The following is a 57,671-nucleotide window of genomic DNA, read 5'->3' on the forward strand; positions in this document are numbered from 1 at the left end:
GAGTTGATCTCTTTTCAGAAACAGATAGACTCCCTTAAGAGTATTGCCGAACAACAAAAAAAAGAGTATCGTCTACAACCTTTTAATCCAAATTTTATCTCTGATCATAAAGGGTACAAACTAGGACTTTCTGCCAGAGAGTTAGATAGACTTCATACATATAGAAAAGATAATAAATGGATCAATTCTATTACTGATTTTAAAAAAGTAACTCAAGTTTCAGATTCTCTTCTAGCGGTTATCTCTCCTTTATTTAAATTCCCAGAATGGACAAAAAAGAGTAATGCTGCGGCAAACAGAAAATATCCCAAAAAGAAATACCCTGTTAAAACATTTAGTCAAAAAAAAGATTTAAATACAGTTTCTAGTGAAGAACTTGAGCAAAGTATTGGTTTGCCTGATTTTGTAGCAGACAGAATAATTAGATATAGAAATAGTGTGGGAGGTTTTACTCTTGATATTCAACTTGAGGACGTTCACGGTCTATATGATTATCAGAAAGATAAAATTTTATCCATGTTTACTGTTAAAACTCCTAAAAAGATAAAAAAGGTAAATATAAATACTGCATCGGTTAACGAATTAGTAGAAATACCTTATTTCGATTTTGAAATGGCGTTGGATATTAAAGATTTTATTGAAAGCAATGGAAGTATTTCTAATTTTGATGAATTAGGAAAAATTGAAGGTTTTTCTCTCAAAAAAATAGATAAAATAAAGTTATATTTGACAATAAATTAAGAATCAATAAAAAACGACTGTGAATTTTGATAAATCTATAAAATGATAATTCATCAATAAACCCATCTTATGGGTTTTAGTTTTATTGTAATATGGAAACAATCATTATAGGGGCAGTAATATGTTAACTAAAAAAAAGTCAAAGTTATCAATATGAATAGTATGTATTTTACAGAAGAACACGAATTATTTAGACAAAGCCTCAGAGAGTTCCTGAAAAAAGAAGTAACTCCACATATTGACAAATGGGAAAAAACTGGAGATATTGATCGGTTTATCTGGGAGAAGTTTGGTGAGATGGGGTACTTTGGAATAGCATATCCAGAAGAATACGGTGGGCTAGATCTTGATCTGTTTTATACTATAATACTTTTAGAAGAACTACAAAAGATTAATTCTGGTGGATTTGCTGCCGCTATATGGGCACATGCATATTTGGCAATGACACATATAAACAAAGAAGGCGATCATAGAATTAAAGAAAAGTACTTAAAACCTAGTATATCCGGTGAGAAAATAGGATGTTTAGGGATTACAGAGCCTTTCGGAGGTTCTGATGTTGCCGGAATGAGAACTACAGCAGTAAAAGAAGGTGATCAATACATAATTAATGGATCTAAGACTTTTATTACTAATGGTGTTTATAGTGATTATCTGGTTATTGCTGCAAAAACAAATCCCGAACTAGGAAATAAAGGAATAAGTATCTTTGTTATTGATAGAGATACTCCTGGGGTGTCTGCCACTAAATTAGAAAAATTAGGGTGGAAAGCTTCTGATACAGGAGAAATTGCTTTTGATAATGTGAAAATTCCTGCGCATAACTTGATGGGAGAAGAGAATAAAGGGTTTTCATATATTATGCAACATTTTGCTTTAGAAAGATTGATAATGGGAGTTAATGCACATGCCCGAACAGAATATGCATTAGAATATGTTATACAATATATGTCGGAGCGAGAAGCTTTTGGAAAGACAATTGATAAATTTCAGGCACTAAGACATACTGTTGCAGATATTGCAAGTGAAGTAGAAATGTGTAAAGAATTTAATTACTCTGTAGCTAAGCGACTTAACGATGGGAAATATGTGGTTAAAGAAGCTAGTATGTCAAAGTTGATTTCTACTAAAATTGCTGACGAAGCAATATACAAATGCTTGCAATTATTAGGAGGTTATGGATATATGGAAGAATATCCGATGGCAAGACTGTTTAGAGATAGTCGATTAGGCCCAATAGGAGGAGGGACTTCTGAGATCTTGAGAGAAGTAATCGCTAAGATTATAATTGATAAAAAAGAATATAAAGCAGCAACGTAGATAGTATAGATTCTTTAGACAAAATTTTTATATATCAAAACCTCGGGGAGAAACCTCGAGGTTTTTTTATGGATTCTAATACCATCTTAAGATCTGAAAATATGTTATTCTCCCTTTGTGTTTATTTATTACTAGTAAAAAATAATAAAGTTTAAAGTTTTATCAACACGCAAACGTTTGAGTGAGATTTCAAACGTTTTCAACTTTCATAAAATACCTAATTTGATAAAAATTTAACACAAACATTAGTTAATTATGAAAATCAACACATTTTTTTATGGACTTATTACTATAACGTTTTTGCTTGTAAGTTGTAGTAAAGATGAAGTTTTGGACGAGACAGCACTCGAGTCTATAGATTTGCAGGAAGCGGTTTCTTCAAAAGCACTAAAACAAATAGGGACAGGAGTGATGATGCAAGCTTTTTATTGGGATGTTCCGGCAGGAGGTACCTGGTGGAATGTTGTTAAAGGAAAAGTTAATGGCTGGAGTAATGCAGGAATCGATGCAATATGGCTTCCCCCTGTAAGTAAAGCTCAGAATGGTCCGCTCTCTATGGGATATGATCCTTTTGATTATTATGACTTTGGTGAGTATAACCAAATGGGAAGTACAGAAACCAGATTTGGTTCACGCTCAGAATTAACCAGTTTAATTACTACGGCACATAATAATAGCTTAAGTGTTATTGCAGATATGGTACTTAATCATAATAGTGGTGGAAATCTAGAGTCGAATGAATTTGCAGGAAAAGATACGTATACCAAGTTTACACCATTATCTGGTAAATTTAATAGGACTAAATATGATTTTCATCCAAATGATATGTATAACTCTGACAGTGGTTTTTTTGGAGGTTTCCCTGATTTAAGTCATAAGAAACCTTATGTGCAGGATTGGTTGTGGAAAAAGTCTAATTCTGTAGCAAAATATTATAAAAATACAATGAAGTTTGATGGTTGGAGATTTGATTATGTAAAAGGATTCGAACCTTGGGTCCCAAAAGAATTTAATCAAGCTGTTGGCGGGTTTGCTGTAGGAGAGTATTGGGATGGAAATGTAAATACATTAAAATGGTGGACGGATCAGGCACAAATGTCTGCATTTGATTTTGGATGTTATTATAAAATGAGAGATGCATTTGTGGGTAACGATCTAAACGCACTTAATGGAGATATGCTATGGAAAAGAAATTCTTCTAGAGCAGTTACTTTTGTGGCTAATCATGATACAGATGAGATTATTAATAACAAAATATTGGCCTATGCTTACATTTTGACCCATGAAGGATATCCTGCAATTTTTTATAGAGATTATGAAGACTGGTTAGATAAAAATAAAATGAATAATCTAATTTGGATTCATAATAATCTTGCAGGAGGAAATACAACAAATCTTTGGACAGATACTGACGAATATATCGCTAGGAGAAATGGTGGAAGCGGTAAAAATGGTTTAGTGGTTTATATTAATAATTCAAATTCATGGCAAGAAAGATGGATTCAGACAAATTGGTCGAATAAGAAAATTAAAGATTATACGGGTCACTCAGGGTGGGAGCCGACTACTCAGGGAGGTAAATGGGTTAAGATTCAGGCACCACCAAAAGGCTATTCTGTTTGGTCTTTGAAATAATATTAAATATTATTGAAGAAAACTTTGTGGATAATAGTTTTGTACTATCTTTGCACACTAATTATTTCTAAAGAAAGGAGGTGCCACTATGTTAATTATACCAGTTAAAGACGGAGAAAATATAGATAGAGCGTTAAAACGTTTTAAGCGAAAATTTGATCGAACAGGAACGATGCGTCAGCTTCGTAAACGCCAAGCGTTTTCAAAACCTTCTGTTGAAAGAAGAGCGCAGATTCAAAAAGCGCAATATATTCAACACTTAAGAGATCAAGAAGAAATTTAAAGGTAAATAACGCTGTCTTTATAATGTTTCTTCTAACGAAGAAACTGGATGCCGTTTTTCAGTATAAATTTTAACCGTTAGGATGATAAAAGTTTTATACTTTTGTTTTCTAACGGTTTTTTTATGTTTATTTCTGAATTTATAGAGTACTTACTTCACGAAAAAAATTATTCTAAGCATACAGTAACGGCCTATAAAGCAGATTTGTTATCTTTTTTAGAGTTCTATCAAAACGAATATGGTGCTTCGGAGATAGCTGAAGCAAACTATGCTCAGATTCGTTCCTGGATTGTTAGCCTTGTTAATGATGGTGTTTCTAATCGAACGATTAATAGAAAAGTATCTTCTCTTAAAACATATTATAAGTTTTTGCTTAAGTCAGAACAAATAGATAAAAATCCTCTGGCAAAACATCAAGCCTTAAAAGCATCCAAAAAGCTTCAGATACCATTTTCTACGCAAGAAGTAGAAGATGTTTTAAAAGGTCTAACAGATGATCAGGATTTTGAAAGTGTTAGGGATAGATTGATTGTAGAACTTTTTTATGCCACGGGAATACGAAGAATTGAATTAGTGGATCTTAAGCTGTCGGATATTGATATAAATAGGAAGCAAATAAAAGTTTTAGGGAAACGTAATAAAGAAAGATATTTGCCACTTCTTTCTTCAGTTTGTGATACGCTAAGACTGTATTTGACTGTAAGATCTGATTTGATTACAAGTCAGGAACCTTCCTTTTTGCTTTTGACAAAAAAAGGAGTTAAAATCTACGAAACACTTGTGTATCGCATTATAAATAGTTATTTTAGTAAGGCATCTTCTAAAGTGAAAAAGAGTCCGCATATTTTAAGACATTCTTTTGCGACACATTTGCTAAATGAAGGAGCAAACCTAAATGCTGTAAAAGAATTGCTTGGGCATTCCAGTTTAGCTGCTACTCAGATATATACTCATCATAGTGTAGCTCAATTAACAAAAGTATATAAGCAATCTCATCCAAGAAATAAAAAATAAAAGATGAATTGCTGGCTTTATCAATCTTTTTTGGCTTAAAATTTTGTTCAACCTAATTAAACTAACAACCTATGAAAGTGAACTTGCAGTCCGTAAATTTTAATGCAGATCAAAAGTTGGTGGATTTTACTCAAACTAAATTAGATAAGTTGGAGACTCATTTTAATCGAATAATTCACGCAGATGTATTTTTGAAAGTTATGAATACGAGTGGTAAAGAGAATAAAATCACAGAGATTTTGTTGAGTGTACCGGGAGATGAATTTATAATCAAGAAAGTTAACAAATCTTTTGAAGAAGGTGTAGATGAGTGTGTTAGTTCATTAGAAAGACAACTTAAAAAACGTAAAGAAAAATTAAATGCACATGTTTGACTATTTTTTTTGAAAAATAGTTTTGTGAAAGAAATAAATTCTATACATTTGCAGTCCGTTAGAAATAGCGGACTTTTTTATGTTCTAAAACATAGTGAAAAGCCGATGTAGCTCAGCTGGCTAGAGCAGCTGATTTGTAATCAGCAGGTCGTGGGTTCGAGTCCCTCCATCGGCTCTAAAAAAGCTAATTTTTTTAATAAAAATGAAAGCTTTTTGAATAGAATTTTGAATTGTAAAATAAATGACTATTTTTGCGCACTCAAAATTCAATAAGTTCATTTTAAAATATTGAATTTTTTTAATCGGGGAGATACTCAAGCGGCCAACGAGGGCAGACTGTAAATCTGCTGACTACGTCTTCGCAGGTTCGAATCCTGCTCTCCCCACAAATTTAAAATAAGCACTGATTAATGGTGATTCGCCTAGGTGCTTTTTTTAGAAGTTAAAAATAAAATTCTGTTCTGATATTTTGTGTTCAGAACTAAAAGCGGGAGTAGCTCAGTTGGTAGAGCGTCAGCCTTCCAAGCTGAATGTCGCCAGTTCGAACCTGGTCTCCCGCTCTAAGAATTTTCTCTTTACAATCAAATAATTGTTTGACTAGTAAAAGAAAGCAGGGTGAAAAGCCTGTGTAGAGAGTAGAACCTGTTTTCGTAGGTTTTTAACTCTAAAATAGAGCAAATCTTGATTGTGAAATAATTAAGATTGGGTTTTTAACATAAATGTAATGATTGATCGGATTTCTTTCTTGTAGTATTGAAAGTGCTCTGATTTGTCATTATACTCATTAAAAAGCCGGTGTAGCTCAGGGGTAGAGCGTTTCCTTGGTAAGGAAGAGGTCACGAGTTCAAATCTCGTCATTGGCTCTAGGTTCAGAATTTTTAAAATTGAACACTAATATATAACTAAGATTAAATAAATAATTATGGCAAAGGAAACTTTTGATCGTTCCAAACCGCACTTAAATATTGGTACTATTGGACACGTTGATCACGGTAAAACGACTTTAACTGCTGCGATTACTAAAGTATTAGCAGATGCAGGTCTTTCTGAAGCGAGAGATTTTGATCAAATCGATAATGCTCCGGAAGAAAAAGAAAGAGGTATTACTATTAATACATCTCATGTTGAGTATCAAACGGAGAATCGTCATTATGCACACGTTGACTGTCCAGGTCACGCCGATTATGTAAAGAACATGGTTACTGGTGCTGCTCAAATGGACGGTGCAATCTTAGTAGTTGCTGCTACAGATGGTCCTATGCCACAAACACGTGAACATATACTTTTAGGTCGTCAGGTTGGTATTCCTAGAATCGTTGTATTCCTTAACAAAGTGGATATGGTTGATGATGAGGAATTGTTAGAGCTTGTTGAAATGGAAGTAAGAGATCTTCTTTCTTTTTATGAGTATGACGGTGATAATGGTCCTGTAATATCTGGTTCTGCACTTGGAGCTCTTAATGGAGAGCAAAAATGGGTAGATACTGTGATGGAGCTTATGGCTGCTGTAGATGATTGGATCGAGTTACCAAAGCGTGATGTTGAGAAAGATTTCTTAATGCCGATTGAAGATGTATTTTCTATTACTGGTCGTGGTACTGTTGCTACAGGTCGTATAGAAACAGGAATCGCTAATACTGGAGATCCTGTAGAGATTATTGGTATGGGAGCTGAAAAGCTTACTTCTACTATAACTGGTATCGAAATGTTCCGTCAGATCCTTGATAGAGGTGAGGCTGGAGATAATGCTGGTATCCTATTAAGAGGAATTGAGAAAACTCAAATTTCTCGTGGTATGGTAATCACTAAACCTGGTTCTGTAACTCCACATAAAAAATTCAAAGCTGAGGTGTATATCCTTAAGAAAGAAGAAGGTGGACGTCACACACCATTCCATAATAACTACCGTCCTCAGTTTTACGTACGTACAACTGATGTAACAGGAAATATTGCTCTTCCTGATGGAGTTGAAATGGTAATGCCTGGAGATAACTTAACAATTACTGTTGAGCTAATTCAGACAATTGCAATGAATGTAGGTCTTCGTTTTGCGATCCGTGAAGGTGGTAGAACAGTAGGTGCTGGTCAAGTAACTGAAATTTTAGACTAATACAAGATAGTATATAAAAGTTAAGGTATTCGTTGATACGAATACCTTGACTTATGTTACGGGTTTAGCTCAGTTGGTAGAGCACTGGTCTCCAAAACCAGGTGTCGGGAGTTCGAGCCTCTCAACCCGTGCGAAGTCAATCGATATTGTTTATATATAATATAGATTGTTGTAATAATGAGATTTATAACGAAATTGAAATTTTTTTTTAATTCGTTTAAAAAATTAATAAGATGGCTGGACTAGTAAATTACATTGCAGAATCATATAACGAGCTTAAGAATCATGTGACTTGGACTCCTTGGGCAGAAGCACAAAGACTTACTTTGATTGTAATCGTTTTTTCGGTTATTTTTTCGTTAGTTATTTGGGGTATAGATACTGCATTTAGTAATGTGATAGAGTATTATTTTTCTTTAGTTAAATCTTAAATTATTAAAATGGCTGAAGTAGATAATACGAAGAAATGGTACGTGGTAAGAGCGGTGAGCGGTCAGGAAAATAAAATTAAAGACTATATTGAGCGTGAGATAGCTCATATGGGACTTGAAGATTATGTTTCGCAAATTCTTGTTCCTACTGAAAAAGTAGTGCAAATCCGTAATGGAAAAAAAATAAATAAGGAAAGAGTGTATTTTCCTGGTTATGTTATGATAGAAGCTAACCTTTCTGGAGAAGTACCACATATAATTAAATCTATTAATGGTGTAATAGGTTTTCTTGGTGAAGTAAAAGGAGGAGATCCTGTTCCATTAAGAAAAGCAGAAATTAATAGAATGCTTGGTAAGGTAGATGAGCTTGCGGTTAAAACTGATAATGTTGCCATCCCTTACACAGTAGGAGAAACAGTAAAAGTTATTGATGGACCATTTAATGGATTTAATGGTACTGTAGAAAAAGTAAACGAAGAGAAGCGTAAACTCGAAGTAATGGTTAAGATTTTCGGAAGAAAAACACCATTAGAATTGAGTTATATGCAAGTAGAAAAAATATAATAATTGTTACATTATAGATCCAGAGTTGTTCTTTTGCTTCCACTTATAGAACAATTCTAATTTAAAATTAGAAAAATGGCTAAAGAGATAGGTAAAGTAGTAAAATTACAAGTGCGTGGAGGAGCGGCAAACCCATCCCCACCAGTTGGACCTGCTTTAGGTGCTGCCGGAGTAAATATCATGGAATTCTGTAAGCAATTCAATGGTAGAACACAAGATAAAGCTGGTAAAGTATTACCAGTTGTAATTAATGTGTATACAGACAAGTCTTTTGACTTTGTTATTAAAACTCCACCAGCAGCTGTTCAGATACTGGAAGCAGCAAAACAGAAAAAAGGTTCTGGAGAGCCTAATCGTAAAAAAGTAGCTAGTGTTACTTGGGATCAAGTTCGTACAATCGCAGAAGATAAAATGCAGGATTTAAATGCATTTACTGTAGAATCTGCTATGAAAATGATTGCTGGTACCGCTCGTTCAATGGGTGTAACTGTAAAAGGACAAGCTCCTTTTTAATCCAAAAACGTTTACAAAATGGCAAAAGTAACCAAAAAGCAAAAAGAAGCAAAAGCTAAAGTTGATAGCAACAAAGCATATTCGGTAGAAGAAGCTTCTTCTTTAATAAAAGAAATAACAAACGTGAATTTTGATGCTTCTGTAGATCTAGCTGTTCGTTTGAACGTAGATCCGCGTAAAGCAAATCAAATGGTACGTGGTGTGGTAACATTACCTCACGGAACAGGAAAAGATGTTAAAGTATTAGCATTAGTAACACCAGATAAAGAAGCTGAAGCAAAAGAAGCAGGTGCTGATTTCGTTGGCCTTGACGAATACCTTGATAAAATCAAAGGTGGATGGACAGATGTTGATGTAATCATCACTATGCCTAGTGTTATGGGTAAATTGGGACCATTAGGTAGAGTATTAGGACCTCGTGGATTAATGCCTAACCCTAAAACAGGAACAGTAACTATGGATGTTGCAAAAGCAGTTTCTGATGTAAAGGCAGGTAAAATTGATTTCAAAGTAGATAAAACAGGTATTGTTCATGCAGCAATAGGTAAATCTTCTTTCGATGCCGATAAAATAGCTGGAAATGCTAAAGAATTATTAACAACATTAGTAAAGTTGAAACCACAGACTGCAAAAGGAATATATATTAAGTCAATATATATATCTTCTACAATGAGTCCTGGTGTAGAGATTGATACTAAAAACTATGCTGGGTAATTATGACAAGAGAAGAAAAATCACTAGTAATTGATGACTTAACTGCTCAGTTAGCTGATAACACTAATATCTATTTAGCTGATATTTCAGGTTTAGATGCAGGAACAACTTCAAATTTACGTAGAGCTTGTTTTAAAGCTAATGTATCATTAAAAGTAGTTAAGAACACACTCCTTGCAAAAGCAATGGAGAATTCAGATAAAGATTTTGGAGAATTACCAACTACATTAAAGGGTAATACATCCATTATGTTTGCTGAAACCGGTAATGCACCAGCAAAGGTTATTAAAGAGTTTCGTAAGAAATCTGAAAAGCCTTTATTAAAAGGAGCATTTATAGAAGAAGCAGTATATGTTGGAGATGAAAACTTAGACGCTTTAGTTAATATTAAATCTAAAGAAGAAGTTATCGGAGATATTATTGGTCTATTACAGTCACCTGCTAAGAATGTTATTTCAGCATTAAAGTCAAGTGGTGGTACTATATCCGGTATTCTAAAAACATTATCCGAAAAAGAAGGATAATAAATAGTAGTGTACGCACTTTTTAACAATTATATTTCAATTAAAAAAATTATTTAAAACGATAGAAAATGGCAGATTTAAAAGATTTCGCAGAACAATTAGTTAACTTAACAGTAAAAGAAGTTAATGAATTAGCTGGTATATTAAAAGAAGAATATGGTATCGAACCTGCTGCTGCTGCAGTAGCTGTAGCTGCTGGCGGTGGTGCTGGTGGTGGAGATGCTGCTGAAGAAAAAACTGAATTTGATGTAATCCTTAAGGCTGCAGGTGGTGCTAAACTAGCTGTTGTGAAACTTGTAAAAGAACTTACAGGTCTAGGTCTTAAAGATGCTAAAGGATTAGTTGATGAAGCTCCTAAAGCAATCAAAGAAGGAATATCTAAAGATGAAGCAGAAGCTCTTAAAGCACAATTAGAAGAGGCTGGAGCTGAGGTTGAGCTTAAATAAGCTTACCATATATTGACATATAGGTTTAGACCCATCATGCAATGATGCCTGATGAGGTCTAAACCATTTTGCGTATATAAACATGAAGTTTTAAAAATACGCACCCTTTTTTAAATTTTAATTTAATTCCGTCCATTGATGTTAGCAACGCAAACTGAAAGATTGAATTTCTCTTCTGTAAAGAATAGACCTGATTATCCTGATTTCCTAGATATTCAGATCAAATCCTTCCAGGATTTCTTTCAACTAGAAACAAAATCTGAAGAAAGAGGAAACGAAGGTTTATATAATACCTTCATGGAAAACTTCCCGATTACGGATACCCGTAATCAATTTGTACTAGAATTTATAGATTATTTTGTAGATCCTCCAAGATATGATTTACAAGAGTGTATAGAAAGAGGTCTTACGTATAGTGTACCTTTAAAAGCTCGTCTAAAACTATTCTGTACAGACCCAGAACACGAAGATTTTGAGACTATTGTTCAGGACGTGTATCTTGGTACAATTCCTTATATGACACCCAGCGGTACTTTTTGTATTAATGGGGCAGAACGAGTAGTCGTATCTCAATTACACCGTTCACCAGGGGTATTCTTTGGACAATCATTCCATGCCAATGGAACTAAATTATATTCTGCAAGAGTAATTCCTTTTAAAGGTTCTTGGATAGAATTTGCTACCGATATTAATAGTGTAATGTACGCTTATATCGATAGAAAGAAAAAATTACCGGTAACTACACTTTTCCGTGCAATTGGTTTTGAACGTGATAAAGATATTTTAGAAATATTTGACCTTGCAGAAGAGGTAAAAGTTTCTAAGTCCGGATTGAAAAAAGTTTTAGGTCGTAAGTTAGCAGCTCGTGTGTTAAACACGTGGCATGAAGATTTTGTGGATGAAGATACAGGAGAGGTTGTGTCTATTGAGCGTAACGAGATCGTTTTAGACCGTGACACTATCTTGGATAAAGATCATCTTGAAGAGATTATAGAGTCTGGAGCAAAAACTATTTTGCTTCATAAAGAGGATAATCAAAAAGGAGATTACGCAATTATCCATAATACATTGCAAAAAGATCCTACCAACTCTGAAAAAGAAGCGGTAGAACATATATACCGTCAATTACGTAATGCAGAACCGCCTGATGAAGAAACGGCAAGAGGTATTATTGACAAGTTATTCTTCTCTGATCAACGTTACAACCTTGGTGAAGTAGGTCGTTATAGAATGAACAAGAAATTGGGACTTGATATCGCAATGGATAAGCAAGTGCTTACCAAAGAAGATATCATTACCATCATAAAATATCTAATAGAATTAATTAATTCTAAAGCTGAAATTGATGATATCGATCACCTTTCTAACCGTCGTGTTAGAACTGTAGGAGAGCAGTTATCACAACAGTTTGGAGTTGGTTTGGCACGTATGGCTCGTACCATTCGTGAGCGTATGAATGTTAGAGATAATGAGGTTTTTACACCGATTGATTTGATCAATGCTAAAACCTTGTCATCTGTAATTAATTCGTTCTTTGGTACAAACCAGCTATCTCAGTTCATGGATCAAACCAATCCATTAGCAGAGATCACTCATAAACGTAGACTTTCGGCTCTAGGGCCAGGAGGTTTATCACGTGAGCGTGCAGGTTTCGAGGTACGTGATGTACACTATACACATTATGGTCGTCTATGTCCTATTGAAACTCCTGAAGGACCAAATATTGGTTTAATATCTTCATTAGCCGTTTTTGCTAAGGTAAACTCTATGGGATTCTTAGAAACTCCATATCGTAAGGTTACTGATGGTAAGGTTGATGTAGCAGAATATAGATATTTAAGTGCAGAAGAGGAAGAGGAGAAATTGATAGCGCAAGCTAACATTCCTATGACCGATGAAGGAAATATTACTACTGATAAGGTAATTGCTCGTATGGAAGGTGATTTCCCGGTAATTGATCCAACTAATGTAAATTATGCCGATGTTGCTCCTAATCAAATTGCATCTATTTCTGCATCTTTAATTCCGTTCTTAGAACATGATGATGCAAACCGTGCATTGATGGGATCAAATATGATGCGTCAGGCAGTACCATTATTAAGAGTTGATGCTCCTATTGTAGGTACAGGATTAGAACGTCAGGTAGCTTCAGATTCTAGAGTATTGATTAATGCAGAAGGAGAAGGAGTTGTTGAGTATGTAGATGCACAAAAGATTACCATTAAATACGATAGAACTGAAGAGCAAAGAATGGTAAGCTTTGATAGTGATTCTAAAACATATGAGTTAATAAAATTCCGTAAAACGAATCAAGGTACTAATATAAACCTTAAACCAATCGTTAATGTTGGCGATCGTGTTAAAAAAGGTCAGGTATTATGTCAAGGATATGCTACAGAAAAAGGAGAGCTTGCACTTGGTAGAAATATGAAAGTAGCCTTTATGCCTTGGAAAGGGTATAACTTTGAGGATGCGATTGTGATTTCTGAAAGAGTAGTAAGAGAAGATATCTTTACTTCTATTCATATTGATGAATATTCTCTTGAGGTTAGAGATACTAAATTAGGTAATGAAGAATTAACTAATGATATCCCTAACGTTTCTGAGGAAGCAACCAAAGATCTTGATGAAAACGGAATGATCCGTGTTGGTGCAGAAATTAAACCAGGGGATATTCTTATTGGGAAAATTACTCCAAAAGGAGAAAGTGATCCTACTCCGGAAGAGAAACTGTTAAGAGCAATCTTTGGAGATAAAGCTGGAGATGTTAAAGATGCTTCTTTAAAGGCTTCTCCTTCTTTACATGGTGTAGTAATTGATAAAAAATTATTTGCCCGTGCTATAAAAGATAAGAGAAAACGTTCTCAGGATAAAGAAGATATTGAGATTTTAGAAAGATCATACGATACAAAATTCGAATTACTAAAATCTGAATTGATAGACAAACTATTTACTATTGTTGGAGGTAAAACTTCTCAGGGTGTTATGAATGACCTGGGAGAAGAAGTTCTTCCTAAAGGTAAAAAGTATACTCAAAAAATGCTTAACAGTGTTGATGATTATGCTCACCTTACAAAAGGAACATGGACTACCGATGATGCTTTAAATAGTATGGTTGCAGACCTTATCCATAATTATAAGATTAAAGAAAATGATTTACAAGGTAACCTTCGAAGAGAGAAATTTACGATCTCTGTAGGAGATGAATTACCTTCAGGAATTATAAAACTTGCTAAAGTTTATATCGCTAAGAAACGTAAGCTAAAAGTAGGTGATAAGATGGCAGGTCGTCACGGTAACAAAGGTATTGTTGCTCGTATCGTAAGAGAAGAAGATATGCCATTCTTAGAGGATGGAACACCAGTAGATATTGTATTAAATCCACTTGGGGTACCGTCTCGTATGAACATTGGTCAGATTTATGAAACAGTATTAGGATGGGCCGGACAAAAATTAGGTAGAAAATATGCTACCCCAATTTTTGATGGAGCGTCTTTAGATCAGATTAATGAATTTACAGATGAAGCGGGGATCCCTAGATTTGGGCATACCTACCTTTATGATGGAGGAACGGGAGACCGTTTCCACCAACCAGCTACAGTAGGTGTGATTTACATGCTTAAGCTTGGTCACATGGTAGATGATAAAATGCACGCACGTTCTATTGGTCCTTACTCGTTGATTACTCAACAACCACTTGGTGGTAAGGCTCAATTTGGAGGTCAGCGTTTTGGAGAGATGGAAGTTTGGGCGCTAGAAGCTTATGGTGCTTCTGCAACCTTACGTGAGATATTGACGGTAAAATCTGATGATGTTATAGGAAGAGCTAAAACATACGAAAGTATTGTTAAAGGTGAGCCTATGCCAGAACCAGGATTACCAGAATCTTTTAATGTATTAATGCACGAATTAAAAGGTCTGGGTCTGGATATCAGATTAGAAGAATAGTACATGCTAATTCGTACCCTGAGCAAAGTCGAAGGGTACGAATGAAACATAAAACTATTCAATTTTAAATTACAATAATTCTTTAGCAACCATATATTATGGCAAGAAATAATGATAAGAATACAGTAAAGAGATTTAATAAAATCTCTATAGGTTTAGCATCTCCTGAGTCGATTTTAGCGGCATCTCAGGGAGAAGTGCTAAAACCCGAAACTATCAATTATCGTACTCACAAACCTGAGCGTGATGGTTTGTTCTGTGAGCGTATTTTTGGACCTGTAAAGGACTTTGAATGTGCTTGTGGTAAATATAAAAGAATTCGTTACAAAGGTATTGTTTGTGATCGATGTGGGGTAGAGGTTACCGAAAAGAAAGTACGAAGAGATCGTGTAGGACATATTAATTTAGTAGTTCCTGTAGCGCATATCTGGTATTTCCGTTCTTTACCAAATAAAATAGGATACTTATTAGGACTTCCTTCTAAGAAATTAGATATGATTATTTACTACGAACGTTACGTAGTAATTCAACCTGGTATAGCTAAAAATGAAGAAGGTGAAGCTGTACAGAAAATGGATTTCCTTACAGAAGAAGAGTATTTAAATATTTTAGACAGTCTTCCTCAAGAAAATCTATATCTTGATGATACAGATCCTAACAAGTTCATTGCAAAGATGGGGGCAGAGTGCCTTATCGAGATTTTGAGAAGAATTGATCTTGATGAACTGTCTTACCAACTAAGACATAAAGCAAATAACGAAACATCTAAACAACGTAAAACAGAAGCATTAAAACGTCTTCAGGTTGTTGAGTCTTTTCGTGATGCAAATAAAAATAGAGAAAACAATCCAGAATGGATGGTTCTTAAAGTTGTACCAGTAATTCCGCCAGAATTACGTCCTTTGGTACCACTTGATGGTGGTCGTTTTGCTACTTCAGATTTAAATGACCTGTACCGTCGTGTGATTATACGTAATAATCGTTTGAAGCGTTTAATGGAAATCAAAGCTCCAGAAGTTATTTTGCGTAATGAAAAACGTATGCTTCAGGAATCTGTAGATTCATTATTCGATAATACACGTAAGGCTTCTGCTGTTAAAACAGATTCTAACAGACCATTAAAATCACTATCCGATTCTTTAAAAGGTAAGCAAGGACGTTTCCGTCAGAACTTACTTGGTAAACGTGTGGATTATTCAGCACGTTCTGTGATTGTTGTTGGACCAGAATTGAAATTATTCGAATGTGGTCTTCCAAAAAATATGGCAGCAGAACTTTATAAACCATTTGTGATCAGAAAATTGATCGAACGTGGTATTGTAAAGACAGTAAAATCTGCTAAGAAAATTATAGATAGAAAAGAGCCTGTTGTTTGGGATATCTTAGAGAATGTCTTAAAAGGACATCCGGTATTATTAAACCGTGCTCCTACGCTTCACCGTTTAGGTATTCAGGCATTTCAGCCTAAGCTTATTGAAGGTAAAGCAATACAGTTACATCCATTGGTTTGTACTGCATTTAATGCCGATTTTGATGGAGATCAAATGGCAGTACACTTACCATTAGGGCCAGAAGCAATTTTAGAAGCTCAGTTGTTGATGTTAGCATCACACAACATTCTTAATCCTGCTAATGGATCACCAGTAACGGTTCCTTCTCAGGATATGGTTTTGGGTCTTTATTATATGACCAAGTCTCGTAGATCTACTCCAGAATTAGAAATAAAAGGAGAAGACTTAACGTTCTACTCTCCAGAAGAAGTAGTTATTGCTTATAACGAAAAGAGATTAGATATTAACGCTAATATCAAAGTCCGTACTAAGGATATCGAAGAAGGAGAATTGGTAACTAAAATTATAGAAACTACTACAGGTAGAGTTTTATTTAATGAGAAAGTTCCAGAAAAGGCAGGATATATTAACGAAGTATTGACGAAAAAATCACTTAGAGATATTATCGGAGGTATTTTGAAAGTAACAAGTGTTCCTGAAACAGCAGAATTCTTGGATGAAATCAAAACATTAGGATATAATTTTGCATTCCAGGGAGGATTATCATTCAGTTTAGGGGATATTATTATTCCTAAAGAGAAACATACCATGATTGCTGATGCAAATTCTCAGGTAGACAATATTGTAGCAAACTATAATATGGGTCTTATTACCAACAATGAGCGTTATAATCAGGTAATTGATATCTGGACATCTACAAATGCTGAATTGACAGAATTGTCTATGAAGCGTATACGTGAAGATCAACAAGGATTTAATTCGGTGTATATGATGCTTGATTCTGGTGCAAGGGGATCTAAAGAACAGATTCGTCAGTTAACCGGAATGCGTGGATTGATGGCGAAACCGAAGAAAGCAAGTTCTGCTGGTGGAGAAATTATTGAAAATCCAATTCTTTCTAATTTTAAAGAAGGACTTTCTATTCTTGAGTACTTTATTTCTACTCACGGTGCTCGTAAAGGTCTTGCAGATACCGCTCTTAAAACGGCAGATGCTGGATATCTTACACGTCGTTTGGTTGATGTTGCTCAAGATGTTATTGTTAATATAGAGGATTGTGGTACACTTAGAGGTGTAGAGGTAACTCCATTAAAGAAAAATGAGGAAATTATAGAAGGACTTGCCGCTAGAATAGTCGGTAGAACTTCGTTACAGGATGTTATTAATCCATTAACTCAAGAAGTATTAGCAGAAGCAGGTGTTGAAATTAGCGATGAAATAGCTAAGATTATTGAGGATTCTCCTGTAGAATCTGTAGAAGTTCGTTCTGCACTTACTTGTGAGGCAAAGAAAGGAATTTGTGTAAAATGTTATGGTCGTAACCTTGCCACTGGTAAAACAGTACAGCGTGGTGAAGCTGTAGGTGTTGTAGCTGCTCAATCTATTGGGGAGCCAGGTACACAGCTTACATTACGTACATTCCACGTAGGAGGTATTGCAGGTAACATTTCTGAAGAAAATCAATTAAAATCTAAGTTTGCCGGTAAAGCGGAAATTGAAGAACTTAAAACAGTTAAAGGAGAAGATAGTGATGGTAAAGAGATCGATGTAGTAATTTCTCGTACATCAGAAGTTAAGATTATTGATCCAAAAACTAAGATTGTCTTAAGTACAAACCTAATTCCTTACGGTTCTCAATTATTTATCCAGGATGGAGATAAACTAAGTGAAGATCAAGTGATCTGTCAATGGGATCCATATAATGGAGTTATTATATCTGAGTTTGCTGGTAAAGTTCGATATGAAAATATAGAACAAGGTATTACCTATCAAGTAGAGATTGATGAGCAAACTGGTTTCCAGGAAAAAGTAATTTCTGAATCTCGTGATAAGAAAAAGATACCAACATTACATGTATTAGGAAAAGGAGACGAAGTACTACGTTCTTATAACTTACCTGTTGGAGCCCACCTTATGGTAGATGATAATGATAAGATTAAGGTAGGTAAAATCTTGGTTAAGATTCCTCGTAAGTCTGCCAAAGCCGGTGATATTACAGGAGGTCTTCCAAGAGTAACAGAATTATTCGAAGCACGTAATCCTTCTAACCCAGCCGTGGTTAGTGAAATAGATGGTGTAGTATCATTTGGAAAAATCAAGCGTGGTAATCGTGAGATTATCGTAGAATCCAGAATAGGAGAAATTAAGAAGTATCTTGTAAAACTTTCTAATCAAATTCTTGTTCAGGAAAATGATTATGTTCGTGCAGGAATGCCATTATCAGATGGATCTACTACGCCAGAAGATATACTTAAAATCAAAGGCCCTTCTGCAGTACAGCAGTATTTGGTTAATGAAGTACAAGAAGTATATCGATTACAGGGTGTGAAAATTAATGATAAGCATTTTGAAGTAGTTGTACGCCAAATGATGCGTAAAGTAAGAATTCAGGATCCGGGAGATACTATTTTCCTTGAGAATCAATTGGTACATAAAGCTGATTTTATCGAAGAAAATGATGAGATCTTCGGAATGAAGGTTGTTGAAGATTCGGGAGATAGTGAAAACCTTAAAGAAGGGCAGATAATTTCTCCACGTGATTTAAGAGATGAAAATTCTGCTTTACGTAGAGATGATAAAAACTTAGTTACTGCAAGAGATGTTTCTCCTGCTACAGCGACTCCAATACTGCAAGGTATTACAAGAGCTTCGCTACAAACTAAGTCCTTTATCTCTGCAGCGTCATTCCAGGAAACAACAAAAGTGTTAAATGAAGCTGCTGTAAGCGGTAAAATTGATGATCTTGAAGGTCTTAAAGAAAATGTGATTGTTGGACATAGAATACCAGCAGGAACAGGAATGAGAGATTATGAAAGTATCATTGTTGGATCAAACGAAGAGTTTGAAGAACGAATGGAACAGCGACAAGAAGTTAATTATAACTAATATAAATAGCCTGCCTTCTTAGGCAGGCTTTTTTTTGATCAATCGATTCTAAAATAAAATTAGATATGGCAGATAATAAAAATCAGAAACAAAATCAATTGAATATAGAACTAGATGAAGATGTTGCAGACGGGATCTATAGTAATCTTGCAATTATTAACCATTCAGTTTCAGAATTTGTAGTTGATTTCGTGAACATTATGCCGGGTAGACCAAAAAGTAAGGTGAAAAGCAGAATTATTTTAACTCCACAGCATGCCAAAAGATTATTAAAAGCTCTTAGTGATAATGTAAATAGATTTGAAGCTGCTCACGGAGAAATTAAAGATTATGAACAAGCACCTATTCCTATGAATTTTGGCCCTACAGGAGAAGCTTAGACGGTACTTGAATTCTATTTATTCTTCATTAGAATATACTTCGTTGGTAGTACAGTTTCTTTTTTATTGAAAAATACTTGAAAAATAAATGATTAGATTTATAAAAGTCATTGTATAAAAAACTTCTATGAATATCAAACTATCATCAATTCGATTGACTATAGGATTAATTAGTCTTACATTATTTGTTAACTGTCAAAAAGATGATGATTTACCTGTCAATTCAAATCTAATTTTTGAAGGATTGGATAGCGTTGTAAAAAATCAAATGGTATCATATAATATTCCTGGTGCCAGTATCGCAGTTATTAGAAATGAAAAGCTTGTGTATACCAATTCTTTTGGCTATTCTAATAAAATAATTAATAAAATAGCAACTAACGATGATTTATATAGAATAGCAAGTATATCAAAACCTATTACTGCAATTGCTATTCTAAAATTAGTTGAAGATGGTTTGTTATCTCTTGATCAAAAAGTTTTTGGACCAGATGGGATTTTAGGAGACGAATATGGAACTTTACCTGCTAATTCTAATAAAAAATTAATTACAGTTAGTCAGCTTCTAAATCATGAATCAGGTTGGACGAACTCTCCAAATGACCCTGTTTTTTCAGATTTTAATAAATCTTTGGATGATTTGATAACTGATATGGTATTACATAGAAAACTTGTTAATCCTCCTGGTTCAGTATATTATTATCTTAATTTCGGCTATACCATACTAGGCAGAATCATAGAAAAGATTACAAAAGTTCCTTATGAAGTGTATGTTAAATCAAATATTCTTGAGCCATGTGGGATTTCTAAAATGAAAATTGGGAGAAATACTTTAGCTGATAAATATCCAAATGAAGTAACATACTATCAAGGAAGTAATTCTACTAGTAATTCTAATCCTTATGATTATAATATTGTGCGGATGGATTCTCCCGCTGGATGGATTGCTTCTGCAACTGATCTGGCACGTTTTATTGTCAAAATTGATAGAAACCCTTCTAAACCAGATATTATCTCAAATATATTGCTTAATAATTCATTCTTTGCTTCTTCTAGTTGGTATCACACCGGTTCTATGTCTGGTACATCTGGAATTATAAATAAATTAGATGACACATTAAGTTATGTTGTATTGTTTAATAAAAGGGCTGATCATCATCCAGATATAGTAGAGGATGAATTTAGAAAAGCTTTTGATAAAGAAATTTTAACTATATCAAAATGGCCAAATGATGATTTGTTTTAAAGGTCTGAAAGACCGCTTTTTAAAAATTAATACTAGACATTAACTCTAAAATAGATGCTAAACTAAATGTATAGGTAATAGAATTTTGATAAACCAACCCGTTTCTGGCTACCACCTCATATATACTTTACAATAAAATACACATAAATAATGACCTTAGTATAAAACAAATTTCTTTATTGCTTATCATAGATGTTTTTGAGCATGTTGATGATTATCTGGGGTTCTTAAAGCTATGTAAGCTTAAAGCAAAAAACACAATATTTCACATTCCATTAGATATATCGGTTAACCGACTATTGAAAAATGACCTTATGTCTTTGCGAAAATCTGTGGGACATTTTATATCATTTCACAAAAGACATGGCAATAGCTTAGCTACGCTGAAAGATTGATTGATTTCTTTTATACCACAAGTTTTCTGGATTTTCCGAGAAAAAAGATAAGCTCAAAATCACATATTTACCAAAAAAATAATGTATAAAACCAATAATGATATAACCGTAAAATTATTAGGTGTTCCTTATTGGTCATAACAAAATAACGTTAATACAGTCGTAATGATTTGTATTTGGATACGTTTAATTTTAAATAAAATTTCAGATACAGTCTATAGAGATGATTAAAACTCTGAAGTAAAATGAAACTCGATTGATGGATATTTTTGTTGTGTCATTTGTAAGCTGAAAGAAGAATCAGCCAAAAATACCAGTTGACCCTGTTTATCTTTTGCCAGAAACTTACTTTTTACACGTTTAAATTCTTTAAACTCATCATTATCCTGATCTTTAGCTTCTACCCAACATGCCTTATGAACATTTAGGTTTTCATACGTACACTTTGCGCCATATTCATGCTCTAACCTATATTGAATTACTTCATATTGTAAAGCACCAACCGTACCTATAATTTTTCTTCCATTCAATTCTAAAGTAAAAAGCTGGGCAACTCCTTCATCCATTAATTGATCAATCCCTTTCGCTAGTTGTTTAGACTTCATAGGATCTGCATTGTTGATATACCTAAAATGTTCTGGAGAAAAACTAGGTACTCCTTTATAATGCAAAATTTCTCCTTTTGTAAGAGTATCTCCGATTTTAAAATTTCCGGTATCGTGCAATCCAACAATATCACCAGGATATGATATATCTACAATCTCTTTTTTTTCAGCAAAAAAAGCATTAGGACTAGAAAATTTAAGCTTTTTATTGTGTCTTGTATGCAGATATGGAACGTTTCTTTCGAAGGTTCCTGATACAATTTTTATAAAAGCCAGTCTATCTCTGTGTTTTGGATCCATATTGGCATGGATTTTAAACACAAATCCTGTAAAATCTTTTTCTTCAGGATGCACTAATCGTACATCACTTTCCTTAGGCCTTGGTGGAGGAGCAATGGTAACAAAACAATCTAATAATTCTCTAACTCCAAAATTATTTAATGCCGATCCAAAAAACACAGGTTGTAAATCACCATTTTGATACTGTTCTTTTTCAAATTTCGGATATATACCTTCTACCAATTCTACTTCTTCACGTAATGTGTCTGCAGCAGTATCCCCGATTATATCATTAAGATCCTGAGAAGATAAATCAGATATTTCGATAGTCTCTTCAATATTTTTTCTACTATCACCACTAAAAAGGTTAATATTCTTCTCCCAAATATTATAAATTCCTTTAAAATCATATCCCATTCCAATAGGAAAACTTAATGGAGTAACGGTAAGGCCTAGTTTTTGCTCTATTTCATCCAGAAGCTCAAAAGCATCTTTTCCTTCACGATCCAGTTTGTTAATAAAAACGATCATAGGGATATTTCTCATTCTACAAACAGAAACCAATTTTTCGGTTTGTTCCTCGACACCTTTTGCAACATCAATCACAACAATTACACTATCCACAGCAGTTAATGTTCTAAATGTATCTTCAGCAAAATCTTTATGCCCGGGAGTATCTAGAATATTAATCTTAATGCCTTTGTACTCAAAAGCTAATACAGAGGTAGCAACAGATATACCTCTTTGACGTTCAATTTCCATAAAATCACTGGTAGCTCCTTTTTTAACTTTATTTGATTTTACGGCCCCTGCTTCTTGAATAGCACCTCCAAAAAGTAATAATTTTTCGGTCAACGTGGTCTTACCTGCATCAGGGTGAGAGATGATCCCAAAGGTTCTTCTTCTCCCAATTTCGTCTATAAATTTCATTTGATTTTGTTTATTATTCTAAATATTAGATATATGCTTAATAGTGCCAAATTTCTTATCATAACAGGACTTTGACGATTTATTCATTCTCCTACTCTTATAGTTTTGGCGATATTTATTATCAACTCTTATATCTAAATAAGGATGCAAATATAATATTAATAATGTATAGTTATATGTATGACTACTCTTGCTTATTGTTATTTAGCATAAATGCTTTAATCTAAGTAAATAACAATGTAAACTTCATAATTATGTAGGAAGAGTAATGTCTTTTATCTTCTAAAAGTGTTTGTGGACGAAAAGAATAGTTTTGACCACAAAATTTTATTGTAAAACAAAAAAATATTATAAAATTTGTTTTTGTCAAATCTACGGTTTTAACGTAATTAAATTAAGGTATTTTGCTACAGATCTGTTCGTGAGCTGTAAAAATGTTTTAAAATTAAGAATAGTATGAGGAAAAGTATAATTTCCGAGAAAATGTTAAAATGGAAACAAAATGATTTCATAATAAGAATTCTCTTTATTATTTTATTCATGTTTTCTTTTATATATACTGAAGAATTACGAGGGGCAAATGTTGATAGTAAAACAGTTCATATAGAAAAATGTGATAAAGAAGGATCAAAATTAAACTCTGATACTTTTGATTCAACGTTAGTAATGTGTGCTCCAAAGCAATCGGGCTTTTGGAGTGTTTCTGGTACAGCAGCATTTTATGATCTTGGAGACGGAGTTATAGCTAGAGTAACAACTACGTCTACAAATCCCTTTACAACTAAAAATTTTAATCCTCTGGGAACAGGGTTTTGGTCTAATACTGTAGAAGGAGATACCTCATTGAGTAATGAGTATACTTGGGATTCAATATTGACTATAAGCTTTGAAGATAATTTTGGTAATCCGGTAAGTGTTGATAACCCCATATTACATATTGATCGTTTAGGTGGATTTTATGGAACATTACAGAATTCCGCAGAAATAACATTGCTAGGTGGTTTAACTTGGACTTCTTTAGGAGGAACCAATGATTTTCTGGCAACTACTACAACAGTTAAAGATGATGGATCAGGAACCTCGGTAGGAACTGGATATAGTCCAGAAAGTACATTAAATGATAATGATGGATCGGCAGCAGGTTCTTTAAGAATTAATGCAAATGTAACATCGTTCGCAATACAATTTATTAGATCAGGTGTTGAAGGTTTTGGTGGAGATGAGGTAGAACTTATTCTTTCGGCCTGTATCAATGTGGATACAGATAATGATGGAGTTTCTGATAGTTTAGATGTTTGTCCGGGATATAATGATATGGCAGATAATGATCATGATGGTGTTCCTGACGGTTGTGATTTGGATGATGATAATGATGGTATTTTGGATATAGATGAAAGTATATGTACTCCAAATCAATCGGGAGATTGGACTATTTCTGGAACAACAGCAGAATATGATTTTGGAGATGGTGTAGTTGCTAAAGTGACAACTACAAATACAAACCCTTTTACTTCTGGAAACTTTAATCCTTTAGGAACAGGTTTTTGGTCAGAAAATTTAGAAGGAGATTCATCATTACAGAATTTATATAGTTGGGATACAATATTGACTATAAACTTTGAAGATGGATCAGGTAACCCTATCAAAGTAAATGATCCAATTCTTCATTTTGATCGTTTAGGAGGTTTTTTTGGAGTGAATCAAAATTCTGCAGAAATAATGTTAATAGACGGTATGACCTGGGGTCCATTAGAGGGCACAATGGATTTTAGAACAAGACCTACAAGTGTTAGAGACGGAGGAGTAGGAGTGGTACCACCTGTAGGAAATACTGGAGAAAGTACAGAAAATGATGCAGATGGTTCTGCGGCTGGTTCATTAAGAATTCATGGAACGGTATCATCTATTATGTTGAAATTTGTACAAACTGGAGTAAATGCTTTTGGTAAAGATGGAATAGAACTCATATTATTTGCATGTAATAACTTAGATACAGACGGAGATAATATTCCGGATTATTTGGATCTAGATAGTGATAATGATGGTATTTATGATGCAGATGAAGCGGGACATGCAGAATCAAATACTAATGGCGTTGTAAATGGATCTGTGGGTACAGATGGTATTCCTGATTTGGTACAAAGTACAGGTGGGGAGAATAGTGGTTTGATAAATTATAGTCTAGCAGACTCTGAAACTATCCCAGATGGGATATATGATTATCAAGATATAGATAGTGATGGGGATAGTTGTAATGATGTTATTGAAGCTGGATTTACAGATGATGATGATAATGGGCTTTTAGGGGATGGTATTCCTGGAACTGGACTTACCGTTGATGGAAATGGTTTAGTTACTTCAGGAAGTGATGGGTATACCGGAACTAATGCTAATGTTGTCACCGCAGGAGTTACTCCAGCAATTACCACACAACCATCTAGTGTTATAATATGTGGAGGAACAGATACTACGTTTACCGTATTGACAGCTAATGCAGATACATATCAGTGGCAATTGTTTAATGGTAGTTCCTGGGATAATTTAACAGATAGTGGTATCCATAGTACCACAACCGCAAATACATTAACAATTACAAATGCTTCAGCATCTGATGATGGAAATCAATATCGAGTAATTGTCTCGAGTTCAACATATACGTGTGATTCTAAGATTTCAGAAGAAAGAATACTTACTGTTAATGCTGCACCTGCTATTAGCGTGACAAGTGCTCCAACTTGCTCAACTGATTCAACAACATATTCATTAGAGGTAATTGTGAGCTCTGGTACAGTAACCAGTACTTCTGGGATCGTGAACAATGTTTCGGGTAATATATGGAGTATTGAAGGGATAACTCCGGGAGTAAGCATTAATATTACAACAACAGCGATTAATGGCTGTAAACAAATCATACCTGTTACTATACCTTTATCATGCCTGATAGCAAATAATGATACATTAACGATTGATGGTGATACAGGTGGTAATTCTATAAATATTATTAATGATAATGATATTTTAGATGGAAATGAGGTTACACTAGGGGATGATGTTACGGTAACAGCAATTGCAGATTCCAATCCGGGAGATGGTGTTAGCCTAAATCCAAGTACAGGAGAAGTCACAGTTTTACCAAATACTCCACCGGGCGATTATACCATTACCTACACCTTATGTAGTATAGCGACCCCACTAGCTTGTGATGTTGCAATTATTACAATTACAGTAGTTTCTGCTCCAAACGGTACTATAACAGGTCATTTGTATGGTGATTTAAATGATAATGGTATGCAGGATATTGGCGAACCAGACTTAGAGGGGATAGATGTTAATATTGTTGATGTTAATGGGATAGAACAAACCGTAATTACAGATCTAAACGGAGATTACATAGCAAATGTTCCTGTAGGAGCAACTGTGGTAGATATCGACAATACAACACTTCCATTAGGGAGTTTACAGACAGAAGGAACCGATCCAACAACAGTAATCGTAATAGGAACCGGAATAACGATAGAAGAAAATAATGGATTTATTATAATTGCTGATGTTGATAATGAAATTGTTGTATATACTGGGATCTCTCCTAATGGAGATGGTATTAATGATCGGTTTAGAATAGCAGGATTGGATAATTTTCCTAATAATAGATTACAAATATTTAATCGATGGGGAATTAAGATATTTGATCAAAATGGATATGAACAATCCGGAGCCAAATTCTTTGAAGGAATTAGTGAAGGAAGAGTTACAATGGGTAATAATAAAAAACTGCCAGTAGGGACCTATTTTTATGTTTTGGAATATGAAAATGCTAATGGAATCAACATGTCTAAAGCTGGTTACTTGTATGTAAATAGATAAATGTATCTGGAATATCATATATTTGTTATTCCCTAAATCGAATTAAATACTTATGAATACATCGTCAAAAATGTTTATGCTTGTAGTTTTTAGTTTTGCTACAACTGCTATTTGTGCACAACAAGATGCTCAATATACCCAATACATGTACAATACGATAAGCGTTAATCCAGCCTATGCTGGTAGTCGTGGAGTATTAAGTGTTATGGGGCTTCACCGTAGTCAATGGGTTGGCTTAGATGGTGCGCCTCGTACTCAAACACTTACCGCTAATACTCCAATAGGAAATAATGAACGTCTTGGTATAGGTGTGTCTATTGTTAATGATGAAATAGGCCCTACCGATGAAACATATTTCGATATTGATTTTTCCTATTCTATTCCTACCTCAGAACAAGGAAAACTAAGTTTTGGATTAAAAGCAGGTGGGCATTTATTAAATGTAGATTTTCAAAAACTAAACCGGTTTAATAGTAATGATGCTTTATTCGAAAACAATATTGATAATAAATTTAGCCCAAATGTAGGGGTTGGAATCTATTATCATACAGATCGTTTTTATGCTGGACTAAGTGCTCCTAATCTATTAGAAACAAATCATTTTGATGAAAGTACTACAAATAGCAATAGTACAGCAGTGAGTTTTTTGGCAGAAGAGCGTATCAACTACTATTTGATAGCTGGTCACGTTTTTGATTTGAGTAGTGATATAAAGTTTAAACCAGCTGTTTTAAGTAAACTAGTGTTTGGTGCACCATTACAAGTAGATGTTTCTGCAAACTTTTTATTGTATGATCGTTTAACTTTAGGAGTAGCATATCGTTGGAGTGCCGCAGTGAGTGGCATGGTTGGTTTTCAAATATCTGATGCTTTGATGATTGGATTTGCCTACGATAGAGAAACAACAGAATTAGGGCAGACACAATTTAATGATGGAAGTTATGAGGTAATGCTGCGATTTGAACTTTTTAAGAAATATAATAGAATGCTGACACCGCGTTTCTTTTAATTAAATATTTAAATGTAATAGTAAAAAAAATGGGGAAATATTTACTTAAATCATTATTGATTTTCATGTTATTGTTTTTCGGAAACAATACGCTTCTATCTCAAGAAAAAAAACTCAAAAAAGCCAAAGAGCAATACGATAAGTATCAATATATTGATGCACAGGAAACATATCTTAAAGTAGCTGAAAAAGGATATAAGAGTGCAGATCTTTTCATGAATCTGGGAGATAGTTATTACTTTAATAGCCAGTTTGAAGATGCACTAAAATGGTATGAAAAATTAGTGAATTCTTATCCTGATCAAGTGGAACCTGAGTATTACTTTAGATATGCACAAACACTAAAAACGGTAGAAAGATATGAAGACTCTGATACGTACATGCAAAAATTTGCGGCTGCTAATGGAAATGATCAACGTGCAAAATTATTTTTAGATGGATCCGATTATCTAAAACGTATTGATTTTCAGTCAGATAGATTTGAGATAGAAAATACATCAATTAATTCCTCTTTTGTTGAATTTGGAACCGCTTTTTACGGAAAGAATATAGTTTTTAGTTCCTCTAGAGATACATTAACGTTTAAAAAAGCTGTTCACCAATGGAATGGAGAAGCTTTCTTAAATCTTTTTGAAGCGGAATATGACTCTATAAATAATAGCTTTTCAAAAATTAGAAGGTTTGATGGAAAAATAAATTCAAAATTTCACGAATCCACACCTGTTTTTACAAAAGATAGACGAACTATTTACTTTACAAGAAATAATTTTGAGGAAGGAAAACTAGGTCGTGATCAAAGAGGAACAAATAAGTTGAAAATATATCGTTCTTATAAAAATCCTGAAGGAGGGTGGACCACACCACACAATTTACCATTTAATAGTGACGAGTATTCTGTAGCACATCCTACGTTAAGTAGTGATGAAAAAACATTGTATTTTTCGTCAGATATGCCTGGAGGAAAAGGGTTATCTGATTTATATGAAGTGGCTATTAATGGTGATGGTAGTTTTGAAGAACCAAAAAATTTAGGAGATAGAATTAATACAGAAGGCAAAGAAACATTTCCATATGTAGGAGCAGATAACGAATTATATTTTTCTTCTGATGGACATATGGGCTTAGGAGGATTAGATGTATACGTCACAAAAATTAACCCACAAACAGATAAAGAAAAATTAATAGTTAATATTGGTAGACCTATCAATGGACCTAAAGACGATTTTGCATTTATAATTGATGAAAACACCAAGAAAGGATATTTTTCATCCAACAGAGGAGGAGGAAAAGGAAGTGATGATATTTATAGTTTCATAGAACTAGAGGAGTTAAAAGATTTCTGTGAGATTACAATTGCAGGATTGGTTACTGATAAAGATACTAATGAATTATTATCAGGAGCCAAAGTCTCGATATATGATAAGAATAATAATCTAATACAAAGTTTTGTAGTAAGCGATGAGGCTGCCTATTCACAACTAGTAGAATGTGAATCTAGTTATTTTGTGAGAGCAGAGAAAGAAGAATATGACACTCTAGAAAAGCTTGTTAATACATCAGATAAATCGCAAATTATGGATACTCCACTTGCATTAGAAAAGAAAATTAAATCTGCAGATGTAGGAGATGATTTAACAAAGATATTATCGCTTAAACCGATTTATTTTGATTTTAATGGATATACAATACGTTCTGACGCAAAAGTGGAACTGGCAAAAGTAATTGAAGTGATGAATCAATATACTAATATGAAACTAGAAATAAGATCGCATACAGATAGTCATGGAGAAGATCAGTACAATTTGTACTTATCTGAGAAAAGAGCTGAAGCTACTGTGAATTATATGATCAATAACGGTATATCTGCAGATCGATTAACAGGAAAAGGATATGGAGAAACTCAATTGATTAATGACTGTGGCAATGATTCAAACTGTAAGAAAGATGAATACCAATTAAATAGACGAAGCGAGTTTATTATTATTAAATAATTTTTATAACGATAAATTCTGTACATATATAAAAACGTCTTATACTATTGAGGCGTTTTTTATTGAAAAAATGTACCGTCCTGAAATAGCGTTATGCTAAATTGAGAGTGTAATGAACTCAAAATAAATATTAAAACCAATTCTGAGATATGGTAGAATTTTTGCTTCACTATTTCTAAATGCTATACCAAAGTTTTCACTAAGAACAGATACTGCTATATTAGCATCTATAAACTAGATGGATTATGAATTGCTCTTATGATTTTGTAATTTTGAGGCAATTAAAAGCGATGAAAGAAGAAGAAAAAGTTATCTTGGTTAACGAAAATGATGAGCAAATCGGGTTGATGCCTAAATTAGAAGCACATCAAAAAGCTGTATTGCATAGAGCCTTTTCGGTATTTATTATTAATAGTAAAAACGAATTAATGCTTCAGCAAAGAGCGCATCATAAATACCATTCACCTGGTTTATGGACAAATACATGTTGTAGCCATCAAAGAGAGGGAGAAACTAATGTAGAAGCAGGAATACGAAGATTACAAGAAGAGATGGGGTTTACCACCTCATTAAAAGATTCTGTTTCATTTATATATAAAGCTCCTTTTGATAATGGACTTACAGAACATGAATATGATCATGTGTTGTTAGGAGAATATGAAGAAGATCCTGTCATTAATCCTGAAGAAGTAGTCGATTGGAAATGGATGCCTATTGAAGCTGTTAAACATGATATATTAGCACATCCAGAACAATACACAGAATGGTTTAAAATTATTTTTGAGAAATTTTATTCATACATAACCATATGAGGATTAAAGCATGCAGAAAAGCTCATTTTAATGCAGCACATCGATTGTATAGAAAGGATTGGAGTGATGAAAAAAACCTTCAAATATTTGGGAAGTGTAGTAATCCAAAATATCACGGTCATAATTATGAACTTATCGTGGCTGTAATAGGGGAGACTGATCCAGAAACAGGTTTTTTGATGGATCTTAAGATTTTGAAAGAGTACATTAAGACCGAAGTTGAAGACTATATGGATCATAAAAATCTTAACGAAGAAGTCGAAGAGTTTGAGAGTTTAAACCCTACTGTAGAAAATATAGCCTTTGTGATCTGGAATAGATTGCGTAAAAAAATAGCTTCACAATATGATATTGAAGTGACACTATATGAAACGCCCCGCAATTTTGTAATCTATAAAGGAGAATAGAATATGGGGTTGAAAGTAGGGGATAAGGTTCCTGAGTTTATCGCTACGAATGATAAAGGAGAACAATTTTTGAGTTCTGATATTATCGAAAAAAAAAATCTGATACTTTATTTTTATCCTAAAAATTTTACTCCTGGTTGCACAAAAGAAGCCTGCGACTTTAGAGATAATTATGTGGATTTTGTAAATTTAGGTGTAGAAGTGATAGGTATAAGTACCGATAGTGTAAAATCACATGCAAGGTTTAAAAGTAAATATGCACTTCCCTTTATGTTTTTGTCTGATCCTAAAGGTGAATTACGAAAGCTTTTTGGTGTGAAATCAGAATTATTAGGATTACTACCAGGAAGAGAAACCTATGTGATAGATGAAAAAGGAATTATACGATTAAAATTTAATAGTATGAAAGCCTCAGAGCATGTAAGTAAAGTAATAAAAAAAATAAGAGAAATAGTAAATGAGTAACAAACTCTTTCTGAAAATAAAAATTTGGGAAGGAGACGTCTTTTACGTACTCATTATTGAATTGAAAACACTAATTTTGCAAAAAACAAATTAGATATGGCAAATAAGAGAGACCTTAAAAAAGATATAAACTACGTTTTAGGAGATATTATAGAAGAAGTTTATGTATGGGAACTAGAAAATCCAGGTAAAGAAAGTAAGTCTGGAGAAGCGATCATTGATGAGGCAATTACATCTTTTGATGGATTTATGGCTAGGGCTAATGAACGAAAACTTGAAAACCCTAAAAAACATTTTAAATCTCTTCGTGATGATTTAGAAAAAACTGCTAAGGCTTTAGTTGAAAAAGTAAATGCATTGTAAATTTTCTTTAAAAAATATTTGTAAAAACGGTTGTAGAAATTATATTTGCAACCGTTTTTGCCGATATAGCTCAGCTGGCTAGAGCAGCTGATTTGTAATCAGCAGGTCGTGGGTTCGAGTCCCTCTATCGGCTCTTAGAAAAAAAATCCTAAACTTATGTTTAGGATTTTTCTTTTTCTAAATAGAGAATGAATTCAAAATGTTTTAAAAAAAGAATAAATTATTCTGTTAAAAAAATCTAGATACAGCAGCCATTTGATGGATGATATGAGCATCCAGGAATATAAGTAGCACCACAACTAGGGTTGTTTAATGCCACATGAGAAGTTGTACAGCATCGTAATGCAGGGTTACAACATTTTCGAAGAATCGGAATACGACCACCTTTTATTCCTTTTTGTTCACTTTTTTTAAGACTTTTTGTTCCTTCTAAATTTACGATAGTTTTTAACATGATGTTTAGGTTTTAAGTTTCATCACTAAATTAAGGAAAATACATATCGATGATATACAGTAATACCTCAATTAACATTTTGTGATAAGGCATTTATACGAATGGATCGAACTCTTTTTCTAAAATCATAATTATTTGTTTTTAAGGGATTTCCAATTCGTGTTTGCCAATTTTTCCATTTCAGATTCATTTCCAATCCATGGTATAATTGTATTAAAAGGTTTGCCCTCCCAGTAATCATTGTAGAAGAGGTATAGTTTTTCATCGTCGATTCTAAATGTATTAGGGTCAACAGGTACCTTCTTGTTCATTTTTGCAACAGCAAAAGCACAATAACCATCAAATTGAGGAAGATACTGTGACGGATTAGCTTTGAAAGCTTTAAGATGTTCTGCATTTGCAAAATAGTAAGTGGCTTCATTGTGTGTAGTAGAAAACTCGATACTTCCTCTCATTGCTGTATTGGTTGTGAAGTAATTGACCACATCATATCCATTATTAGCAACATTATTTTTGTCCACGTTTACTTTTTGAGCTATTCCCAGACTCGTTCCAAGTATAGTAATTACTAGAATTAAGGTCATTTTTTTCATTGAAAATAATTTTATAGATTAATAATTAATACAAAAATAGAATCAATAATTGTATTTTTAGTATCTAAAAAACAATTATATTTGCTCAATAGTACAAAATTATGTTATGGATGTATTTAGTGATGTTTTGAAAAAAGTAAAATTATCGAGTGCTGTATATTTTAAATCAAATTTTTCTTCTCCATGGGGAATGGATATTCCTAAAGGGCCTTTCGCGCAGTTTCATATTGTAACACGGGGTCAATGTATACTTAAAACAAAAGATAAATCTATTCAGCTATTTGCGGGTGATATTGTTGTTTTTCCTTTAGGGACAAATCATTGGTTGGCAGATTTAGAGACAAGTAAACGACAAAACGGGCAGGATGTAGTGCGAGCTATTTTAAAAGGAAAACCTTTGTTTGAAGGAGATAATATAACTACAACATTAATATGTGGTCATTTTGAGTTTGATAGAAGTATAGAGCATCCTTTTATAAAAGAAATGCCTAAAATTATCCATATACCTGATGCAGAGAAAAAAGAATTCTCATGGTTGGAAAATATTGTTAACCTTATAATTCATGAAGCTGGAAATGAACAACCAGGAAGCCAGGTGATTGTAGATAAACTAGGTGAGGTTTTATTTATTCATACGTTAAGGGCCTATATTCAGAGAAACAAAGTCAAAAAAGGGTTTATAGCAGCTATGCAAGACGAACGGATAGGTAAGGTGCTAAAGGCTATTCATAGTGCTCCAGAAATGAATTGGAGATTGATTTCACTAGCTCGAGTCGCCGGAATGTCACGAACAAGCTTTAGTAATCAATTTAGGAATTTATTAGGAGAAACCCCATTGAATTATATCACACAATGGAGGATATTACAAGCAAAAGAACTTTTGATAGAGAGCAATAAGTCGGTAGGGGAGATAGCTAACGAAGTTGGTTATCAATCTGAAGCTGCTTTTAACAGAGTTTTTAAAAAGAGAGTAACTTTAACTCCTCTCAAATTTAGACAGTCTTTTTAACTATGACTTTTAGTGTTTTAAGCTTCCCCTTTTTTATGATTCATTTTTTAACTTTTACATATAGATATTTTCTTAATTTGTTAGATTATTAACCTTTAAATATATATCATAAAAAAAAGAATCTGAAGTCGTTAAAACTTAACAAAAAATCTATTTCTAAATTAGACTTAACGCAGGTTAAAGGAGGGGCAACTGGAGGTTGTGTGAGAATAATATCTTACGATAATACATACCCCGAAAAATATTGGCCATAAAATTTAGCGAACTTCGGTTCGTTTTTCTTTTTTATGATTTCAAGTTTTTTATATAATTCAATCTGGAATTTACTTAATAATCTACTTCCAAAAAATATTATTTCGGAAATCATAAAATGTTAGAATCTACAGAATTTTTGAGAATTATTCTTTGATATTGGCCTTTGCTTCTGCTTCTTTGGTTTTTCGATCAGCAATATATTTGATCAATTGTTTTCCGTATAAAGATTTTTTTACCTTAGGACTTAAAGAGCTGGCAACGGTATCCAGAAATTTTATATTGGCATCAAAAACCTCATTAAGTGTGATGTAAGGAGCCACTTCAAGTTTTCTGTTGGTTATAGCAAAATTAATAGTATATAGATATTTTTGACGCATTAAATTTTTGTATGCTTTATCATTTTCAATGAGTTTTTCATCATCTTTTTGCTTACTGGCTTCAAAATCTTCTTTGAGGATCCTAAGATTTCTTTCATTAAATCGTTTAAGCATTTTTTTGTATTCCATATACTTCGCTTGATTTTTCCCGCCCTTTATTCTTACATCATTTTCAAAATCAAGTAAATTAGTGGTTATAGTAATCTCTCCCGGTTCTACAAAAAAGTCAATACGATCATTATATTGTTTCCCATCTTTTTTATCAAGATATAGGTAATGAATTTCTGGTTCTACAACTTCTGATTTAAGTACAAATTCAGAATTACCATCAATACTTACAGAATCCACATTTACTAATAGAGTATCCTGTATTTTTTGTAAGTATACTTTTCCTTTTTTTAACCCTTTAATGTTACCTATTACTGTTACATTCCCTTTCTTAGTAGGCGAGCTGCAATTGGTTAATAATACAGTTAATAATAATAGAATAGAAAAATACTTCATGTACTGATTTTTGATTTTTAGTAGGGTCACAAAGATGCAAGTTTTATTTTAAATGAAACAAAAAAATAGATTCTAATGGTCAAAAACTAACTTTATTTTTTATTAGTTTCCTGAAGCTATTTGCATAAGGATAGTACATAAAATGGCACCATATGTTCCTACCACATATCCAAAAACGGCAAGAAGTACACCTACTGTTGCCAGAGAAGGATGAAATGCTGCTGCGACTACAGGTGCAGATGCTGCTCCTCCTATATTAGCTTTACTACCTACTGCGAGAAAAAAGTATGGAGCTTTAATCAATTTGGCCACTCCTATAAGAAGCAAGACATGTATAGCCATCCATACAAGCCCGATGGCGATAAGTCCCGGGTTTTCGAAAATCTTACCAATATCCATTTTCATTCCTATGGTAGCTACCAGAATATAGATAAAAATACTTCCTAGTTTACTAGCACCTGCTCCTTCATATTGTTTGACTTTGGTATAGGATAACAAAATTCCGATTGCTGTAGCAATGGTAATCATCCAAAAGAACTTAGAAGTAAATGAGGATAACGCAGAACTCTTATCGTTAAAGGCTTCAAAATTATCAGATAATAGATTAGAAATCCCTGCTGCTCCCCAATGTGCAATCCCCACTACGGTAAACGCAATAGAAAGCATAATGATATAATCGGTTAGAGATGGGGTTCGGGTTATGCTTTCTGCATAACTGGATACTTTTTGTTTTAAAGCTTCGATGGCACTGTTATCAGCTTTTAACCACCGATCGATTTTGTCACTCTTACCAATACCCAATAATAATATGGCCATCCATATATTGGCAACAACAATATCAACCAGTACCATTCCTCCATATTTTTCAGGATTATATTGATAAATTTCTAGCATAGCAGCTTGATTTGCACCTCCGCCAATCCAGCTACCGGCTAATGTAGATAAACCTCTCCAAATGGCATCAAATCCAGCTCCGCCAACAGTTTCTGGTGAAACGATAGAAATGAGTAGAATTGCAATAGGCCCTCCAATAATAACACCAAGGGTGCCTGTTAAAAACATAATTAATGCCTTAGGACCTAAATTAAAAATACTCTTGAGATCGATGCTTAATGTCATTAATACCAAAGATGCAGGGAGTAAAAACCTACTGGCAACATAATATACATTAGAAGATTTTTCTACTAATACTCCTTCTGCATTTAGTTCTTTCCATCCTGGAGAAATAATTCCTAACGAGTTGAATATGGCAGGTAATAAATAACAAAGTAGTAATGCAGGAACAAATTTATAAAAGGTTTTCCAGAAATTATTACTAATAGAAGATGTATAAAAAACTAGCCCTAAACAAAGCATTAGAATACCAAAAACTATGGTGTCATTTGTGAAAAAAGGAACGTTCTCCATTATTGATTATTTAGTTTAAAAAAAATACATCGCAAAATACATTTAATTTGGAGAAGACAAAAACAACATCAAAATAGTAATCTCTAGTCATTAATCCATTTTTTTAATATGATCTTTTGCTGCTCTGAAGCCTTAGGGTCTTGTTCTAAAATTATCTTCTCTATGGTAGGTTTGGTTACATTGGATTTGAGTGTCATAATCTCATTATTACGCTTAATTTTAAATGTAATTTTGTCTCCTATTTTCCATTTATTAGAATCACCAAACAGGTCGTATATATTATTAAGATTATATTCTTTTTTGTTAATACTTAGCAAAACATCTCCTTCTAAAATTCCAAGTTCTTTTAAAAAGCTATTAAATGGGATATCTGATGTGAAAATAACTTCCTTGGTAACCTCAGAACCTGTTACAAAAGGTTCTTGTTTGAAAATAAAATAAGAAGAAGGCTCATTTTTTATTCCATAAAGTACTCCGGCTTTATTAAGATAAAATTCATAATCAATAGGAGTATTGTTCATAACATGCGTTTGTAAAAATGCACTCACCTCTGGATATGAATCTTCTTTTATTGCTTCAATAAGTTCTTTGTCATCAAAAGGAACATCAATTCCATATCTAACCGATAAATTTTTTATTAGATCTAGTAATCCATAAATTCCATCACTTCTTTCACGCATTATAATATCCAGACACATAGAGATGAGCGCCCCTTTTTCATAAACATTTCTGTAGCTATTATGATAAGGATTGACCAAAATGTTTTTGCTCATAGTTGCAAAAGCTATAGAGTCATCAAATGAAGAAGAAGCTTCAATTTTACCAACGATTCGTTCAAAAAATTCATCTTTAGTAATAAGCCCTTGTGTAATTTGAAATAACATCGAAAAATACTCTGTAGTGCCCTCATATAACCACAAATGCTCAGACATTTTGGGGTTGTTATAATCAAAATTATGGATTTCTTTAGAATGGATGGTTAATGGTGTTACGATATGAAAAAACTCATGAGAAACAACATCAGTAAGTGCTTCATTAAGTTTTTCATGAGATAGTGATTCTGGCAATACGACTACTGTAGAAGTATTATGTTCTAGGGCTCCAAATCCTTGGGCATCATCAGATTTTGCAGAAGAAAGATAAAGTAATATACTATATTTTTTTGTAGAGTTAATATCACCCAGGAAATTTTTTTGTGCTCTAATCATACGCTCCATCTGAGACATTATTCTTGCTGCTTTGTGAGTTTTGTTTTTAGAGTAAACACTTAGAAGTACTTCTATATCATTAATTTTGAAGCTAGCTTTATCCGGACTAGAATACATGATAGGGTTATCTGCTACATCTGCATATCTTTTAAAAGCAAAGTAATCGATATCATTTTTAGAAGTATTCGATACATTTTCAAAAAGTATCTCTTCAACCGAAGTCGAAGCTTCCAAAAAAGAAGGGTGCTTAATAAATACTTTGTATTTATTTTCTTTCATCCCATCAAAGTAACCTATAAACGCATATAGATTTAAAATGAAATTTTTATCTTTTATAATATTAGATCCTGTTGGTGAGAAAATGTCATGAGAACTTTCAGAATCAAAAGTATCATTTACCCAATATGTAATTTTATCTAATTGCTTGGCATTGGTTATTTTCCAGCGATTGTCACCATGTTTTTGAACATAAATAGAATTACCCTGATGATCAAATGCTTTAAGATCATCAACATATTTGCCAAAGTTGTTATTCTGATATGTACCAGGTACAATTTTGGGTAAGTAGTAACTTATTGTATCCAGATTTAAGTTGTCTATTTGAATTTCTACCTTTACTTTATCATCTTTTACATTAACGAGATCAATAGAAGCACGTATCGTGGATATGTTTGTTGATGTAATGGGGTGCTGCTGTGCAGTTTTACAACCAGAAGCCAGGTTAAATAATGCAAATGCAAATACTAGGTTTTTTATGGTTCGAATCGTTCTTTGCACAGTTATAAAATGTTTTTTTGAATATACGTTGCTACTCCATTTTCTTTTCCCGAAAGCGTAATAGTATTTGCTACTTGTAAAGTTTCTGGTTTTGCATTTGCTACAGCAACACCAGTTCCTACTGCTTGAAGCATTGCAATATCATTATAATTATCTCCAAATGCAACTGCATCAGAAATAGGAATCTTATAATGTGTATTTAGCAGAATTTCTATGGCTGATAATTTTGAAATACTTTTGTGTGCAATCTCTATGTATGTTGGTTTAGAACGGTATAAATGAAGAGTGTCTTTGAAAGTGGCTTCTAAAAAAGCATAGGCTTGATCGATATAGGATTCTTCACCCATACACATAATCTTATGAGCTCCTTTGTGATGAGTTTTCCATTCTTGTATCACATGTTGGGTTGATTTTACTTCTGGATTTACTTTGGTATTATTTGCTTCTCGATTTGCCCAAAAATCCATCTCAGGTACAAACCAATCATTATTGTGATATAAACTTATATGAATTTTTTGATCCTTATTAAAATTATGTAACTCTTCTATGATATCTGGAGATATAAAAGTAGAATGAACTGGTTTTTGATTTATCAAAATTAATCCTCCATTATAACATATTATTGGTTGGTCTTTTATATCTAACTCTTCCTGTAGATGATACATAGCATCAGGCATTCTGGAAGAGATTAACACTATGGGGATAGTGTTCTTAATTCTCTTAATTTCTGAAATTGTAAGTTCAGAAAGCTCTCTTTCAGAATTTAATAGCGTTCCATCAATATCAGAGAATATAATGCGATGTGGCATTAGGCGTTTTGGATTAGGGTTATATAATTTTTTTAATGAACTATTGATTCACAAAGTTACTAATCCCGGTCAGAACTTCGGGCATTATTTTTCTAAAGGGTTCATTATATGATTTGTGATTTTCTAATCGCCCTCCTTTAATTTCTTTTAAAATATGGTTCATGCCTTGAACAAATAGGTATTCGGCTTGTGGTATAATCTCTTTAAATTTTTCTACTTGTATTAATTCTACCTGAATATCTTTATCACCATAAATCATGAGAACAGGCATTTCTAATTTTAAAATTTCTTCAGATGGATTATATTTCATCCAGGAACTCATAAATGGTTGTAAATTATATCTAAAAATAGACTCTAATGCGGGGTCATAACTGGTAGCTCTACCATTTTCTCTTAATTGTTTAAAAGCAACAGAAGCACTTTTATCCAGACCAGGAGCTTGCTTGGCAATTTGCTCTATAATTACCTGATCTATTGATATTGCATTTCCTGCTATAGAAATAAAACCATTTGCCCTTCCTTCGGCAGCAATCATACCCACTAGAGAACCTTGACCATGACCAGCAATAATGATTTTTTTATATTTTTCATTTTTATTGAAATAATCCAGTATTGATATCGCATCTTCAATATAGTGATCTAAAGAAATTTCATGCTCTTTAATTCCTAAACCATCCATTTTAAAAAGCCTTTTGTCATAGCGATAAGTTGCAATACCTTCTTTTGCAAGTTCATGGGATAGTTGCTTAAAAGTATCATTTTTAGACATTCGGTCATTGCCATCTCTATTAATGGCTCCAGCATCCATTATAAAAATAACCAAAGGAACATTATCTTCAGAATATGGTGTGACCAGTGAACCCTCTATATATCTATTGATTTTGACAACTGCAGAGTTAAATTCTTTTTCTTGTGCAAAACTCAATACAGTAATCAAGCTCATTAATAAATAAATTTTTCTCTTCATAGCGGCGTAGGATTTGTTTATAAAGCAAATAAGAAATGAATACTAATCAAATCGATATTGGCTAAACGTTTAATATGAATTGAATCGTGTTCTTTCGTTAAAGACAATATACATAAACAGGTAAAACGACAAATTTAGAAGCATATTTTGATTTGAGACGATTACTATTTGTTGTTTCTAATATTTTATTTAGGTGTAATTAATCATTTTTAACGAATCACTAACATACCCTTTTTTATCTTTGCTTCAAAATATATATAAATGAAACTTCAATATAAGTGGTTACTTGTTTTACTCATTATTTCTTTATCTGGATTTTCTGCAGATTATGACTGGGGGAAAACAGGACATAGAGCTACGGGTCAGATAGCAGATTCATATTTAACTAAGAAAGCAAAACGTAATATAGCAAAACTTCTTAATGGTCAAAGTCTTGCTTTGATTTCTACATTTGCCGATGACATTAAAAGTGATGAGAAGTATAGAGGATATAGCCCCTGGCATTATGTTAATTTTCCGTTTAACAAGAGGTATGGTGAAGAAAAACCTAGTGAACATGGTGATTTGATAAAAGGAATGAATACATGTATATCGGTATTAAAAGATGAGAAGTCATCTAAGGAAGATATTGTATTTCATCTTAAAATGTTAGTGCATTTTGTTGGTGATTTGCACCAACCACTTCATGTTGGTAGAGGAGAAGATAAAGGAGGGAATGATATTCAGGTACGTTGGTTTAGAGATGGATCTAACCTACATAGGGTTTGGGATAGTGATATGATAGATTATTACGGTATGAGTTATACAGAGTTATCTATAAATGAAACAATTTTGTCTAAAGATCAGATTAAGAGAATTCAAAGTGGTAGCATAGTAGACTGGGTTCATGAATCTCAAAAGCTTGCACAACAGGTTTATGGGTCAGCAAATGTAGGTGAAAAACTAGGCTATAAATATATGTATGATTATTTCCCAATGGTACGCAATCAATTGCAAAAAGGCGGAATACGACTGGCCAAAATATTAAATGAAATTTTTGGATAAAACTATTATTAGCTAATAGACATCTCGTTGCGATATTGTTTGGGAGACATCGAAAAATGCTTTTTAAAAGTTTTAGTAAGATGACTTTCATCTGTATATCCCAATTGATATGCAATTTCAGCAATAGTAAATTCGGTATGTTGTAAGCGATACTCGACCAGCTTCATTTTGTATTTTGTAACATACTGATGTATTGATTCACCTGTTTTTCTCTTAAAATATGTGCTAATTGAACTTTGAGACATATTAAATTTATTTGCCAAAAAATTAATCTTAGTAAGATCGTTGTCATACACATTTTGCCTAATGTGACTTAAGATTGAATCTATTTTGTTGTGAGAAACAAGGATGTTTTTTTGCTGTGAATTATATTTTTCAGCAATATTACGAACTATTATACTTAGGATAGTACTTATTGCATTAGAAATGATTTCTTGATAATACACTTTCTCATTTTTAAATTCTTCTAAAACAACATTATGGATGTCCCAAATGATATTTCGATCTTCTTCATGAGAAATTACGTCTCCTGGTATAATATTGGGTTGATGTAATAACTGCTCAATGCGTTGTAACCAATATTTCCTGTCAGGAAGATTTACTTTACTAGAAAACAAAAGTTCGGTAAACTTGAAATAAGTGAAATTAGTACGTTTTTCGATTTCGAAGTGGTGAGTATCTTCTGGTGCAAGTAAAAAGATATCATTTTCTTTATACGGAAACCGTATACCATTAATCGTATGATACCCATTTCCTTTTTCAATAAAAATTATTTCAAAATAATTATGATTATGAGGTTCCGCTTCCCATTGATCAATAGCATATTGATGTACTACAAAAGTCTCATTCAAGGTATAACGGGTCATAAACAATTCTTTAACATTTTAAAGTTACAAAAATAAAATCAATAAAACAGGAATTCTTTTATACAAGTGTTTTTGAACAAATATGTTTAATTATGTTGATAACTAATTGATTATGTCGTTTTTTTTACAAGTTATATGTAAAATTATACAAGAATCAGAATCAAGGTAAGATTTAAATTTGCCGCTCAAAATTTCACACAAATCTATCATGAAAATTAGAATTTATTTATATCACTTCATTAGAGTAACATTTGGAGTGTTGCTGGTATCGTATGGTACCTATAATGTAATTTGGTATTCTGAGTTTTTAGAACGGCTAGATATATATTTTGAGAGTGCTACAATATTGGATATTAGTTTTATAGAAGCTCTTGCTCCATTAGTGCCTTTTGAGGATTTTGTAATTGGAATGTTCCTGATTTTAGGAATTTTTACCAGAAAAACTTTAATCACTATCATCATACTATTCACTTTTTTTACTTTGTTTTTAGTTGATGCAGATTGCTTATTTTTTGCATTCATTCATCTTGCTCTTGGTGGTATTGCTATGTTATTACTAAAGAAAGATAATCATGATTTGAATTCTATAAGCCATGATAAAGATATATATCAAATTATATCTTAAAATTTAAAATAGCTACCTCTTTGCAGAGAGGTTTTTTTCATAGATTAATTTTGTTAGATGTTAAATAACGCCCTTACAGTTTTGTAAGGGTTTTTTTATTGAATTATCAGCCATTTTCTAAATTAATTTGAAGTGGGTAAAAAAACTATAGGTAAAGGTGTACCCAGTATATTAGGCCAAATTGAAGTAACAATCTAGTGACCAAAATTAATTTTGGAAAATTTAGACTAGCTTTTTTATGTGTAAGCATATGTATATGGACCGGAAAAAATAGAATGAGCATAAAAATTATGCTCCAGGCAGAAAATGTCTTAGTTAGTGTAAATAATAGACCAAAACTCACAAAAATCTCTGCAATACCACTTAAATAAACTAATAATCTATGATAAGGAATATATAAGGGCATTATTCTCATGAATACCTTAGGATAGATTAAATGAAAAATTCCTGAAAAACCAAAGATGAATGACAAGACGTATAGATGCCAACTCATTAAATCCCAGTAGCTTTTTCTTTACCAGCTTTACTTAGTACATTATTTTTGTTTCGAGTCATCATTTTAATAAAACTTATTTTCCTAAAACGCAGAGCGTTCCAATCTGTATTAATAGAAACTTGATTTATGGGTTGGAGGTTATAATCTCCAAGAACTCCCCAACCGTAATCTCTATTAATTAATGAAGTATATTTTTTAGAGTTTTTTTTAGGATATGCAAACCAAAGTATAGCATCTCCTACTAGTTTTGGATATACGGTTTCTATACGATTTTCTATTTGCTTTTTTTCTGTAACAAATATAATGGCAAAATCAACTTTTGATACTTGAATCAGAGATTCTTTAACATTTACACCTTTAAGGCAATCAAGGTCTTTACAAAACCCTTCAGGTTCATTAAGAATCAATATTTCATCCAGTGAGAATGGTAATTGTAATTTTTTAAAGAGCGTTGTCATGAGAATAAAATTTAGAACTAGACTTGTGTCTCTTAAAGATACGAAAAAAACTTGTCATTTTATTTGTAAGATATTTTAATGAAGGATTGCAAATTAATAAAAATCAGATTTTTACATAGATTTGATGATATATAATTATTGTTTGTTGTATAACAATAAAAACAATGTACCCTGGCGGTGGCGGAAATGATATTTGTGAAGGAGTGGCTCATTGATCTAGTTCACAAAATTATCAAATACTCAAGATGTGCAGCACCTTAACGATGTAGTAAAAAACTAAAATTTTATACTACTCTTTTATAATTTTATCTCTTTAGCATTATCAGGAGTCTCAAAAATAGAACCTTCGTCTTCTAGAAAAGTAATATCTGTAATAATTGCTTCTCCCAATTCATTAGTTATTCCTTTTTCTTCGGTCCAACCATAAAACTTCCACTTAGTAGCAAAAGGGATTCCTTCTACGGTTTTAAAATCCTGAAATTGTATAATATGTGGATCGCCTTCTGCCTTGGTAATATCACCTTTGCTTCCAAATGTAACAATATAGGCTGTCGCTTGTATGGTGTGATTTTTTGGATCTGTATAAATAATATACCAATCATCTGGTGAATCACCAGTACCTTTTTCAAAAGTAAGTTTAGCTGTTTGGTATTCTACTTCGTTTAAAGCTCTCATATTTTCAAGCTCTAATTTACTACCAGAGTCATTTAGTTTATATGGCATTCCGAAGAAATAAGTCCAGGTAAAGATGTCGAAACGAGCTCCCTTGTCATTTGCATCTTCTGGACATAAAAAAACTTTTTCGCCAGTATAGACCAATGTACTCTCATCTTTTTTGTCGATTCTAATTTTTGCCGAATTCGTTAACATGGTAATTTTACCATCCAGACGTAATTTACCACCAAAGGAAATAGCAATATTAAAACTTACCACTTTATGCTTTAGGAAATCGGCTTTTTTATGTGCTTTCTCAATGTTTTTAATATGATGATCCATAATTGATACAGCACCATCTCCCATACCACCATCTGGTTCTACAGGAATCTTTTTAGCGTTATCAATAGTATCTGTAGTGTGGTTTTCTTGCTTTTTATTGTTACCACAGCTAGACATAATAATAACCATGATCAAAATCCATAGATTTTTCATAAATAATAGTTTGTGTTACAAGTATTAAAATTAATAAAACCAATACTTCAAAAACAATTTTTAGGAAAAATGTAACAGAAGACCAGAGTAAAAAAAGACTACTGTTTTACATGGTGGCAAATGATTCCCTAACGCTACAATAAGTTAATCGATACGTTTGACAGGAGTTTTTTGTCCTCCTTGATCAAGTACAGCTCTAACTACTTTATTATTTTCTTTTATAAACTCCAGAGAAGCAGAGAACTCTTTCACAAAAAATACGGTTTCGCTTTCTGGATATATTTTAAAACTTTTTTGTCCTGTTGCTTGCGAAATTAGCTGTCCGTTTTCTAAAGATATTGTAAGATCAAATCCTTCTTTAATCTGGTAAATACCTGCATATTGACTAAGTATATCTTCTGATACAGTAATCGCCTTTTTGTCTGCAGGGATAGGTGCGTTTGTTTTAAACCCTTTAGATTCTTTAGCTCTGTTTTTAAAAATAGCTTCTGGTTTTTTGCCATCTGTTTTAAACAAGATTTCAGAAAAACTATCCTCGAAGAAAAAAGTGTTTTCTGCTTTAGGAAAAATTTTGAATTTCTTACCGGCATCTCTTTGACTGTATAATTGACCATCCTTTATGCTAATACTTCTTATAGCACCATCTTCAAATTCATATACACCGGTTAATTTTTTTAGTGTTGAGATAGAAACATCTGTTATTTTCTCTTTACCGTAGGGTTTATCTATTGCTATTGCGGCAATACGAATTGTAATATCTGTAGGACTATTGCAGTTGCAGTTTGTTAATATTGCTACATGCACATCTTCTTCAGGAATATAGATTTGATAGGATGTATACCCAAAGATCCCTCCACCATGTTCAATTGTGGGTATTCCTCTAATCTCGTTCACACTCCATCCATACCCATAATAGGTAGGTTTTCCATTATTTAGAGTTGTATTCTGAAATGCTTTTTTAATTGTCTCTGCTTTGACCAAGACATTGGTGTTAACTGCATTTTGCCATTTATGTAAATCTTCTACAGTACTCATCAACGAACCGGCGGCATAGGGTAATGTCATACTTAGATAAGCAGAATTAACATATCCTTCTCGAGTTTGATATCCCGAAGCTCTGTTTTTGATCACTTCTCTTTTACTACCATAGCATGAATTATTCATCGCTAAAGGAGTAAAAATATTTTGCTCTACAAAATCTTCATAGGATTGCCCCGAAATTTTTTCGATTATAAAGCCCAGGATAATATATCCAGAGTTATTATATAGCCATTTCTCACCAGGATCAAAATCCATAGGTTCATTTTTAAAATAATTGATCAACTCGGTAGGAGTCATATCTTTTGCAGCAATCTCCGATAAATTCATAGAAGTATAGCTCTTAATCCCCGAAGTATGATTTAAGAGATGATGTATTGTTATTTTTTTTCCATGTGTAGGATAGTCTGGGATAAATTTGGTGATTTCATCTTGGATGGTAAGTTTACCTTGTTCCATAAGCATTAGAATAGCAACCGAGGTAAACTGTTTTGTAATAGAACCTATTTCGAAAACATTATTAGATTTCATAGGAACTTGGAGTTCTATATTAGCAAGCCCAAAAGCTTTATGGTAAATGATTTTTCCCTGCTTGGTTACCAAAACAGTAGCTCCTGGTCCATCTGGTTTATACTTTTCTTGTAGAAGAGTATCAAATTTTTCTTCAATACTTTGTGCAAAAGAGGTTAGTGGTATAGCAATGCATAATAATAGTAACGAAAATGTAATCCCTAGTCGATGTTTTGTAGTTATCATAATACTTATTTTTAATTGATGTATTTGTATGACGTCTATATTCGACTTTGGTTACCAATGACCGAAAAATCTTTTAAAACATATTCATGATTAGGGGCGAAGTGTAAAGAATCTATATGATAAATTTCTTACGGTCTCTCTTCAAAGTCAGCACAATCTAGTCTGATATCTACATCTTGAAGCTCTGTTTGTATAAAATTACAATAGTGATTGTTTTTATTTTTTTTATAGAATTTACATGCATAACAAGTTCTTTGTACAGATAATATTCCTGATCTGTTTAGCTGATAAATTAAGATGTTTATGGTCTTTAACAAAGACTCTTGTTCCTCTATATTAAAGCTTAAAAGTTGCTTTTTGATGGGGTCTGCAAAATTTTCAGCTTCAGAAACATTTTTTTGACCTTTTGGAGTTAGGCTTATATAATAACTTCTGTTATCTGTTGAAGTCTTATTTTTGAAGATCATTTCTTTTTTTTCTAATGCCTTAACAGCATCACTAATCGTAGGTTTAGTTACATTAAATTCTTTTGCAAGATGACTCACTGTACATAAATCTTCTTTATGATATGCTATAAAAATTATAATCTGTATCTGTATTGGACTTAGGCCAGCAGTTTTTGCATGTTCCCATAACAAAGTTCTAAAAACCTCAGAAATACGTTCCAGACCAATTACAATTTTGCTATTGATGTCTTTATGTTGAAATGATATGTCAAAAATACTCTTGCTCATATAAAATGCTTAAGAGAAAGAGATACTTTCCCTTAAGCAAAGTTAGTAATCCTAATTATTTATTTGTCGTTTTTAGCAATTTTCCATTTCAATAATCGAATATCCTTTAGTTTCAATATGATTAATCATTTCTGGAGTCGCTTGTTCGATATGACAGAGTTTACATTGATTAGTGGTAATTTTCTCTGTTTTAAAGGGTTTAGTTTCCAGATAGTTTTCTCCGAATTTAAACACAATATTCTGGTCTGTTATAGAATCGGGAACGAGTATGTCAAAATGCATTATAATTCCATCATTTCGTTGTACGTAAGTATCCCAAACGGCTATTTTCATTTCTTTATGTTGTATTGTTAATTAAAATGAGCCAATGATTATCGATAATTGACTCATTTTAAAATAAGTATTAATAATTAGGAATCCTAACTATTTATATTAAAAAAACTACCCTTTTACATCTACCATAGAAGCTCCAAAATTGATATGTAGTACATTTCCATTTGGTGTTAGTAGTGCAGGAACAGATTGAACTCCTGCCGTTTCAGCATTCTTGATTTGAGAACGATCTTCTCCTAAATGAACAATCTCTACATTATCTGATCCGATTAGATTAACAATATCATGTTCTGCACTAATGCATACTGGGCATCCAGCATGATAAAAAATTGATTTACTCATTTGTATATATTTTAAGGTTACGCAAAATTGCAATACAAATATAGTAAGGAATCCTAACTAAAAAAAAAGATTTTTACTGTTTTTATATAAAAAGAGTGGTTTATTCATGTTTCTACATTATAAAGATTGTATGATAACGAATAAGAAATTAGTGATTTATTACCGTATTCGATCCAGGTTATCATCTACATCTTTATTTTTGAAGGATAGTTTTTTGACTTTACCGAAAGCGTATTTGATAGAAAATGAAATTTCGTTTCCGTCTACATAAAAAGTATCCTGAACATCAATATTATTAGAAGTATACTTGTCTTTATAAGTCATATTCTTAAAAATGTCATTAAAATTTATAGCAATTTGTAAATTTTTAAAATATGTTTTTGAAAAAGAAGCACTCATGATAAAAAGAGCATTTCTTTTAAAAACACCTTGGTTTCGTTGAGTGAATCCCCAAAAATTTAGCCCAAGAGTAGTTTTTGAGGCAAGTTTAAATTCATTATTTGAATAATAATAGAGGTACGGCTTACTTTCTTTAATAACTGCTGTTGGATTTTTAATTCTATTGTGAATTACTGTTAGTGAATTTGTAGTATTCCAAAACTTATACGTGGCAGTATTAGTAAATCGGATTTGATATCCGGATTCTTTTTCAAAGTTTTGGGGAGAAGATATAACTCTGTTTTCAATACTATCATATGCTACGTTATAAAAAACAGGATCATTTTCCTCATAATAACTGATATTACAAGTGTATTTTTTGTATTGAAGAGTAGTTGATATTTCTTCAATTGTTGTAGATTTTAAGTTAACATTTCTTGAAAATTCTACAAATGGATTGATAAATGTACTAATAGAACTGGCATTAAGATAATTAGGTCGATTTATAATAGTGCCATAATTTAGGGCAATACTTTTGGTACTATCTATGGGGATATTTATCCTTATTTTAGGAAAAAGACGTGTTTGTTTTCTATCTACTAATAGTTCACTGGCATTTCTAAAACCACCTTTTATAATATTCGTTTCTGATCTTATGCCAGTAGAATACTCTATTTTGTTTAGATTTCCTGATAGCTGTATATAAGATGCATAAATAGATTCTCGGTAATCGTATTTTGAAACCTTTCTGTCTACAGGATTTATGAATTCGAAATCTGAAAATGCAAGACCATTGGCATTTGAAAGGCTACCGCCAATTTCTAATTTTATATGATCATTAAAGTTTTTGTCAATGTCAATTTTACTGGCAAAGACACTAATTTCGTATTTCTGATTTCTGTTTTGTGATAATTCAAATCCGGTTTCATTTATATTATTAAAAATATGACTTTTAAGGTGTCTGATATAATTTGAATACTGAAGCCCAAAAAACAAATTCGAGGTACGAGTGATTTTTTTATTGAAATTTATATTACTACTTAAAAAATTTCTATTCTCATCATTTTGTCCTTCACTGATAATATGGTCTTCTTTAAATTGATCTTGCAGAAGTGTATTTGTTTTGATTGGAAACTTGTCAGTTTGAGCCCTCAGATTTACTTGTCCTGAGATATAATCATTTTCATTGAATTGATAAAAGAGGCCACCTCCAGTAATAAATTGTGGCCTGGGACCAGTTGCTGTTACTTGATATTGAGATTTAATGCCCTGATCTAAAACGTTAAGTCTGGAGCTAGCACCTTCCCATAAGCCTAGTTGATTGTAATTAAAATTACCTCGTAATTCTAATTTATTGTTTTTATAATTTGAGTGTATCCCTAAATAATTATTGAATCGCTTTTTAAAAGAAATAATTTCTGATAATCGAATCTTGTAACCATCAACAGAATTATGTTTTCTAGTGATTAGGATAAGGTTTCTTCCTTCGGCTTCATATTTTGCAGATGGATTATCGATAAGTTCTATATCTTTTATGTTTTCTACAGATAACGATTTGAGTTGATCTAAGTCTGCCTTTTGATTGTCTATATAAATTAGAGGAGCCCCTCTTCCCACAACAGAAATAGATTCTCGATTAGGACTGATTTGAATTCCTGGAAGTTTGGACAATATATCTACTGTTGATGGTAGTGACTCTAAAACAGAGTTTTCAACATTTATTTTCAAATTACCATTTCTCATTATTATATTGTTTTTAATGGTTTTGACGGTCACTTCATCTAAGGCGACTGTGTTTTCTTCGAGTTCAATAGTAATGGTTTTGTCGCTGTCTAGTAAAACTACTTTTGATTTCTTGGTATACCCTAATGCAACAATAGATAAAGTATATTCATTGGTTTTTAATTTGTGGAAAATAAATTCCCCGTTTTTTATAAAAGTATATTTTACAAGATTTGAATTTTTGTCATAAAGAATGACATCCCCAGTTTCTACTGGGGTATTATTTTGATCTAAAACGGTTCCGGATAATGAATATTCTGATTGCCCATATCCAATATAAGAGAGTAAAAGGAATGAGAAATATATAATTCGCTTCATTGGTTTTTGAAACAAATAACTATTGAAATCGAGAAAAAGAGTAATTATACTAAGCTGAATAAGGTGCTAGTACGGGTATGATTTTATTTTTTGAGTAATAAATCTTGCCTGCTAGAAATATTTAACTTGCTGTAAATATTGGTGATATGTGTTTTTACAGTACTTAAGCTGATAAATAATTCATTTGCAATTTCTTTATTGCTTTTTCCTGATATGATGAGGTTTTTTACCGCTTTTTCTTGCTTACTTAAAGGAATAGGAGCAAGGACTTTTTTGGTTCTTCTAGATTTTAGAATAAACCCGATCAATAAAATAATAACCAAAGAAGTTGCACCATTAACCCATAAACTTACTTTGTATTTATGGTTAACGATTTCTTGAGTAATAAAGTTTAGCTTGTTTTCAAGATAAGCATAGGTAGAGGGGTCAAGTTCACTGGATTTTAATTCTTTTAGAAAGCTCAAATAATATTCTGGATTGGCTTTAGCGTCTTTTTCTAATAGGTTTTGGTCATCTAGTTTTTTAATACCAATAAGTTTCACCAAAAGTATCTGTAGAGAATCTTTTACATACCCTTTGGTCTCTATGAGGTACTGTCTAGGGTCAAAATCATCGGTTAGATTTTCATATTTTGCTTCAAACTGTTTTAATTTTTGCCATTCTAAATCTGCAGTATTATTTGTGGTATACTCTCCAAACATTCTTTCTCCTTTGGTAAAGTGAATGGTGTCTTTTTTAGATAATATAAATAGCTGAAAGTTCTTTATTTTGTCTGAAAGTTTATTTTTTTCTTCAGCAGATATAGGATTGAGTTGTACCTTATAAATATGATCTTTTGAAGTAAATAAATTTTTGTCAAAAGCAAAGAAACCATCCTTCGTTAAGAGAGTCGATGCAATGGTTGTTGTATTATAAGTATTTGTATTTTCTTCGAGTTGTATTTGACTTAAATAAACTGTTTGTCCCCATCTTTGTGGATCTTCAATATGCACATACCCCGAAATACCATCTTGTCCGAATAGGTTTATATTAAGTAGAAATAAGAATACGAAAATATTGCTCCAGTTCTTCATCGTCATAGTGTATTGAAGATATCATTACGAATGTAAAATTTTTATGGTTTAAAACAAAGCATGGTATAAAAAAAACCGCTTCGATGTGTTTAACAGCGAAGCGGTCTAATATTTATAAGTACTAGCAGCCTAAACTACTATTTTATCATATCGTAACTACGTTTAATAAAATCTGTCAATTCTTCTCCTTTTAATAGATTTTGAGAGAGCCTGGCCAGATCCAGAGATTGTTTTATTAAGCGTTCTTTTTTCTTCTCTGTTTTGGTAGCAGCAATTTGTCCAATTAACTCATGATTTGTATTTATGATCAAATTGTACATTTCTGGCATATTACCCATACCAAACATTCCACCGCCACCACCGGTTTGTTGCATTTCTTTCATACGGCGCATAAATTCTGGTTGCGTAATCATGAATGGAGAAGCATTGCTATCCATAGCTTCTAATTGTACTGTATATGTTTCTTTTGGAACTACTTTTTCAAGATCAGTTTTAAGAGCTTCTTTCTCTTCATCTGATAGTTTAGAGATAGTTTCTTCATCTTTTTTGATAAGATTGTCAATGTGATCTCCATCTACACGTGCAAAAGAAATATTTTCTTTACTAGTCTCCATTTTTTGGATCAAATGAGAAACAATAGGAGAATCTAAAAGAAGTACTTCATATCCTTTATCTTTGGCAGCAGAGATGTACGAGTGTTGTTCATCTTTGTTAGAAGCATAAAGAAGAACAAGCTTACCATCTTTGTCAGTCTGAGAATCTTTAATTTTTTCTTGTAACTCTTCAAACGTAAAGAAAGAACCATCTACTGTTGGATATAATGCAAATTTGTCAGCTTTTTCAAAGAATTTTTCTTCAGAAAGCATTCCGTATTCGATCACAATTTTAATATCATTCCATTTTTGCTCCAAATCTTCTCTATTGTTTTTAAACATAGAGCTTAGTTTATCGGCTACTTTACGAGTAATGTAACTTGATATTTTCTTTACATTACCATCGGCTTGTAAATAAGATCGGGATACATTAAGAGGGATATCGGGAGAATCAATCACACCACGAAGCATGGTAAGGAATTCTGGAACAATACCTTCTACATTATCAGTAACAAATACTTGATTTTGATATAATTGGATTTTATCCTTTTGCATATTCATATCCTGACCCAGTTTTGGGAAATACAGAATCCCAGTTAGGTTAAAAGGATAATCCACATTAAGGTGGATATTAAAAAGAGGTTCTTCAAATTGCATAGGATACAATTCTCGGTAGAAACCTTTATAATCCTCATCTTTTAAATCAGCGGGCTGTTTTGTCCATGCAGGATTAGGATTATTGATAATGTTATCAACTTCTTGAGTTGGTGCAGGATCTTCCTCTTTAGCATCCTCTGGTTTTGGTAACGTTTCTGTTTTAGTGCCAAATTTTATAGATACTGGCATAAACTTATTGTACTTCACCAATAGCTCGTTTATTCTACTATCTTCAAGGAATTCGATATCATCTTCTCCAATATGAAGGATAATCTCTGTTCCTCTTTCTGTCTTATCATGTTCCTCTATACTATAAGTTGGAGACCCATCACAAATCCAATGTGCAGCAGGCTCATCTTTATAGGATTTGGTAATGATTTCTACTTTATCAGCGACCATAAAAGCAGAATAAAACCCAAGACCAAAATGCCCTATTATTCCAGAATCTTTAGCACTATCTTTATATTTTTCGAGAAATTCTTCTGCACCAGAAAAAGCTACTTGGTTGATATATTTCTCAACCTCTTCTGCTGTCATACCAATTCCCTGATCGATAATATGCAATTGTTTTTTGTCTTTATCGATCTTAATCTCGATAAGTGGATTGCCATATTCTACTTTAACTTCACCAATACTTGTTAAATGTTTTAGCTTTAAAGTTGCATCTGTTGCATTCGAAATAAGTTCTCGTAAAAAAATCTCGTGATCAGAATACAAGAATTTTTTAATTAATGGAAAAATGTTCTCTACAGATACATTAATACTTCCTGTTGCCATTTTTATATTGTTTTTAGTTTAATTGTCATCTTACACAATGGTGTATTCAAAAAAAATACCAATAGTCTGTATCTGCCAAACTGGCATTGAAATAAGTTTTTTTATATCTATTGTAATGATTTCTTGATATCTAAGACTAAAACCATGTTGGTTGGGATTTTCATTTTTTATGAAACAACTTTAACATATATTTCTGTTTAACATATTTATAAAAAGATTAAACAATCAGTATATTTGTGTACTAATTTTAAAGTGTGAAATATGGCTGCATCAAAAAATAAAAACAGTACTAGTCAGGTCGTTATATCAAAATATATGAATTATGTTTTGAAAAATGAAAGTTATCCTAAGTCCGTATATAGATTCTGTAATGATGTCGATATAAAAGAAGAAGAGTTTTATAAACTTTTTGGAAGCCTAGAAAGTTTAGAAAAGGCGATATGGAATGCTTTTTTTACCACTACCATTGACGCAATGAATAATAATGAGGAATATGGAAATTTCTCTAATAGAAATAAATTTCTGACATTCTTCTATACTTTTTTCGAAATGCTAACCTTAAATCGTAGCTATGCTCTTTTTGCCCTTAAGCGTTATAATATGCCTTTTGAAAATTTAAAACAATTAAAAAGTTTAAGAGATAGTATAAAAGGTTTTGCGACCGAACTAATTGAAGAAGGTAATGATGAAAAACTATTTAAAGTAACTAAAAACCCGGTAAAGCTATTTTCTGAAGGAGCTTGGCTACAGTTTTTATTTCTATTAAAATTCTGGGTGGATGATGAATCTGCAGGGTTTGAGAAAACAGATATTGCTATAGAGAAGTCAGTAAATGCCGTATTTGATTTGTTTGATAATACACCATTAAATAATGTATTTGATTTTGGTAAGTTTTTATGGAAAGAAAAAAATATGTGGAATTAATGAAAGAACGAATTTAGAAACTGGATGAAGACAATTGATAACATACCAACTACGAAATTAGGACGAACCGCGGAGCTTGTGAAAACAGGTGTAAAAGTTGGGGGAAATTACCTAAAATACTATGGGAAAAAAGCCGTTAATCCTGATTTAACCAAAGAACAGTTAAATGAAGATAACGCAGCTGATATTTATAATGGATTAAAAAATTTAAAAGGTAGTGCTCTTAAAGTAGCACAAATGCTTTCTATGGAAAAAAACATTCTACCTAATGCCTATGTAGAAAAGTTTTCTTTATCACAGTTTAGTGTGCCGCCTTTATCACCTCCATTGGTTAGAAAAACATTTAAAAAATATCAAGGAAAATATCCAGAAGATTTATATGATTCGTTTGCAACTCAATCTGTAAATGCTGCAAGTATCGGTCAGGTACATAAAGCTAATAAAGACGGGAAAAACCTTGCTGTGAAAATTCAATACCCTGGAGTTGCAAACAGTATAAGTTCTGATTTGGCGATGGTAAAACCCATCGCCATCAGGATGTTTAATTTAAAAGGAAAAGATTCTGAAAAGTATTTTAAGGAGTTAGAAGAAAAGCTACTTGAAGAAACTGATTATGTGTTAGAAATTAAACAAAGCAAGGAAATTACAGAATCTTGTGCCGGGATTCCTAATTTACGATTTCCAAAATACTATGAAGCATTATCTAGTGAGCGTATCATTACAATGGATTGGATGAATGGTCTTCATTTAAGTGAATATGCTACGCAAAACAATGATCAAAAAAAAGCAAATAAAATTGGTCAGGCATTGTGGGATTTTTACATGTACCAAATACATATTCTTAAAGCAGTTCATGCAGACCCTCATCCGGGCAATTTTTTAGTTGATAAGGATGATAACCTTATTGCTATTGATTTTGGTTGTGTGAAAAAAATACCACTAGAATTTTATACTCCTTATTTTGAATTAGCAGAAAAGGAAAATATAGATAATCCAGAATTTTTCACCAAAAAAATGTTCCAATTAGAGATACTTCGAGAAGATGACTCACCCAAAGAAAAAAGATTCTTTTCTGAGTTATTTCACGAAATGTTAAGCCTTTTTACTAGACCTCTTAATGTAGAGGAGTTTGATTTTGCCGATGAGACATTTTGGAAAAAGATAACAGAATTAAGTGAAAAATATTCTAAAGATACTGAGCTAAGAAAAATGAATGGAAATAGAGGAAGTAAACATTTCTTGTATATCAACCGTACGTTTTTTGGCTTATATAATTTGTTACACGACTTAAAAGCAAAGATTCGAGTAAGGAATTATGAAAAATACCCGTAGTCAGTCATCCGACTGGCTTGGTTTGTTTATTTATTGGTTAGGTTGTTAGAAAGATGTGCTGTGGTTGGTGCATCTTTCTTGTTTTTCTACAATCTTAATTGAAAACTACGTTGCAGTAAATTCATAAAATTTATAACTAAAGGTTTATACCATTAATTTTCTGAATTTATTATTTTTTTACTGCGGAGTTGGGTGCCAATAAGGATAATAATTACGAGTATTCACACCAGTCGGAGTCTTAATATTCGTTGCTAATTCATTTCCACCAATAATATTTGAGAAGTTTGTGATTTCATTTTGCTTGAATTGTTCAAGGGAGTTTTTTAGATTTTTGAATTTTATAAACAAAAGTTTTCTAAATACACTCTTCAGTATATTGACTTAGCTAAACAATTAGATAGTTTTGATCTGGCTGCTTTCAGAACTTCGAAACTTACAAATTATTATCTACAGATAGTAAGAAAACCAGATTCTGCTTTAGTAATTATTAGTAATATTATTAAAGACAGTAACAAAATAAGTAGTAGGATTAATCCTGGGCATCTTTATGTTAAAAAATCAAGTGATTTTCAACGTCAGGTACATATAGAAAAAAAGTTGTACGAAGCTAATAATAGAGCTCAAAACTCTTCTAAAGCTATAAAGCATTTAGAAAAGCATGTATTACTTAAGGATTCTCTATATAATATTACTCGTTCTAATAGTATTATTTATTACCAAATGCTGTATGAAACAGAAAAAAGAGATAATAGACTTGATAGTCTCTTTTTTTATTTTACCGTTTAGAACATAAATTATTAAATAGTTTTACTCATATTTGTTGTATTAGCCTCAATTAAGACTTGTTACTATAGTAATTTTTAAATATGTGTATATGAAAGATAGTTTGTCAATATGTGTATTACCAATACTATTTTGTTTATGTCTGGTTGGTTGTAAAAATAAAGAAAAACCAAATAATGATCTTGGTATAAAACAATATGAAGATTATATAAATACGGCTAAACAATACGAGCGTAGTAATATAGATTCTGCATTACATTACGCTAAAAAAGCTCACGCAATAAGTAAGAAAAATAATGATCCGATAGAAGAAATCAGAAGTCTAAACACTATAGGTTGGAATCTTAGGTTTTTGGGAAACCTTAAAGAATCATATAATAAACATAGTGAAGCTTTAGAATTGTCTAGAAAGATTAAAGATACTAAGTATATAGCACGTACATTTAATTACCTGGGTGCTTTTTTTACTGAGCAAAGTGATTATCAAACAGCTTTAGAGTATTATTTACAATCATATGAACTGCGTTTAAAACTTAACGATACTCTCGGTCAGGCTACAGTGGCTGGTAATATTGGTTTAAATAATTATTATTTAGGTCAATACGATGTAGCAGAGAAATATATGTCAATTTCTTCAGAAATAAATACCGCTTATAAGGATACTTTATATATGGCTGGAGATTATGAAATGATAAGTATGGTATATAACAGTACTAATAGAGTAGATAAAGCATATGAAGCAAATAAAAAAGCTTTGGACCTTTATCAAAGAACGGGGGATAGAGATGGAGAAATTATGGCGATGGGAAATTTAGGTTCTCTGTATCGAAAACAAAAGGAATTTGAAAAAGCCAAAGATTATTTTGTGCGTTCTATGAAACTATGCCGAGAAATGAATATTCCATCTAGATTATTACTTTGCCATAAACGATTTATGGAATTGTATCACGATATAGGAGAATATAAACTTTCATTACTTCATGCTGATTCTGCAACAACAGTAAATAATAAATTAAATCATAAGAACTATCAACAACAAATATATAAGAATCAAGCAGAGTCTTATCAGGCTTTACAACAACATGAAAAAGCA

At 32.5% G+C, this 57,671-nt stretch carries 48 protein-coding genes and 6 tRNA genes (2 of these 54 only partly in view); 36 read left to right on the forward strand and 18 right to left on the reverse strand.

Going from position 1 to position 57,671, the window contains the following annotated elements:
* From ATE84_RS09475 to ATE84_RS09580, 22 genes are all read left to right on the forward strand, one after another.
* A protein-coding gene (locus ATE84_RS09475) for a helix-hairpin-helix domain-containing protein (protein ID WP_101447734.1) crosses the window boundary here: on the forward strand, positions 1-741 show its 3' portion. It extends 138 nt beyond the left edge of the window; the window shows 741 of its 879 coding nt (coding positions 139-879); its start codon lies beyond the left edge, outside the window; the stop codon is at positions 739-741.
* A gap of 153 nt (positions 742-894) precedes the next feature.
* Positions 895-2,061: an acyl-CoA dehydrogenase family protein gene (locus tag ATE84_RS09480; RefSeq protein WP_101447735.1), complete on the forward strand. Its 1,167-nt coding sequence runs from the start codon at positions 895-897 to the stop codon at positions 2,059-2,061.
* A gap of 255 nt (positions 2,062-2,316) precedes the next feature.
* A complete protein-coding gene (locus ATE84_RS09485; RefSeq protein WP_101447736.1) occupies positions 2,317-3,696 on the forward strand; it encodes an alpha-amylase in 1,380 nt (459 codons plus the stop codon).
* An 88-nt stretch (positions 3,697-3,784) separates the two neighbouring features.
* On the forward strand, positions 3,785-3,979 hold the full coding sequence (rpsU, locus tag ATE84_RS09490) for a 30S ribosomal protein S21 (protein WP_024768892.1): 195 nt from the start codon (positions 3,785-3,787) through the stop codon (positions 3,977-3,979).
* 123 nt (positions 3,980-4,102) lie between these two features.
* Positions 4,103-4,993 carry a tyrosine-type recombinase/integrase gene (locus ATE84_RS09495; protein ID WP_101447737.1) on the forward strand — a complete coding sequence of 297 codons (891 nt, stop codon included), beginning with the start codon at positions 4,103-4,105 and terminating at the stop codon, positions 4,991-4,993.
* Between the two features lie 71 nt (positions 4,994-5,064).
* Complete coding sequence (gene hpf, locus ATE84_RS09500; protein ID WP_101447738.1) at positions 5,065-5,367, forward strand: ribosome hibernation-promoting factor, HPF/YfiA family; 303 nt, start codon at positions 5,065-5,067, stop codon at positions 5,365-5,367.
* 101 nt (positions 5,368-5,468) lie between these two features.
* Positions 5,469-5,542, forward strand: a tRNA-Thr gene (locus ATE84_RS09505).
* Positions 5,543-5,671: 129 nt separating this feature from the next.
* Positions 5,672-5,753 (forward strand) — tRNA-Tyr (locus tag ATE84_RS09510).
* 101 nt (positions 5,754-5,854) lie between these two features.
* Positions 5,855-5,927: transfer RNA gene (locus ATE84_RS09515), tRNA-Gly, on the forward strand.
* Between the two features lie 231 nt (positions 5,928-6,158).
* Positions 6,159-6,230, forward strand: a tRNA-Thr gene (locus tag ATE84_RS09520).
* Positions 6,231-6,289: 59 nt separating this feature from the next.
* Complete coding sequence (tuf, locus tag ATE84_RS09525; protein WP_024768889.1) at positions 6,290-7,477, forward strand: elongation factor Tu; 1,188 nt, start codon at positions 6,290-6,292, stop codon at positions 7,475-7,477.
* A 58-nt stretch (positions 7,478-7,535) separates the two neighbouring features.
* A tRNA-Trp gene (locus tag ATE84_RS09530) sits at positions 7,536-7,608 on the forward strand.
* A gap of 102 nt (positions 7,609-7,710) precedes the next feature.
* Positions 7,711-7,908 (forward strand): preprotein translocase subunit SecE, encoded by a 198-nt coding sequence (secE, locus tag ATE84_RS09535; protein WP_101447739.1) that lies wholly within the window; start codon positions 7,711-7,713, stop codon positions 7,906-7,908.
* Between the two features lie 9 nt (positions 7,909-7,917).
* A complete protein-coding gene (gene nusG / locus ATE84_RS09540; protein WP_101447740.1) occupies positions 7,918-8,472 on the forward strand; it encodes a transcription termination/antitermination protein NusG in 555 nt (184 codons plus the stop codon).
* Positions 8,473-8,547: 75 nt separating this feature from the next.
* Positions 8,548-8,985: a 50S ribosomal protein L11 gene (gene rplK, locus ATE84_RS09545; protein WP_024768886.1), complete on the forward strand. Its 438-nt coding sequence runs from the start codon at positions 8,548-8,550 to the stop codon at positions 8,983-8,985.
* Positions 8,986-9,003: 18 nt separating this feature from the next.
* Positions 9,004-9,699: a 50S ribosomal protein L1 gene (gene rplA / locus ATE84_RS09550; RefSeq protein ID WP_024768885.1), complete on the forward strand. Its 696-nt coding sequence runs from the start codon at positions 9,004-9,006 to the stop codon at positions 9,697-9,699.
* 2 nt (positions 9,700-9,701) lie between these two features.
* Positions 9,702-10,223, forward strand: coding sequence for a 50S ribosomal protein L10 (rplJ, locus tag ATE84_RS09555; protein WP_101447741.1), 522 nt, complete (start codon positions 9,702-9,704; stop codon positions 10,221-10,223).
* Positions 10,224-10,291: 68 nt separating this feature from the next.
* On the forward strand, positions 10,292-10,669 hold the full coding sequence (gene rplL, locus ATE84_RS09560; protein ID WP_101447742.1) for a 50S ribosomal protein L7/L12: 378 nt from the start codon (positions 10,292-10,294) through the stop codon (positions 10,667-10,669).
* Positions 10,670-10,807: 138 nt separating this feature from the next.
* On the forward strand, positions 10,808-14,617 hold the full coding sequence (rpoB, locus tag ATE84_RS09565) for a DNA-directed RNA polymerase subunit beta (RefSeq protein WP_101447743.1): 3,810 nt from the start codon (positions 10,808-10,810) through the stop codon (positions 14,615-14,617).
* A 98-nt stretch (positions 14,618-14,715) separates the two neighbouring features.
* A complete protein-coding gene (gene rpoC / locus ATE84_RS09570) occupies positions 14,716-19,014 on the forward strand; it encodes a DNA-directed RNA polymerase subunit beta' (protein ID WP_101447744.1) in 4,299 nt (1,432 codons plus the stop codon).
* Between the two features lie 65 nt (positions 19,015-19,079).
* Positions 19,080-19,394 carry a DUF3467 domain-containing protein gene (locus ATE84_RS09575; RefSeq protein ID WP_101447745.1) on the forward strand — a complete coding sequence of 105 codons (315 nt, stop codon included), beginning with the start codon at positions 19,080-19,082 and terminating at the stop codon, positions 19,392-19,394.
* Positions 19,395-19,521: 127 nt separating this feature from the next.
* Positions 19,522-20,640 carry a serine hydrolase gene (locus ATE84_RS09580; protein ID WP_101447746.1) on the forward strand — a complete coding sequence of 373 codons (1,119 nt, stop codon included), beginning with the start codon at positions 19,522-19,524 and terminating at the stop codon, positions 20,638-20,640.
* A gap of 622 nt (positions 20,641-21,262) precedes the next feature.
* On the opposite strand, the gene ATE84_RS09590 is transcribed toward ATE84_RS09580, so the two are convergent.
* Positions 21,263-22,849: a peptide chain release factor 3 gene (locus ATE84_RS09590; protein ID WP_101447747.1), complete on the reverse strand. Its 1,587-nt coding sequence runs from the start codon at positions 22,847-22,849 to the stop codon at positions 21,263-21,265.
* 456 nt (positions 22,850-23,305) lie between these two features.
* Here ATE84_RS09590 and ATE84_RS09595 point away from each other — a divergent pair, with 456 nt between their 5' ends.
* From ATE84_RS09595 to ATE84_RS09630, 8 genes are all read left to right on the forward strand, one after another.
* A complete protein-coding gene (locus tag ATE84_RS09595) occupies positions 23,306-26,713 on the forward strand; it encodes a gliding motility-associated C-terminal domain-containing protein (RefSeq protein ID WP_101447748.1) in 3,408 nt (1,135 codons plus the stop codon).
* Between the two features lie 52 nt (positions 26,714-26,765).
* Positions 26,766-27,722 (forward strand): type IX secretion system membrane protein PorP/SprF, encoded by a 957-nt coding sequence (locus ATE84_RS09600; RefSeq protein WP_101447749.1) that lies wholly within the window; start codon positions 26,766-26,768, stop codon positions 27,720-27,722.
* 29 nt (positions 27,723-27,751) lie between these two features.
* Positions 27,752-29,713, forward strand: a complete 1,962-nt coding sequence (locus ATE84_RS09605) for an OmpA family protein (RefSeq protein WP_101447750.1) — start codon at positions 27,752-27,754, stop codon at positions 29,711-29,713.
* Between the two features lie 245 nt (positions 29,714-29,958).
* Complete coding sequence (gene idi, locus ATE84_RS09610; protein WP_233195779.1) at positions 29,959-30,525, forward strand: isopentenyl-diphosphate Delta-isomerase; 567 nt, start codon at positions 29,959-29,961, stop codon at positions 30,523-30,525.
* Positions 30,522-30,932 (forward strand): 6-carboxytetrahydropterin synthase, encoded by a 411-nt coding sequence (locus ATE84_RS09615; RefSeq protein WP_024768873.1) that lies wholly within the window; start codon positions 30,522-30,524, stop codon positions 30,930-30,932. Before idi ends, ATE84_RS09615 begins: the two co-directional genes overlap by 4 nt.
* Before the next feature lie 3 nt (positions 30,933-30,935).
* Positions 30,936-31,397 carry a peroxiredoxin gene (locus tag ATE84_RS09620; protein WP_101447752.1) on the forward strand — a complete coding sequence of 154 codons (462 nt, stop codon included), beginning with the start codon at positions 30,936-30,938 and terminating at the stop codon, positions 31,395-31,397.
* A 96-nt stretch (positions 31,398-31,493) separates the two neighbouring features.
* Positions 31,494-31,760 (forward strand): hypothetical protein, encoded by a 267-nt coding sequence (locus tag ATE84_RS09625; protein WP_101447753.1) that lies wholly within the window; start codon positions 31,494-31,496, stop codon positions 31,758-31,760.
* 59 nt (positions 31,761-31,819) lie between these two features.
* Positions 31,820-31,893, forward strand: a tRNA-Thr gene (locus ATE84_RS09630).
* Positions 31,894-31,998: 105 nt separating this feature from the next.
* On the opposite strand, the gene ATE84_RS09635 is transcribed toward ATE84_RS09630, so the two are convergent.
* Positions 31,999-32,214 carry a hypothetical protein gene (locus tag ATE84_RS09635; protein WP_101447754.1) on the reverse strand — a complete coding sequence of 72 codons (216 nt, stop codon included), beginning with the start codon at positions 32,212-32,214 and terminating at the stop codon, positions 31,999-32,001.
* 131 nt (positions 32,215-32,345) lie between these two features.
* Positions 32,346-32,807, reverse strand: coding sequence for a YHS domain-containing (seleno)protein (locus ATE84_RS09640; RefSeq protein ID WP_101447755.1), 462 nt, complete (start codon positions 32,805-32,807; stop codon positions 32,346-32,348).
* Positions 32,808-32,913: 106 nt separating this feature from the next.
* Here ATE84_RS09640 and ATE84_RS09645 point away from each other — a divergent pair, with 106 nt between their 5' ends.
* Positions 32,914-33,816: an AraC family transcriptional regulator gene (locus tag ATE84_RS09645; protein ID WP_101447756.1), complete on the forward strand. Its 903-nt coding sequence runs from the start codon at positions 32,914-32,916 to the stop codon at positions 33,814-33,816.
* Positions 33,817-34,214: 398 nt separating this feature from the next.
* Here the strand turns inward: ATE84_RS09645 and ATE84_RS09650 are convergent, their stop codons facing one another.
* From ATE84_RS09650 to ATE84_RS09670, 5 genes are all read right to left on the reverse strand, one after another.
* Positions 34,215-34,952 carry a DUF4369 domain-containing protein gene (locus ATE84_RS09650; RefSeq protein ID WP_101447757.1) on the reverse strand — a complete coding sequence of 246 codons (738 nt, stop codon included), beginning with the start codon at positions 34,950-34,952 and terminating at the stop codon, positions 34,215-34,217.
* Between the two features lie 102 nt (positions 34,953-35,054).
* The gene (locus ATE84_RS09655; RefSeq protein ID WP_101447758.1) at positions 35,055-36,359 is read right to left on the reverse strand and encodes a DUF819 domain-containing protein; all 1,305 of its coding nucleotides are present in this window, start codon (positions 36,357-36,359) and stop codon (positions 35,055-35,057) included.
* An 83-nt stretch (positions 36,360-36,442) separates the two neighbouring features.
* Complete coding sequence (locus tag ATE84_RS09660; RefSeq protein WP_233195780.1) at positions 36,443-38,344, reverse strand: peptidase M61; 1,902 nt, start codon at positions 38,342-38,344, stop codon at positions 36,443-36,445.
* 2 nt (positions 38,345-38,346) lie between these two features.
* A complete protein-coding gene (locus tag ATE84_RS09665) occupies positions 38,347-39,153 on the reverse strand; it encodes a Cof-type HAD-IIB family hydrolase (protein ID WP_101447759.1) in 807 nt (268 codons plus the stop codon).
* A 40-nt stretch (positions 39,154-39,193) separates the two neighbouring features.
* Positions 39,194-40,120 carry an alpha/beta hydrolase gene (locus ATE84_RS09670; protein ID WP_101447760.1) on the reverse strand — a complete coding sequence of 309 codons (927 nt, stop codon included), beginning with the start codon at positions 40,118-40,120 and terminating at the stop codon, positions 39,194-39,196.
* 261 nt (positions 40,121-40,381) lie between these two features.
* Here ATE84_RS09670 and ATE84_RS09675 point away from each other — a divergent pair, with 261 nt between their 5' ends.
* Complete coding sequence (locus tag ATE84_RS09675; RefSeq protein ID WP_101447761.1) at positions 40,382-41,164, forward strand: S1/P1 nuclease; 783 nt, start codon at positions 40,382-40,384, stop codon at positions 41,162-41,164.
* Positions 41,165-41,172: 8 nt separating this feature from the next.
* On the opposite strand, the gene ATE84_RS09680 is transcribed toward ATE84_RS09675, so the two are convergent.
* Positions 41,173-42,030 carry an AraC family transcriptional regulator gene (locus ATE84_RS09680; RefSeq protein ID WP_101447762.1) on the reverse strand — a complete coding sequence of 286 codons (858 nt, stop codon included), beginning with the start codon at positions 42,028-42,030 and terminating at the stop codon, positions 41,173-41,175.
* A 208-nt stretch (positions 42,031-42,238) separates the two neighbouring features.
* On the opposite strand from ATE84_RS09680, the gene ATE84_RS09685 reads away from it, so the two are divergent.
* Entirely contained in the window at positions 42,239-42,655 is a 417-nt protein-coding gene (locus tag ATE84_RS09685) for a hypothetical protein (RefSeq protein ID WP_101447763.1), read from the forward strand.
* A 492-nt stretch (positions 42,656-43,147) separates the two neighbouring features.
* Here ATE84_RS09685 and ATE84_RS09695 read toward each other — a convergent pair whose 3' ends face one another.
* The 9 genes from ATE84_RS09695 to htpG all read right to left on the reverse strand — a co-directional run bounded on the left by ATE84_RS09695 (position 43,148) and on the right by htpG (position 53,539).
* Positions 43,148-43,609, reverse strand: coding sequence for a hypothetical protein (locus tag ATE84_RS09695; protein ID WP_199176868.1), 462 nt, complete (start codon positions 43,607-43,609; stop codon positions 43,148-43,150).
* Positions 43,610-43,906: 297 nt separating this feature from the next.
* Positions 43,907-44,758: a DUF6503 family protein gene (locus ATE84_RS09700; RefSeq protein WP_143273603.1), complete on the reverse strand. Its 852-nt coding sequence runs from the start codon at positions 44,756-44,758 to the stop codon at positions 43,907-43,909.
* Between the two features lie 144 nt (positions 44,759-44,902).
* Positions 44,903-46,552, reverse strand: a complete 1,650-nt coding sequence (locus ATE84_RS09705; RefSeq protein ID WP_101447766.1) for a serine hydrolase — start codon at positions 46,550-46,552, stop codon at positions 44,903-44,905.
* A 128-nt stretch (positions 46,553-46,680) separates the two neighbouring features.
* Positions 46,681-47,286: a MarR family winged helix-turn-helix transcriptional regulator gene (locus ATE84_RS09710; protein WP_101447767.1), complete on the reverse strand. Its 606-nt coding sequence runs from the start codon at positions 47,284-47,286 to the stop codon at positions 46,681-46,683.
* 72 nt (positions 47,287-47,358) lie between these two features.
* Positions 47,359-47,619 carry a DUF2024 family protein gene (locus tag ATE84_RS09715; protein WP_101447768.1) on the reverse strand — a complete coding sequence of 87 codons (261 nt, stop codon included), beginning with the start codon at positions 47,617-47,619 and terminating at the stop codon, positions 47,359-47,361.
* Between the two features lie 108 nt (positions 47,620-47,727).
* Positions 47,728-47,961 carry a thioredoxin family protein gene (locus ATE84_RS09720; RefSeq protein ID WP_101447769.1) on the reverse strand — a complete coding sequence of 78 codons (234 nt, stop codon included), beginning with the start codon at positions 47,959-47,961 and terminating at the stop codon, positions 47,728-47,730.
* Positions 47,962-48,120: 159 nt separating this feature from the next.
* Positions 48,121-50,439, reverse strand: a complete 2,319-nt coding sequence (locus ATE84_RS09725) for an outer membrane beta-barrel family protein (protein WP_101447770.1) — start codon at positions 50,437-50,439, stop codon at positions 48,121-48,123.
* Positions 50,440-50,522: 83 nt separating this feature from the next.
* Positions 50,523-51,512, reverse strand: a complete 990-nt coding sequence (locus ATE84_RS26770; protein ID WP_304528989.1) for a response regulator transcription factor — start codon at positions 51,510-51,512, stop codon at positions 50,523-50,525.
* A gap of 137 nt (positions 51,513-51,649) precedes the next feature.
* Positions 51,650-53,539, reverse strand: coding sequence for a molecular chaperone HtpG (gene htpG, locus ATE84_RS09735; protein WP_101447772.1), 1,890 nt, complete (start codon positions 53,537-53,539; stop codon positions 51,650-51,652).
* 261 nt (positions 53,540-53,800) lie between these two features.
* Between htpG and ATE84_RS09740 the strand changes: the two genes are divergently transcribed.
* The 3 genes from ATE84_RS09740 to ATE84_RS09755 all read left to right on the forward strand — a co-directional run.
* Positions 53,801-54,463: a TetR family transcriptional regulator C-terminal domain-containing protein gene (locus tag ATE84_RS09740; protein ID WP_101447773.1), complete on the forward strand. Its 663-nt coding sequence runs from the start codon at positions 53,801-53,803 to the stop codon at positions 54,461-54,463.
* 24 nt (positions 54,464-54,487) lie between these two features.
* A complete protein-coding gene (locus ATE84_RS09745; protein WP_101447774.1) occupies positions 54,488-55,795 on the forward strand; it encodes an AarF/ABC1/UbiB kinase family protein in 1,308 nt (435 codons plus the stop codon).
* A gap of 874 nt (positions 55,796-56,669) precedes the next feature.
* Positions 56,670-57,671, forward strand: the 5' portion of a protein-coding gene (locus tag ATE84_RS09755) for a tetratricopeptide repeat protein (protein ID WP_101447776.1). It continues 879 nt past the right edge of the window; the window shows 1,002 of its 1,881 coding nt (coding positions 1-1,002); it begins with the start codon at positions 56,670-56,672; its stop codon lies off the right edge, out of view.

Source organism: Aquimarina sp. MAR_2010_214, from assembly GCF_002846555.1.
Classification (GTDB): domain Bacteria; phylum Bacteroidota; class Bacteroidia; order Flavobacteriales; family Flavobacteriaceae; genus Aquimarina.

Excerpts from the sequence above, each read along its gene's own strand:
- rpsU (WP_024768892.1), top strand. The coding sequence starts at position 3,785 with ATGTTAATTATACCAGTTAAAGACGGAGAAAATATAGATAGAGCGTTA.
- ATE84_RS09640 (WP_101447755.1), bottom strand. The coding sequence starts at position 32,807 with ATGAAAAAAATGACCTTAATTCTAGTAATTACTATACTTGGAACGAGT.
- secE (WP_101447739.1), top strand. The coding sequence starts at position 7,711 with ATGGCTGGACTAGTAAATTACATTGCAGAATCATATAACGAGCTTAAG.
- ATE84_RS09645 (WP_101447756.1), top strand. The coding sequence starts at position 32,914 with ATGGATGTATTTAGTGATGTTTTGAAAAAAGTAAAATTATCGAGTGCT.
- ATE84_RS09670 (WP_101447760.1), bottom strand. The coding sequence starts at position 40,120 with ATGAAGAGAAAAATTTATTTATTAATGAGCTTGATTACTGTATTGAGT.
- ATE84_RS09685 (WP_101447763.1), top strand. The coding sequence starts at position 42,239 with ATGAAAATTAGAATTTATTTATATCACTTCATTAGAGTAACATTTGGA.
- tuf (WP_024768889.1), top strand. The coding sequence starts at position 6,290 with ATGGCAAAGGAAACTTTTGATCGTTCCAAACCGCACTTAAATATTGGT.
- ATE84_RS26770 (WP_304528989.1), bottom strand. The coding sequence starts at position 51,512 with ATGAAGAACTGGAGCAATATTTTCGTATTCTTATTTCTACTTAATATA.
- ATE84_RS09700 (WP_143273603.1), bottom strand. The coding sequence starts at position 44,758 with ATGAAAAATCTATGGATTTTGATCATGGTTATTATTATGTCTAGCTGT.
- ATE84_RS09485 (WP_101447736.1), top strand. The coding sequence starts at position 2,317 with ATGAAAATCAACACATTTTTTTATGGACTTATTACTATAACGTTTTTG.
- ATE84_RS09625 (WP_101447753.1), top strand. The coding sequence starts at position 31,494 with ATGGCAAATAAGAGAGACCTTAAAAAAGATATAAACTACGTTTTAGGA.
- ATE84_RS09715 (WP_101447768.1), bottom strand. The coding sequence starts at position 47,619 with ATGAAAATAGCCGTTTGGGATACTTACGTACAACGAAATGATGGAATT.
- ATE84_RS09620 (WP_101447752.1), top strand. The coding sequence starts at position 30,936 with ATGGGGTTGAAAGTAGGGGATAAGGTTCCTGAGTTTATCGCTACGAAT.
- ATE84_RS09725 (WP_101447770.1), bottom strand. The coding sequence starts at position 50,439 with ATGAAGCGAATTATATATTTCTCATTCCTTTTACTCTCTTATATTGGA.
- ATE84_RS09635 (WP_101447754.1), bottom strand. The coding sequence starts at position 32,214 with ATGTTAAAAACTATCGTAAATTTAGAAGGAACAAAAAGTCTTAAAAAA.
- ATE84_RS09495 (WP_101447737.1), top strand. The coding sequence starts at position 4,103 with ATGTTTATTTCTGAATTTATAGAGTACTTACTTCACGAAAAAAATTAT.
- rplL (WP_101447742.1), top strand. The coding sequence starts at position 10,292 with ATGGCAGATTTAAAAGATTTCGCAGAACAATTAGTTAACTTAACAGTA.
- ATE84_RS09600 (WP_101447749.1), top strand. The coding sequence starts at position 26,766 with ATGAATACATCGTCAAAAATGTTTATGCTTGTAGTTTTTAGTTTTGCT.
- ATE84_RS09720 (WP_101447769.1), bottom strand. The coding sequence starts at position 47,961 with ATGAGTAAATCAATTTTTTATCATGCTGGATGCCCAGTATGCATTAGT.
- ATE84_RS09650 (WP_101447757.1), bottom strand. The coding sequence starts at position 34,952 with ATGAAGTATTTTTCTATTCTATTATTATTAACTGTATTATTAACCAAT.
- ATE84_RS09695 (WP_199176868.1), bottom strand. The coding sequence starts at position 43,609 with ATGACAACGCTCTTTAAAAAATTACAATTACCATTCTCACTGGATGAA.
- idi (WP_233195779.1), top strand. The coding sequence starts at position 29,959 with ATGAATTGCTCTTATGATTTTGTAATTTTGAGGCAATTAAAAGCGATG.
- ATE84_RS09675 (WP_101447761.1), top strand. The coding sequence starts at position 40,382 with ATGAAACTTCAATATAAGTGGTTACTTGTTTTACTCATTATTTCTTTA.
- rplJ (WP_101447741.1), top strand. The coding sequence starts at position 9,702 with ATGACAAGAGAAGAAAAATCACTAGTAATTGATGACTTAACTGCTCAG.
- hpf (WP_101447738.1), top strand. The coding sequence starts at position 5,065 with ATGAAAGTGAACTTGCAGTCCGTAAATTTTAATGCAGATCAAAAGTTG.
- ATE84_RS09705 (WP_101447766.1), bottom strand. The coding sequence starts at position 46,552 with ATGATAACTACAAAACATCGACTAGGGATTACATTTTCGTTACTATTA.
- htpG (WP_101447772.1), bottom strand. The coding sequence starts at position 53,539 with ATGGCAACAGGAAGTATTAATGTATCTGTAGAGAACATTTTTCCATTA.
- rpoC (WP_101447744.1), top strand. The coding sequence starts at position 14,716 with ATGGCAAGAAATAATGATAAGAATACAGTAAAGAGATTTAATAAAATC.
- ATE84_RS09575 (WP_101447745.1), top strand. The coding sequence starts at position 19,080 with ATGGCAGATAATAAAAATCAGAAACAAAATCAATTGAATATAGAACTA.
- ATE84_RS09665 (WP_101447759.1), bottom strand. The coding sequence starts at position 39,153 with ATGCCACATCGCATTATATTCTCTGATATTGATGGAACGCTATTAAAT.
- ATE84_RS09655 (WP_101447758.1), bottom strand. The coding sequence starts at position 36,359 with ATGGAGAACGTTCCTTTTTTCACAAATGACACCATAGTTTTTGGTATT.
- rpoB (WP_101447743.1), top strand. The coding sequence starts at position 10,808 with ATGTTAGCAACGCAAACTGAAAGATTGAATTTCTCTTCTGTAAAGAAT.
- nusG (WP_101447740.1), top strand. The coding sequence starts at position 7,918 with ATGGCTGAAGTAGATAATACGAAGAAATGGTACGTGGTAAGAGCGGTG.
- ATE84_RS09740 (WP_101447773.1), top strand. The coding sequence starts at position 53,801 with ATGGCTGCATCAAAAAATAAAAACAGTACTAGTCAGGTCGTTATATCA.
- ATE84_RS09595 (WP_101447748.1), top strand. The coding sequence starts at position 23,306 with ATGAGGAAAAGTATAATTTCCGAGAAAATGTTAAAATGGAAACAAAAT.
- rplK (WP_024768886.1), top strand. The coding sequence starts at position 8,548 with ATGGCTAAAGAGATAGGTAAAGTAGTAAAATTACAAGTGCGTGGAGGA.
- ATE84_RS09745 (WP_101447774.1), top strand. The coding sequence starts at position 54,488 with ATGAAGACAATTGATAACATACCAACTACGAAATTAGGACGAACCGCG.
- rplA (WP_024768885.1), top strand. The coding sequence starts at position 9,004 with ATGGCAAAAGTAACCAAAAAGCAAAAAGAAGCAAAAGCTAAAGTTGAT.
- ATE84_RS09590 (WP_101447747.1), bottom strand. The coding sequence starts at position 22,849 with ATGAAATTTATAGACGAAATTGGGAGAAGAAGAACCTTTGGGATCATC.
- ATE84_RS09615 (WP_024768873.1), top strand. The coding sequence starts at position 30,522 with ATGAGGATTAAAGCATGCAGAAAAGCTCATTTTAATGCAGCACATCGA.
- ATE84_RS09605 (WP_101447750.1), top strand. The coding sequence starts at position 27,752 with ATGGGGAAATATTTACTTAAATCATTATTGATTTTCATGTTATTGTTT.
- ATE84_RS09480 (WP_101447735.1), top strand. The coding sequence starts at position 895 with ATGAATAGTATGTATTTTACAGAAGAACACGAATTATTTAGACAAAGC.
- ATE84_RS09680 (WP_101447762.1), bottom strand. The coding sequence starts at position 42,030 with ATGACCCGTTATACCTTGAATGAGACTTTTGTAGTACATCAATATGCT.
- ATE84_RS09710 (WP_101447767.1), bottom strand. The coding sequence starts at position 47,286 with ATGAGCAAGAGTATTTTTGACATATCATTTCAACATAAAGACATCAAT.
- ATE84_RS09580 (WP_101447746.1), top strand. The coding sequence starts at position 19,522 with ATGAATATCAAACTATCATCAATTCGATTGACTATAGGATTAATTAGT.